Source organism: Sphingomonas lycopersici (assembly GCF_026130605.1).
GTDB classification, from domain to species: Bacteria; Pseudomonadota; Alphaproteobacteria; order Sphingomonadales; family Sphingomonadaceae; genus Sphingomonas; species Sphingomonas lycopersici.
Window position 1 is genome coordinate 288,357 of record NZ_JANFAU010000001.1, and the last position, 57,671, is coordinate 346,027.

45 protein-coding genes (2 of these 45 cut by a window edge) are annotated in these 57,671 nt (G+C 66.3%); 17 read left to right on the forward strand and 28 right to left on the reverse strand.

Annotation, left to right across the window (positions count from 1 at the left end; translation table 11 throughout):
• The 6 genes from NED98_RS01160 to NED98_RS23250 all read right to left on the reverse strand — a co-directional run.
• A protein-coding gene (locus NED98_RS01160; RefSeq protein ID WP_265311550.1) for an autotransporter outer membrane beta-barrel domain-containing protein crosses the window boundary here: on the reverse strand, positions 1-1,926 show its 5' end (the start). Its footprint begins 6,759 nt before the window's first position; only the first 1,926 of its 8,685 coding nucleotides appear in the window; its start codon is at positions 1,924-1,926; its stop codon lies off the left edge, out of view.
• A gap of 288 nt (positions 1,927-2,214) precedes the next feature.
• Positions 2,215-3,939, reverse strand: a complete 1,725-nt coding sequence (locus NED98_RS01165) for an arylsulfatase (protein WP_265311551.1) — start codon at positions 3,937-3,939, stop codon at positions 2,215-2,217.
• Positions 3,940-3,963: 24 nt separating this feature from the next.
• Entirely contained in the window at positions 3,964-6,258 is a 2,295-nt protein-coding gene (locus tag NED98_RS01170) for a TonB-dependent receptor (RefSeq protein ID WP_265311552.1), read from the reverse strand.
• Between the two features lie 156 nt (positions 6,259-6,414).
• Positions 6,415-7,485: a LacI family DNA-binding transcriptional regulator gene (locus NED98_RS01175; RefSeq protein WP_265311553.1), complete on the reverse strand. Its 1,071-nt coding sequence runs from the start codon at positions 7,483-7,485 to the stop codon at positions 6,415-6,417.
• 62 nt (positions 7,486-7,547) lie between these two features.
• Positions 7,548-7,970, reverse strand: coding sequence for a VOC family protein (locus NED98_RS01180; protein WP_265311554.1), 423 nt, complete (start codon positions 7,968-7,970; stop codon positions 7,548-7,550).
• A 69-nt stretch (positions 7,971-8,039) separates the two neighbouring features.
• A complete protein-coding gene (locus NED98_RS23250) occupies positions 8,040-8,909 on the reverse strand; it encodes an AraC family transcriptional regulator (protein WP_265311555.1) in 870 nt (289 codons plus the stop codon).
• 348 nt (positions 8,910-9,257) lie between these two features.
• Here NED98_RS23250 and NED98_RS01190 point away from each other — a divergent pair, with 348 nt between their 5' ends.
• Entirely contained in the window at positions 9,258-10,112 is an 855-nt protein-coding gene (locus tag NED98_RS01190; protein WP_265311556.1) for a DMT family transporter, read from the forward strand.
• A gap of 240 nt (positions 10,113-10,352) precedes the next feature.
• Here the strand turns inward: NED98_RS01190 and NED98_RS01195 are convergent, their stop codons facing one another.
• The 5 genes from NED98_RS01195 to NED98_RS01215 form a co-directional block, all read right to left on the reverse strand.
• The gene (locus NED98_RS01195; RefSeq protein WP_265311557.1) at positions 10,353-13,091 is read right to left on the reverse strand and encodes a TonB-dependent receptor plug domain-containing protein; all 2,739 of its coding nucleotides are present in this window, start codon (positions 13,089-13,091) and stop codon (positions 10,353-10,355) included.
• Positions 13,092-13,230: 139 nt separating this feature from the next.
• Positions 13,231-14,253 carry a class A beta-lactamase gene (gene bla, locus NED98_RS01200; RefSeq protein WP_265311558.1) on the reverse strand — a complete coding sequence of 341 codons (1,023 nt, stop codon included), beginning with the start codon at positions 14,251-14,253 and terminating at the stop codon, positions 13,231-13,233.
• Between the two features lie 278 nt (positions 14,254-14,531).
• A complete protein-coding gene (locus tag NED98_RS01205) occupies positions 14,532-14,990 on the reverse strand; it encodes a VOC family protein (RefSeq protein ID WP_265311559.1) in 459 nt (152 codons plus the stop codon).
• Between the two features lie 55 nt (positions 14,991-15,045).
• Entirely contained in the window at positions 15,046-15,450 is a 405-nt protein-coding gene (locus NED98_RS01210; protein WP_265311560.1) for a hypothetical protein, read from the reverse strand.
• Positions 15,451-15,530: 80 nt separating this feature from the next.
• Positions 15,531-17,942 carry an arylsulfatase gene (locus NED98_RS01215; RefSeq protein ID WP_265311561.1) on the reverse strand — a complete coding sequence of 804 codons (2,412 nt, stop codon included), beginning with the start codon at positions 17,940-17,942 and terminating at the stop codon, positions 15,531-15,533.
• Between the two features lie 188 nt (positions 17,943-18,130).
• Between NED98_RS01215 and NED98_RS01220 the strand changes: the two genes are divergently transcribed.
• Entirely contained in the window at positions 18,131-18,280 is a 150-nt protein-coding gene (locus tag NED98_RS01220) for a hypothetical protein (protein WP_265311562.1), read from the forward strand.
• On the forward strand, positions 18,270-19,268 hold the full coding sequence (locus tag NED98_RS01225; protein WP_265311563.1) for a GGDEF domain-containing protein: 999 nt from the start codon (positions 18,270-18,272) through the stop codon (positions 19,266-19,268). The genes NED98_RS01220 and NED98_RS01225 overlap by 11 nt, the downstream gene beginning before the upstream one ends.
• A 91-nt stretch (positions 19,269-19,359) precedes the next feature.
• Here NED98_RS01225 and NED98_RS01230 read toward each other — a convergent pair whose 3' ends face one another.
• The 8 genes from NED98_RS01230 to NED98_RS01265 all read right to left on the reverse strand — a co-directional run bounded on the left by NED98_RS01230 (position 19,360) and on the right by NED98_RS01265 (position 29,498).
• Positions 19,360-19,806, reverse strand: coding sequence for an RcnB family protein (locus tag NED98_RS01230; RefSeq protein ID WP_179514533.1), 447 nt, complete (start codon positions 19,804-19,806; stop codon positions 19,360-19,362).
• A 152-nt stretch (positions 19,807-19,958) separates the two neighbouring features.
• Complete coding sequence (locus tag NED98_RS01235) at positions 19,959-21,377, reverse strand: MFS transporter (RefSeq protein ID WP_265311564.1); 1,419 nt, start codon at positions 21,375-21,377, stop codon at positions 19,959-19,961.
• A 47-nt stretch (positions 21,378-21,424) separates the two neighbouring features.
• A complete protein-coding gene (locus tag NED98_RS01240) occupies positions 21,425-22,174 on the reverse strand; it encodes a GntR family transcriptional regulator (RefSeq protein ID WP_179514531.1) in 750 nt (249 codons plus the stop codon).
• Entirely contained in the window at positions 22,167-23,060 is an 894-nt protein-coding gene (locus NED98_RS01245; protein ID WP_265311565.1) for an N-acetylmuramic acid 6-phosphate etherase, read from the reverse strand. Before NED98_RS01245 ends, NED98_RS01240 begins: the two co-directional genes overlap by 8 nt.
• Positions 23,050-24,627 (reverse strand): sodium:solute symporter, encoded by a 1,578-nt coding sequence (locus tag NED98_RS01250; protein WP_265311566.1) that lies wholly within the window; start codon positions 24,625-24,627, stop codon positions 23,050-23,052. The genes NED98_RS01245 and NED98_RS01250 overlap by 11 nt, the downstream gene beginning before the upstream one ends.
• A gap of 64 nt (positions 24,628-24,691) precedes the next feature.
• Positions 24,692-27,439: a TonB-dependent receptor domain-containing protein gene (locus NED98_RS01255; RefSeq protein WP_265311567.1), complete on the reverse strand. Its 2,748-nt coding sequence runs from the start codon at positions 27,437-27,439 to the stop codon at positions 24,692-24,694.
• A 108-nt stretch (positions 27,440-27,547) separates the two neighbouring features.
• Positions 27,548-28,642: an anhydro-N-acetylmuramic acid kinase gene (locus NED98_RS01260; RefSeq protein ID WP_265311568.1), complete on the reverse strand. Its 1,095-nt coding sequence runs from the start codon at positions 28,640-28,642 to the stop codon at positions 27,548-27,550.
• Positions 28,643-28,652: 10 nt separating this feature from the next.
• Positions 28,653-29,498, reverse strand: a complete 846-nt coding sequence (locus NED98_RS01265; protein ID WP_265311569.1) for a protein phosphatase 2C domain-containing protein — start codon at positions 29,496-29,498, stop codon at positions 28,653-28,655.
• A 104-nt stretch (positions 29,499-29,602) separates the two neighbouring features.
• Between NED98_RS01265 and NED98_RS01270 the strand changes: the two genes are divergently transcribed.
• The 3 genes from NED98_RS01270 to NED98_RS01280 are packed head-to-tail and all read left to right on the forward strand — an operon-like array spanning position 29,603 to position 32,855.
• On the forward strand, positions 29,603-30,646 hold the full coding sequence (locus NED98_RS01270; protein WP_265311570.1) for an SIS domain-containing protein: 1,044 nt from the start codon (positions 29,603-29,605) through the stop codon (positions 30,644-30,646).
• A complete protein-coding gene (nagA, locus tag NED98_RS01275; protein WP_265311571.1) occupies positions 30,643-31,794 on the forward strand; it encodes an N-acetylglucosamine-6-phosphate deacetylase in 1,152 nt (383 codons plus the stop codon). The genes NED98_RS01270 and nagA overlap by 4 nt, the downstream gene beginning before the upstream one ends.
• The gene (locus NED98_RS01280) at positions 31,791-32,855 is read left to right on the forward strand and encodes a protein O-GlcNAcase (protein WP_265311572.1); all 1,065 of its coding nucleotides are present in this window, start codon (positions 31,791-31,793) and stop codon (positions 32,853-32,855) included. Before nagA ends, NED98_RS01280 begins: the two co-directional genes overlap by 4 nt.
• Here NED98_RS01280 and NED98_RS01285 read toward each other — a convergent pair.
• Entirely contained in the window at positions 32,842-33,714 is an 873-nt protein-coding gene (locus NED98_RS01285; RefSeq protein ID WP_265311573.1) for a glucosamine kinase nucleotide-binding domain-containing protein, read from the reverse strand. The genes NED98_RS01280 and NED98_RS01285 overlap by 14 nt on opposite strands.
• A gap of 128 nt (positions 33,715-33,842) precedes the next feature.
• Between NED98_RS01285 and dld the strand changes: the two genes are divergently transcribed.
• Positions 33,843-35,546: a D-lactate dehydrogenase gene (gene dld / locus NED98_RS01290; RefSeq protein WP_265311574.1), complete on the forward strand. Its 1,704-nt coding sequence runs from the start codon at positions 33,843-33,845 to the stop codon at positions 35,544-35,546.
• A 401-nt stretch (positions 35,547-35,947) separates the two neighbouring features.
• On the forward strand, positions 35,948-36,565 hold the full coding sequence (locus NED98_RS01295) for a TetR/AcrR family transcriptional regulator (RefSeq protein WP_265311575.1): 618 nt from the start codon (positions 35,948-35,950) through the stop codon (positions 36,563-36,565).
• 102 nt (positions 36,566-36,667) lie between these two features.
• On the opposite strand, the gene NED98_RS01300 is transcribed toward NED98_RS01295, so the two are convergent.
• From NED98_RS01300 to NED98_RS01310, 3 genes are read right to left on the reverse strand one after another with little or no spacing between them, the layout of a single operon-like run.
• Positions 36,668-37,864 (reverse strand): aspartate aminotransferase family protein, encoded by a 1,197-nt coding sequence (locus tag NED98_RS01300; protein ID WP_265311576.1) that lies wholly within the window; start codon positions 37,862-37,864, stop codon positions 36,668-36,670.
• 14 nt (positions 37,865-37,878) lie between these two features.
• Positions 37,879-39,294 carry an FAD-binding oxidoreductase gene (locus NED98_RS01305; RefSeq protein WP_265311577.1) on the reverse strand — a complete coding sequence of 472 codons (1,416 nt, stop codon included), beginning with the start codon at positions 39,292-39,294 and terminating at the stop codon, positions 37,879-37,881.
• Entirely contained in the window at positions 39,291-40,316 is a 1,026-nt protein-coding gene (locus NED98_RS01310) for a DUF1338 domain-containing protein (RefSeq protein ID WP_265311578.1), read from the reverse strand. The genes NED98_RS01305 and NED98_RS01310 overlap by 4 nt, the downstream gene beginning before the upstream one ends.
• Before the next feature lie 87 nt (positions 40,317-40,403).
• Between NED98_RS01310 and gcvA the strand changes: the two genes are divergently transcribed.
• Positions 40,404-41,321 carry a transcriptional regulator GcvA gene (gcvA, locus tag NED98_RS01315; RefSeq protein ID WP_265311579.1) on the forward strand — a complete coding sequence of 306 codons (918 nt, stop codon included), beginning with the start codon at positions 40,404-40,406 and terminating at the stop codon, positions 41,319-41,321.
• 179 nt (positions 41,322-41,500) lie between these two features.
• Positions 41,501-42,946, forward strand: coding sequence for an amino acid permease (locus NED98_RS01320; RefSeq protein WP_265311580.1), 1,446 nt, complete (start codon positions 41,501-41,503; stop codon positions 42,944-42,946).
• A 62-nt stretch (positions 42,947-43,008) separates the two neighbouring features.
• Here NED98_RS01320 and NED98_RS01325 read toward each other — a convergent pair whose 3' ends face one another.
• The 3 genes from NED98_RS01325 to NED98_RS01335 all read right to left on the reverse strand — a co-directional run bounded on the left by NED98_RS01325 (position 43,009) and on the right by NED98_RS01335 (position 47,114).
• The gene (locus NED98_RS01325; protein WP_265311581.1) at positions 43,009-43,578 is read right to left on the reverse strand and encodes a PEPxxWA-CTERM sorting domain-containing protein; all 570 of its coding nucleotides are present in this window, start codon (positions 43,576-43,578) and stop codon (positions 43,009-43,011) included.
• Positions 43,579-43,730: 152 nt separating this feature from the next.
• Positions 43,731-44,711 carry a 2-dehydropantoate 2-reductase gene (locus NED98_RS01330; protein ID WP_265311582.1) on the reverse strand — a complete coding sequence of 327 codons (981 nt, stop codon included), beginning with the start codon at positions 44,709-44,711 and terminating at the stop codon, positions 43,731-43,733.
• A gap of 99 nt (positions 44,712-44,810) precedes the next feature.
• Positions 44,811-47,114: a TonB-dependent receptor gene (locus tag NED98_RS01335; protein ID WP_265311583.1), complete on the reverse strand. Its 2,304-nt coding sequence runs from the start codon at positions 47,112-47,114 to the stop codon at positions 44,811-44,813.
• Positions 47,115-47,350: 236 nt separating this feature from the next.
• Between NED98_RS01335 and NED98_RS01340 the strand changes: the two genes are divergently transcribed.
• From NED98_RS01340 to yghU, 6 genes are all read left to right on the forward strand, one after another.
• Complete coding sequence (locus tag NED98_RS01340) at positions 47,351-48,253, forward strand: MurR/RpiR family transcriptional regulator (RefSeq protein ID WP_265311584.1); 903 nt, start codon at positions 47,351-47,353, stop codon at positions 48,251-48,253.
• 280 nt (positions 48,254-48,533) lie between these two features.
• On the forward strand, positions 48,534-49,544 hold the full coding sequence (dgcN, locus tag NED98_RS01345; protein WP_265311585.1) for an N-acetyltransferase DgcN: 1,011 nt from the start codon (positions 48,534-48,536) through the stop codon (positions 49,542-49,544).
• Positions 49,545-49,549: 5 nt separating this feature from the next.
• Positions 49,550-50,539 (forward strand): dipeptide epimerase, encoded by a 990-nt coding sequence (locus NED98_RS01350; protein ID WP_265311586.1) that lies wholly within the window; start codon positions 49,550-49,552, stop codon positions 50,537-50,539.
• Between the two features lie 44 nt (positions 50,540-50,583).
• Positions 50,584-51,978 carry a serine hydrolase domain-containing protein gene (locus tag NED98_RS01355; RefSeq protein ID WP_265311587.1) on the forward strand — a complete coding sequence of 465 codons (1,395 nt, stop codon included), beginning with the start codon at positions 50,584-50,586 and terminating at the stop codon, positions 51,976-51,978.
• Positions 51,979-51,998: 20 nt separating this feature from the next.
• The gene (locus NED98_RS01360; protein ID WP_265311588.1) at positions 51,999-53,534 is read left to right on the forward strand and encodes an N-acyl-D-amino-acid deacylase family protein; all 1,536 of its coding nucleotides are present in this window, start codon (positions 51,999-52,001) and stop codon (positions 53,532-53,534) included.
• A gap of 150 nt (positions 53,535-53,684) precedes the next feature.
• Positions 53,685-54,557, forward strand: coding sequence for a glutathione-dependent disulfide-bond oxidoreductase (gene yghU / locus NED98_RS01365; RefSeq protein WP_265311589.1), 873 nt, complete (start codon positions 53,685-53,687; stop codon positions 54,555-54,557).
• Between the two features lie 28 nt (positions 54,558-54,585).
• Here the strand turns inward: yghU and egtB are convergent, their stop codons facing one another.
• Together egtB and NED98_RS01380 are read right to left on the reverse strand one after the other, a co-directional pair.
• Positions 54,586-56,811, reverse strand: a complete 2,226-nt coding sequence (gene egtB / locus NED98_RS23355) for an ergothioneine biosynthesis protein EgtB (RefSeq protein WP_432423279.1) — start codon at positions 56,809-56,811, stop codon at positions 54,586-54,588.
• A gap of 150 nt (positions 56,812-56,961) precedes the next feature.
• Complete coding sequence (locus NED98_RS01380; protein ID WP_265311590.1) at positions 56,962-57,462, reverse strand: GNAT family N-acetyltransferase; 501 nt, start codon at positions 57,460-57,462, stop codon at positions 56,962-56,964.
• Between the two features lie 84 nt (positions 57,463-57,546).
• Here NED98_RS01380 and NED98_RS01385 point away from each other — a divergent pair, with 84 nt between their 5' ends.
• A protein-coding gene (locus NED98_RS01385; RefSeq protein ID WP_265311591.1) for a CYTH and CHAD domain-containing protein crosses the window boundary here: on the forward strand, positions 57,547-57,671 show its start. Its footprint extends 1,357 nt past the window's final position; only the first 125 of its 1,482 coding nucleotides appear in the window; its start codon is at positions 57,547-57,549; its stop codon lies off the right edge, out of view.

Genomic DNA, 57,671 nt, shown 5'->3' on the forward strand with positions numbered 1-57,671 from the left:
CTTGGCGCCCCCGTTGACGAGAAGCTGCCCCGCGGAAAGCGTCGTTCCGCCGCGGTAGGTGACGATGGCCCTGTTCGTAACGAGAAGCCCGCCCGAGCCGTTGACGGTCGTCGCGCCGTTATAATCGCTGCTACCGGTCAGGGTGAGCAACCCGGCGCCGCTCGTGGTGAGAGCGCCGCCGCCACGGATCTGGCCCGTATAGGTATAAGCGGCCGAATTGCCGAAGATCAGCAGGCCGTCGTCTTGCACATCACCCAGGATCGATCCGTTAACGCGCAGCGTGCCGGCCGCGATCGTCGTGCCGCCGACGTAGGTATTGTCGCCGCTCAGGATGAGCGTGCCGGCGCCCGATTTGAGCAAAGCTCCCCCGCCCAGAAGCGGCTGTGTCAGCGTGAGGCTCGCACCGGGGGTGACCTCGATCCCGGCGCCGTTCGCCGCCCAGTTGATCGATCGTGCGATATTGCCGTTGCCGGTCCATTGGAGCGCGCCGCCGGAGATCGTGAACGCGCCGGTGCCGAGCGCGGTCTCGGACCCGATCGACAGCTTGCCAGCGGTGATCGTCGTACCGCCGCTATGATTATTCCCCACCAGCGTGGTGGTGCCCGATCCACTCTGAAGGACCGAGATGGCGCCGTTGATATTTCCGACGGACAGGTTACTGTTCTGCTGGAAGATCAGCGCGCCGCTGCCGATAATAGCGGGGATTGCCCCGCCGACGGTGCCCGCGTCGAACAGGAGCGTGCCCTGCTGGAGCTCCCAGACGCTCGTCGGCAGACCACTGGCATTGCCCGTCAGCATCCAGGTGCTCGTGCCGACCTTCACGAAGCGATTGAAATTCCGATACTGCCCCGCCGCGCCAACCAGCGACATATCGAAGCTCGAATCGACGTTCCCGCCGAGCTGCAACGATTGGGCGAAGCCGGCCGATGCGTTGGCGATCACGAGCCCGGTGATGCTCGATCCCGCCTGCAATTCGAGCAGGGTAAGCTGGGCCTGGCTGAGATCCATCGCCACCGCGCCGCCGGCACCGGCGCGGATGATGCCGCCGTTCACGATGTTGACCGGCAGCGTCGTCCCCTGGATCGCCACCGCGCCATTGCCACCCTCGATCAGCCCATAGTTGACGATCGGGACGCTGAGCGTCTTCAGCGCGATGCCCGCGCCGCCCAGCGCGCCGCCGCTACCGTCGCCGCCGCGCACGATGCCCGTCGCATTGTTGGTGAAGCTCTGCACCCCGCTGACGCCGACGCCGATAAAGGCGCCCGCGCCACCGGCCACCCCCAGCCCGGCGCCGCCCTGGATCGTGCCGTTATTGACCACGCTGGCGTTGCCGCTGACCTGCATCCCGAGGCCGCCGCTGAGCCCGCCCACGCCCGAGCTGCCGCCGGTGATCGTGCCGTTGTTGATCAAATTGCCGTTGTTCTGGATATTGGCGCCGAGCGCCCTGGTGCTGGTGCCGTTGCTGCCGCTTCCCCCGGTGATCGTGGCGTAATTGGTAATCGTCGTCGTGATGCCGCCGGGGCTGGCGGTGGTCAGCCCGGCCTGGCCGGTAAAGTTGATCGGGTCGTCATTGCCGTGAATCGTGCCGTACAGCGTCACGAGGCCGGCGGGCGCGATCCCGTTGGTCGAAAAGCCGGCGGTATCGATGATCAGCGTCTTGGTGCTGGCGGGCAGCGCGCCGGTGATCGCGATATCGGCGGTCAAGGTGATCGTCGAGCTGAGATCGCCGTCCGCATTCGCGTCGAGGATCGCTTGGCGCAATTCGGCATCGGTGCCGGCGGGATAACCCCTGGCCCAGGCCGTCGAAGGAAAAACGCCCGCGAGCACCAGCGCCATCCCGCCGACCCCGGTCAGCAGCCCGCGCCTGCGCGCGATCGGGCGGGAGACGGACGCGTGCCGACGATGCGCTTGTTTCACGCTGTTCATCTCTCGATTCCCTTCAACGAAAACGGTCGGAAAAACGTCGATCGAAGAGGAAGCGCCACGGGCTCGAAAACCCGCGCTGCCGAGAGGCGCACGCCACCGTCCACATCCACACGCCCCCTTCCGGCAACCCCTTGCTCGTGCGGACGAATCCGCCGGCCTTGCGCCGCACCGCCGCCAGCGGTTCGCCCCCGGCCGCAATGGCGCCGAAAGATTAACCGAATGTTGAATTTCCGTGTAATACGCCCGCGAAGTGGCGGAAAAATAACCTATTCTTCCTATCGCCGCGCGCTAGTTGCCGGAGCGGCGATCGAACAGATCGGATAGCCGACAGGTCAGGATCGACGGTTGCGCCAATTGTCCGCTGCCGTACCGCGCCCATTGCGCGTCCCACAGCGTCTTCAGCGCCTCGACCCGTGCCGGATAGCGCGCGGCGAGATCAATGCTTTCGGAGAAATCCGTGTCGAGATCGAACAGCTCCCAGCGATCATTCGCATAAGGCTGGTCACAATCGTGGATCGCGACCGCGCGCCACTTGCCGCTGGTGATCGCGCGATTGCCGCGCAGTTCGAAATATTGCACCTGCCGCCCGGGCGCGCTGCCGCTCGCCACCGTGGGCAGGAACGAGCGCCCCGCGACCGCAATCTGTGCGACGCCGTCGACGTGTCGGTCGAACGCGGCGCCCGCCGCCTCCAGCAGCGTCGGCGCGATATCGACGACATCGACAAACTGGCGCCGGATCGCGCCGGGATCGCGCACCCCCCGCGGCCAGTGGAAGATCATCGGCGTGCGCGTGCCTCCCGAATAGGGCCATAATTTGTAGCGCCGCAGCGGGGTATCGCTGGCAAAGGCCCAGGGGCGCGGATATTCCGCCTGTGTCTTGGCGGTGCCGAGCTCGTCGATCCGCGCGCGTTGCGCCGCGGGGGAGAGCGTGTTGGGACGATAGAGGCCGTCGAAGAACCCCGTCTGGCCCGCCTCCGACGCGGCGCCATTGTCAGACAGGAGCACGATGACGGTATCGTCCATCAGCCCCTTGTCGCGCAGCACCTGCAGCACGCGGCCGATCTGCCGGTCGCAATGTTCGATGAACCCGGCATAGACCGCCATATAGCGCGCGAAGACCGCTTTCTCGTCCTCCGACAGGCTCGCCCAGGCGCGATCGCGCGGCGCGCGCGGCGGCAGGCGGGTATCCGCCGGGATGATCTCGAGCCGCTTCATCCGCGCGAACCGCTCCTCGCGGATCGCGTCCCACCCCTTGGCGTAGATCGCGTCATAGGGCGCCGAAAACTCGCGCGCGACCTGGATCGGCGAATGCGCGGTCCCGAAGGCGAGGTTCATGAAGAAGGGCTTGCCGCCCGCCGTCGCGACATGCCGCTCGATCAGCGCGATCGCTTTGTCCGCGAGATCGGCGGACAAATGATAATCTTCGGGGAAATCGGGTGTAAGATAATGATCATTCTCGACCAGCTCGGGGCGATATTGATCGGTCCAGCCGCGCGGGAAACCGTAGAAATAGTCGAAGCCGCGCTGGCGCGGCCAGCTGGTGCGCGGCGCGTCCTTGCCCAGCTCGGCCATCGGGATCAGATGCCATTTGCCGACCGCCCAGGTGGCATAGCCGCGCCGCTGCAACACCTGCGCGATCGTCTGCGCATTGCCGGGCAGCCGGAACAATCGCGTCATCGCTGGATCGTTAGGGGTGACCGCGGCGACATCGGGCACATCGGGCATGTTGACCGTGTGACAATTGCGCCCGGTGAGCAGCGACGCGCGCGTCGCCGCGCATACCGCCTTGGTATCGAAATGGACGTAGCGCAGCCCGCCTTGCGCCAGACCGTCGATCGCCGGGGTGCGGATCTCCGCGCCGAAACAGCCGAAATCGGAATAGCCGATATCATCGAGGATGATCGTGATGATGTTGGGCCGCCCGCCGCTGCCCGCCGGCCACGCGTTCCCCGCGCCAACCAGCGCCGAGGTGGCGAGAAGCGAACCGACCAACCGGCGGCGGGAAATGAGCATGACCGACGCGCTCCCCTGTTTCGCTCAGAAGCGGACCGCGGCCTCGACCCCGACGGTGCGGAAGGCATCGGGGGTCAAAAGCTGCGTATAACCCGCGCCCTTCGCCGAGGTGTCGAGCGTCCCGGCCGCGATATAGCTGGAGAAGTGGCTATTGGTCAGGTTCTTGCCGAATACCGACAGGCGATAGCGGCCGTCGCGTGTCTCGATCGAGAGCCGGCCGTTGAGCAGGCCGTAGCCCGGCTGACGCGTGCTGGGATCGCGATAGTTGAAGAACACTTGCGAGCGATAGGTGAAGGCGAGATTGGCGCTGCCGCGCAGCCCTTCACCGATATCGGTCGCATAGCGCGCGTCGACCGTATAGGCCCATTTCGGCGCATTGATCAGCGGTTCGCCGCTCACGTCCTGCTTGCCGCCCGTCATGCAGCCCTGTGCCGCGGTCTGGCCGGGGTAGCAACCGATGACCAACCCGCGCACATTGGTGTCGCTATAGGCGAGGTTACCGCTCAGCGTGAGACCCTTGCCCGCGCGGATGATCGCTTCGACCTCAGCGCCCTTGGTGGTCAATTTGCCGGCATTGGTCAGCGCGAAGGTGGTGAGCAAAGCATTGTAGGTCTGCGCCTGGAAATCGTTGAAGGTTTCGTAGAATCCGGTGACGTTGAAGGTCAACAGGCGATCGAACAACGTCGTGCGAATGCCGCCTTCCCAGTTGCGCGCGATTTCAGGCTTGAGCACCGCGAGGCCGGAATTGACCGTCGCCGCGGTGAGATTGTTGAGGAGATTGAGCGCCGGCCCCTTATAGCCCCGCGTAAAGGTGAAATAGCCCATGATATCGGGCGAGAACTGATATTGCGCGCCGAGCTTGAAGCTGAAGTCGGTATCGGTCGCCTTGAGCGTCGGCGAAACATAGGCCGGGCCGCCGAGGCTGGGCATCGCGGCGACCGCGCCCGGCAGGATCGTGCGATCGAAGAAGGCGACTTCCTGATCGGCGGTCAGCCGGAAGCCGCCGATCAGCGACAATCTGTCGGTGGGATGCGCGGTGATCTGGCCGAAGGCGGCGACATTCTTGGTGGTGATGCCGCGATCGACCTGATTGCCGAGATAGCTGCCCGGCGGCAGATTGACGGTGAGATTGCCCTTCACCTGCGTGCGGCTGACGACATCCTGCCAGAAATAGAACAGCCCGACGACATAGTCGATCGACTGACCGGCGGGGGAGGTCAGGCGCAATTCCTGGGTGAACTGGCGCTGGCGCTGGCGCGCGTTGTTGACGCTGATCACCGGCAGCGAGACCTGATCGGCGTCGTTATTGTCGAACACCTTGAACGCGCGATAGGCGGTGATCGAGGTGATCGTCTGGCCGCCCAATTCGGTATTGATCTCGATCGATCCGCCGCCCGCATGCTGGTGGTTGAACGTCTCGCCGTCGAGCGTCACCTCGCGGTTGAGCGGGCCGAGCTGCTGCGCGGAGAGCAGCGAGGCGCGGGTCTGGCCGTTATAATAGACCGTCGTCGGCAGCACCGAGCGCACCGTCGAGGCGCAGCAATTGCGATTGTTCTCGCCATAGTCGCCGATGATATAGATCGACGTCACGTCGCTCGGCTCGAACAGGAACTTGCCGCGCACGCCCCAGCTATTGGTATCGTTGAGCTTCTGGCCGTTGACCGTATTGGTGATGATCCCGTCCGCATTCGAGCGGAACCCCGACAGGCGCAATGCAGCGCGGCCTTCGTCTAGGACGACCGACCCCGATCCCTTCAGCCGCACGTCGTTGAACGTGCCGTAGCTTGCCGATCCTTCGAATTCGGACGCATGCAGGCTCGGCTTTTCGGTGACGATATTGAGCGCGCCCGCCGATGAATTCTTGCCGAACAATGTGCCCTGCGGCCCGCGCAGCACCTCGATCCGCGAGATATCGTTGAAATCGAAGAAGGATGCCGCCGATCGCCCGATCACCACCCCGTCGATCACGGTCGAGACCGACGGCTCCACCCCGTCGGAGAAGTTAAGCGTGCCGATGCCGCGGATCGCCAGCCCCTGCCCGCGCGTATTGGCGCTGTTGGTGAAGCTGATCGACGGCGACACCTGCGACAATTGCTCGAGCCCGCTGACGCGATTGTCGGCGAGGGTCGCGGCCGACAGCACCGAAACCGAAACCGGCACGTTCTGCAGGTTCTGCTCGCGCTTCTGCGCGGTCACGACGATATCGTCGGCCGCCGGCGCGACAGGTACGGGCGCCGCCTCCTGCGCCGCGGCGATTGCCGGAAACGACAGCGCGGCTGCGACGGTGCACAGCAAGAGCGCATTGCGGCTATAGGTCATCTTCCCCCCGTATCCCCCGCCCGTCGCCGCCCCGCATTGTGCAAGGCCCTCACAGCGATTCGAGACAACGTTGTCCCGAGAAGTAAACAACCGCCGCGGACGCGTCAACGCCCTGCGGTTTCAGCGATTGCGGCTGCCGCATGTGCGGCGCAACGATCAGCGCTGGGCGTCTGCTCTCGGCACCCCGGCGACCGACCGGCGCAAGGTCAGCTCATAGGGGATCGTGACCACCTCGGCCCATTCGGCCGCGGTGCATCCGCCATGGCCGATCAGCCGCTCGCCCGCCATTCGCGCGATCTCGATCGTCGGCTGGCTGACGGTAGCGAGCCGCGGCAGGCTGTATTCGGAGATGGCGAGGCCGCCGAAACCGACCAGCGACAGATCATTTGGCACCTGCAGCCCCCGCTCGGCCGCCGCGGCGAGCACCCCCGCCGCCATCTCGTCATTGGCGGCAAAGATCGCGGTCGGCCGATCGGCGAGCCCGAGCAGCTCGCGCCCCTGCTCCAGCCCCGAGGTGAACAGGAAATTGCCCTGGCGCGCCACGACCGACGCATCGGGGACCTGCGCGACCGCCTCCAGCAACCCGGTCTTGCGCTCGCGCTGCGCGGTGTGGGTCTCGGGGCCGGCGATGAAGCCGATCCGGCGATGCCCGCGCGCAAGGATCGCCTCGCCGACCTCGCGCGCCGCGCTTTTGTTGTCGATCACGAAGCAGAGCGCGCGATCGAGCGCCAGCCCCGGATTGATGCGGACGACCGGCATATCGCGGCGTTCGAGCACATCGAGTACCCAGGAAACGTCGCACAGCGCCGGGATCAGCACTACGCCGTCGAGCTTCACCAGATCGAGGAACCGCTCGAACGACGCACGCCCGGCCGCGTCGTCGGCGGGCGAGACGTTTTCGATCACCAGATGATATTCGGCGCCGTGGCACGCCTGCAGCAGCCCGAGGATGACGTCCGCGGTATAGGTCGGCAGGCGCCGGTCGGGATCGGCGGTGTGGCGCAGCCGAACCGGCGATCCGATGATCAGCCCGAGCGCATGCGCCTTTCCGCCGCGCAGCAGCCGGGCGGCCCTGTTGGGGGTATAGTCCAGCTCGCGCATCGCGGTTTCGACCCGCGCCCGCAGCTCGGCAGCCACCGTCGGCGCCCCGTTCAATACGCGGGAGACGGTCTTGAACGAAACGCCGGCGCGTTTGGCAATATCGATGATCGTCGCAGACCGTTTCAACGCCCGGTTCTTCCGTGTCCAGCACCAGCTCAGCTTGAGTGATAGACCGGGCGGTGGCTAAATCAAACCGGCCCGGCCCAGGGGTCGTAGCTGCCGAAGGTCCACACATTGCCCTCCGGATCGCGCGCGGAATAGCCGCGCCCGCCATAATCCTGATCCACCGGGCCGCTGATGATCTCCGCGCCCGCGGCGGCGGCGCGACGGGCATGGGCGTCGACGTCGGCGACGATCAGATAGAGCCCCATCGTCGCCCCGCCTACCTCGGCGACCGTCTTCATCCGCGCGGCCCGCACATGGGGCGAGTCGATCGCGCTCGAGATCATCAGCATGCGATCGGCCCAGATAAGCTGCGCGTGCTGGACGATCGCAGGGTCGGTCTCGCTCAAGTAAACCGCCCGCCGCTCGAACCCGAAGGCGGTGCACAGAAAGTCGATCGCGCGCGGCGCATCGGTGTAGCGCAGATTGGGAATGATCTCATGTCGCATGATGGGTCTCGCTGTTGTCCGATCCCCGGATAGACAAGGCGCCTGGCATCGGATTGGACGAAAGGCACCTCAGGCTTCGACGAGCCCGCCGCCTTCGGGCAAGGAACGCGCGAGATAGGCGGTCGGCGAAAGCCCGCTGAACTCGCGAAACTCCCTGATCATATGCGATTGATCGAAATAACCGGCCTCGGCGGCGAGCCCCGCCCAATCGGGTCGATCCGCCTCTTGCGCGATCAGCCCGGTCAGCGTCTGGAAGCGCAGCAGCCGGCGGAACGCGCGCGGCCCGACGCCGATCGCATCGCGCACCCGATCGGCCATATGCTTGCGGCTCCACCCGATTTCCGCGGCAATCGCCGAAATGTCGAGATCGGGCCGCGCACGCAGTAGGCGGAGCGCGTGATGCTGCTGCCCGTTGGGCGGCTCGACCCCGTGCAGGCGCTGGCGCAGCGCCTCGTCCAACAGGTCGATGCGGTGATCGCGGCCATCCGCCGCTGCCAGCGCGTCGCCCAGTTCGCGCGCGGCGCGGCCGAGAATCGCGTCGAGCGGAACGACCCGATCGGCGATCTCGTGCATCGGCATCCCGAGCAGAAGACGAAGCGTGGCGAGCGGCAGAAAGACGTGGATCCCCGCCTGCGACCCGGCCGAATGCGACAGAGCAGGGCGCAGATGCGCGCCGGCGACAAAGGCCTCGCTCGCGTTGAGCGTCAGCCTTTCGCCATTGCCGCCGGTGATCGAGATCGGCTCGCCGAGGTTGACGATGAACACCCCCTCGGCGTGGGGCAGTTCGCGGCGCGTCGTGAACCCCGCGGTGCGCTCCCGATAATCGCTATAGCCGTGGATCAGCCCGGAAAGATCGGCCGGCGGCGCGATGCGCGCCATCGTCCAGGCATTGACCCCGTCGTCGTGGATCGTCTCATGAAGGCAACGGCGACGGTCCACGGACTCTCGGCCAGGCTGATGATGACCGCCACATGATAGGCGTCGCCGACGCTTCCCGGAAGCACCGATCGGCGACAGGCAACGGATCGATCGCGCTGCCGGCAATCTTGCGCGCGCGGGCCGATCCGCCTACGCTCCTCGCGATGTTCGCGCACCCGCCTCGATCCGTTGACGCATCGATCGCCGGCCCGGTTGCGCCTGCCTCGTCGCTTGCTCCTCCTGATCCGATCGTGGCCATCGGCCGCGTCGGGGCACCGCCCCCGCCGAAACCGAACCGCGCCGACTGACACCCGGCACGCCGTCCCGCGCATGACGCGGGCATCACGATGTTCTTTCAGGTGAAAATTCATGTTCAATCGTCACGCAGCGGCGCTCGTGCCGACCAGCGCGTTCGTTCTCTTGTGGAGCAGCGGCGCGATCGTCTCCGAAATCGGGCTCCGCCACGGTTCGCCCTTCGCGCTTCTGATTTTCCGCTATATCATCGCCTTCACGGTGCTGCTCGGGTTCGCAGCCGCGAACGGCAGCTTGTTGCCCGCGCCGGGCACGCGGCGGCGCAATCTGCTGATCGGCTTCTCGATCGCCGGGCTCTATTCCACCTGCTATCTGCTCGCGCTCGATAACGGCGTCACGCCGGGGGCGCTCGCCACCCTGCTCGGGGTGCAGCCGATCCTGACCGTGTTTCTGACCGAGCGCCGCGCAACCGCGCCGCGGCTGATCGGGCTCGCCTGCGCGCTCGCCGGGCTGGCGCTGGTCGTATCGGACGGGCTGGCGTCGATGCGCTTCGACATGATCGGGCTGGCCTTCGCCGCGCTGTCGCTGTTCGGCATCACCGCGGGATCGATCCTCCAGAAGCGCGAGAAGCAGGCACCGTGGGTGGTGCTGCCGATGCAATCCGCGGTCGGGCTCGCCTTCGCCTGCGCGGCATCGCCGCTCGGTGAATTCCGCGCGTCATGGGATTGGGGCTTCGTGCTGCCCGCGCTGTGGCTCGGCCTGGTCATATCGGTCGGCACGACCTTTCTGCTTTACCGGCTGATCGCGCGCGGCAATCTCGTCAACGTCACCAGCCTGTTCTACCTCGTTCCCGGCGTCACCGCGGCGATGGACTGGGCGATCCTCGGCAATCCGATGTCGGCGCTGATGATCGCCGGGCTCGGGCTGATCGTCGTCGGGCTGCTGGTGGTGTTCCGCTCCAAGGCGGAATGATGCCGATCAGGTGACAGACGAGGCGCGAGGCGCAATCATGCATGTCTGGCCCCGCTTCGGAGGATGGTGATGCGCGATATCGCGGAATTCTTCGGCGACAACTGCCCCGCCCGCGCAATCGTCCCGGTGGGCCCGCTACATTATGGCTATCGGATCGAAGTGGATGCGGTCGCCCGGCGGCCCGCGCCGGCCCATCCGTCACACGGATAGGCCGGCGCGGGCGCGATCGCCGCGCTTGCTTCAGAAGTTGAAGCGCACCCCCGCGGTATATTGACGACCGATCACGTCATAAAGCTGACGCGCGGTCTGGAATTGATAGCCGGTAAATGGCGGATCGTTGTCGAACGCATTGAGGATCACCCCGAACAGCGCGATCTTGCCGCCGTTCGACGTCTTGAACACGGTCAACTCGCCCGACAGATCGACGTAGACGCGACCGTTCACATGGTTCCAGTCGAGCGTAAAATCGTCGCGCGTGATGACCCCGCCGCCGATATAGCGCCCCGTCACCCCGAAACGATAATTGTCGGTCGCATAGCTTGCCGTCGCGCTGCCCTTCCAATGCGGCGTCCCGCCCGGCCCGTCGAGCACCGGCTGGTCGGTGTTGCCCGCGAAGTGCGTGACATCATTGTCCTGCCCGGTCAGATCGAGCTTGTTGACGTAACTGACGAGCCCACGAAGATCGAGCACGCCTGCGCCGATCGGCACGCGATAATTCGCCTCCACATCGACCCCGTTGGTGATGATCTGCTGGAAGTTGACCGGGGCGAGCAGGATGTTGTTGATCCGGCCGTCATCACCGCGCCGCACCAGCAGGCAGCTCGGCGCGTCGCCCGAATTGCAGCGATTGACGATCGTCTGGGCGGTGAGCGAGGCGATCGCGCCCTTCACCTTGATATCGTAATAATCGATCGAGATGCTGAGACGCGGCGCGAACGACGGGGTCAGCACGACGCCCGCGGTGAATGTATTGGCCTTCTCGGGCTTCAGATAGGGATTGCCGCCGGTCGTCTGGCTGACATTATAGGTCGCGTTGGTCTTGCTATCGGTCACCCCGCCGAGCAGGGTCTGGCCGGCTGCGAACAATTCGTTGATGTTGGGCGCGCGGATATCGCGTGACCGCGTGGCGCGGAAGCGGATGCTGCTGTTGACCGCGTAGTTGACGCCGACCTTCCACGTTTCGACGGTGCCCGAGGTGCGATAATCGGTGATACGACCGCCGAGATCGACGTCGAGGTTCTTGGCCCAGCTCGCGTCCTGAGCCAGCGGGATCACCGCCTCGACGAACCCTTCCTTCACCGCCTCGCGCGCCGAATAAGGCTTCACATTGCCGACGCGGAACAGACTGACGTTCGGCGTCGCCGAAATCGGATCCGAGGTCACATCGACATTGAGGTTGCGATACTGGCCGCCGAAAGCGATCGAAACCGGGCCGGCCCAGGTGGAGAAGGGTTCGCCGCGGATAACGAGATCCACGACCTGCTGCGACTGGCGCCAGTCGCGGACCGAGATACCGGTGATGTAATCGATCGCCTGTTGCGACGCCGAACCGACGCCGAACAGGTTGAGCGGCATACAGCCGTTGGTCGGGTCGGTCAGCGTCGAACGGCAGACGATCCCGCCGGTCGCCGGATTGATCACCGCATCCAGCGCGAGCAGCCGCCGCGACTTGATGACGTCATTGGTGAACAAGGTGACCGAGTGGGTCTTGCCGAACGCGACCGACGCATCGAACGTCCACGAGCCGCCGAGGGCGCCGCGCAGCCCGGTCACGCCTTGCCAGGTGGTCGCCTTCTGCTTGATCGCGCCGACGCCATAATCCTCAAGGCTGCGACCGAAGGCGAAGCTGGTTTCGCCTGCAGCGGCCAGCGCGCTGCGCAGCGAGGCGGGCAGATAGGCGTTGTCGGCGTGGATCGTGAAAACATCGTCGGACGGAATCGACCGCTCGTTGAGGCGCGATGTCGCGTAAGTGAAATTGGCATAAGCGGTGATCGATGGCGTGATCTCATAAGTGGCGCCGGCATAGGCGCTCCACCGCTTGGTCGGCGCGACCAGCACATAAGGCGAGGCGAGCGGATCGCCATCGCCGCCGTCCATCGTATTGTCTTGCGTCAGATAGTTGCCGTAGCGGAAGGGCATCGTCGTGCCGTTCGGGCCGAACTGGATACCCTTGAGCACCCCCGAATTGATCACCCCGCCGGGCGCCGCGTAGGACGCGCGGGCATCGTTGACATGGACGAGATACGGCTGGCTCGGATCGGTTGCGTTGGCGGGATTGACGATGATCGAGCGATTGCCGGCCCATTTGCGCCGATTGCCATCCCCGATGCCGCTATTCTCGGCCGCCTCGAGCCCGACCAGCAAATGCCCGCGATCACCCGCGAATTTCGTGCCGAATGCCAGCGAGGCGAGATAATTGCGATTGTCATTATGATCGGTGATGCCGCCTTGCAGGCTACCGCGCACGCCGTTGAACTTGTTGTCGATCTTGAAATTGACCACCCCGGCCACCGCGTCGGAGCCATAAGCGGCGGAGGCGCCACCGGTCACCACCTCGACCCCGCCAATCAGCGCCTGCGGGATCAGATTGGTGTTGATCACGCCTTCCGGCGTCGTCGGCACATAGCGCTTGCCATCGATCAGCGTCAGCGTGCGGAGATAGCCGAGCCCGCGCAGATCCATGTAATTGCCGCCGGCGAGCTTCGACAGGTTGCTGACCGAGGACGGCGTGACGCTGGGCTTCATCGACGGCAGCTGGTTGAGCGCATCCGCGACATTGACCGCGCCGACGCGCAAAATGTCGTCGGTGTTGACCGAGGTGAGCGGGGTCGGCGAGACGAAGCCGGCGCGCGCCACCTGCGATCCGGTGACGACGATCTCGGTGGTTTCGCTCGCCTTGGCGTCGGTGTCCGCCGGGGCCGCCTGTTGCGCGTGCACCGGGGTAGCGCCGATCAATGCCGCGAACGCAAGCGCGGCCATTCCCTGCCCCACGCGGCCAAATGCCGTAGACGCGTGCAAATCGCGACGGAAGCGGCCGAGCGCCGCCCCGCCCCATTTGATATCCGACATAAACCCCATCCCCTTTGTGGTAATTATTCTACGCTGCGTGCGCGCCGGTTCAGCGCGTCGCGAAATAGTCGAACAGGCTGCGGCTGATCTCCGCGATCGCGCGCTCGCGCTGCGCCTCCGGCAGGCTGCTGCTCTTGGTGTAGACCGCGATCAGCAGATGCCCGCGGTCTCCCGGCAGCGTGATCATGCCGACATCGTTGATCGAGCCGCCGATCGTCCCGGTCTTGTGCGCGACCGTCGTTCCGGCGGGCAACAATCCCTTGATCCGCGCCGCCCCGGTTTCGCAGCGCTCCATCACGCTGCGGAGGAAATCGCGGCTTTCGGGCTTGAGCAGCGGGCTCGCGAGCAATTTACCGAGCAGATCGACCATCGCGACGGGCGCCGACGTGTCGCGCGGATCCTTTTCGAACGCGGCGTTCGCCGAATAGGCCGACTTTTCGATATCGGCATCGCTCAGGCCGCGCGCCATCAATGTCTTGACGAAGGGCGACCCGGCGGGAACCCCGTAAAAGTCGTTGAGAAGATCGTTCACGCTGCGATCGACCTGCATCTCCGCGATGCCATTGGCGCGAAGCCAGGCGGTGACCGCCGCCGGGCCGCCCGCGAGCGCAAGGATTTTGTCGGTCGCGGTGTTGTTGCTCTGCGTGAGCATCAATTCCATCAGATTGGCGACCGACAGCATGACGCCGGGATGGACCACGCGATTGGCGACCTCGCCGGTCTGGTCGACATCCGCCTGCGTCACCGCGATCATCCGATCGAGCCGCATCTGCCCCTTGTCGACGAGCGACAGCAATGTTCCCGCGATCGCGACCTTATAGGTGCTCGCCATCGGGAAACGCTCTGCCCCCGCGACCGCACCGCTTTCGCCGGTTTCGAGCAGTCGGAAGGCCACGCCGACCCGGCCCTTGATCTGCTTTTCCAGCGCGGCGACCTGCGCGTCGACGGCTTGCTGTACCGATGCCGCCGCGGGACGTTGCGCTGCCGCGGTGATCCCGGCAGGCGACGGCGCCGCGACCGCCGGGGCGGCCACCAAAGCGATCAATGCAACATGGGCAAAGAGTTTCAACATCATCCCCCCTCCCGCGAGGCGCATGCCCCCCCCGGGCGTCAGTTTTCTATTTAGAGAAATATTTCCATAATGGCGGGATCGAGTCAATATTATTTCTGAAACGGGAAGTTGCGTCCCGTTATGAAAAGATTGCCCTCCGCCGAGCCGCCCGAGCGGATCAAATATCATCGTATGTGAAGGGCTTGCGCGGCGACGGGGACAGGATCGCGGGCGAGCGATACCGCTGTCCGCGGCCGCGACCGGCTATTTTTCGAAAAAAGTCGCCCCGGCTCGCGACGCTATTTCGACGGCGGCTTTGGTTCCCAAAGCTCGATCTTGGTCCCATCGGGATCGACGATCCAGGCGAATTTCCCGCTGGGATCACTGTCGTCGCGCTTGATCGGGACAACGCCCTTGGCTTTCAGGCGATCGAGGAAGGATGCGAGATCGTCGACCGCGAAATTCAGCATGAACTCGCGCTTCGACGGCGTCATATAATCGGTCGCCTGATCGAACGCGTTGACCGTAATGACCGGCGGATGGTTCGCCGCATCATATCGCAGCAGCGCCCCGCCCCAGCTCTCGATCCTGATGCCGAGGACATCCCGATACCAGGCCATCAGTTTTTTCGGGTCGGGACTCTTGAAGAAGATTCCGCCCAAACCGGTGATCCGCCCGGCCGGCTCCGCTGAAACCGCCCCCGGCATCACCGAGAGCCCCATGACGACGAGCAACAACAGCCGACGGGTACAGGGCACGACATCGAGTCCCCCTATTGTTTCGGCGCGATCGTAGAAGGCGGTGCGCCGCGTTTCAATGCCGCCCGGCGCCGCGCGGACCGACCGCCAGCGCCATCATGATGCGGGTCGAACAAATCGCGCAATCGAGCGCGCTGGCGGCGCCCTCGGGGCAATCGATGCACGACCGGCGCGGCGTGGAGCCGTCGACGATGCCGAGCAGCAAACGCTCGTCGCCGGAGAGCGCGGGGGCCTCCCCGCATCGCATCGGCCGCGCGATCGCGATTTCGAACAGCGCGCACAGGCTGTCGAACACCGGGGCAAGCATCATCGCATCGGCGGATTCGAGCGCCCGCGCGAGGCACGGCTGGGTCGGTTGCCCCGTGTCGCGCGCCTCACGCCAGCATCTCACCGCACGGATCACGAGAGCCAAACCAGTCGGCGCATCGCCCGGGAGCGCGTGATCGGTCATCGGCGCCATGTCCGTTCATTGTTGAGAATCGTTCGCAACAATGGGCGCTTTTACCCGGCACGGCAAGCCATGACACCGGGGGACCCCTATCAATCGGGGGACGAGCGAGTCCGGCCGGCGGGGATGTCGAGATGGAGGTCGATCCGCTCGAGCGTCCCGCTGAAGGGGAATGGCACCTTATAGTCCTCGTCGACCGGCGTGCCCGTATCGCTGCCGATGCTGACGCCCTCGGTCGAGAACCAGCCGGGCACGGTATGCTCGATCCGTCCCTGTGCCAGATCCTTGCCGTCGGCCTTCAAGGTGAACACGCCGCCCTTCCCGAAGCCACCCCCGTCATATTTGAAGTCGACGACGATGGCATGCTTGCCCGGGGCGAGCGGAACCTGGCTGTCGAGCCGCACCGACTGGCCGGGGAAATTGAAGAATTTATAGATGAAGCTCGGCTTGCTCTTGTACATGACGAGCCCCCAGCCGCCGAAGCGGCCGCCCTCGGTCACGAGCACGCCCTCCGCGCCCTCGCGCGGCACGTCGACGGTCGCGGTCAAGGTGAAGGATTTGTTCTTCACCTCCGGGAAAGCGGGATCGGGCAGCCGCGGGCCGGGATAGAAAGTAAAATCGCGCCGCCCCGCGAACGCCGACGGGCGCTGATCGGCCTGCATCCGCGCGATCGTGCTCGGATCGAGCGGCAGGACGTTGTACTTCCTCGCTTCCTCAAGGAACGCCGCCTGCATCTTCTTCAGCCGTTCAGGCTCTTTCGCGGCGAGATCCTCGGCCTCCGAATAATCCTTGGCGACATGGTACAATTCCCAGGTGAAGGCGTTGGCGTCGAAAGGCTGGACCGCCACCCAGGGCAGCCGCTTGGGGTGCGTCGCGGCGACCCAGCCGTCCTGGTAGATCGCGCGATTGGCGAACATTTCGAAATATTGCGTGGTGTGCCGGTCGGGCGCCGCGGCATTGTTGAAGCTGTAGACGAGGCTGGTGCCTTCGATCGGCTTCTGCTTCACGCCATTGACGTCGGTCGGCTGGGGGATGCCGATCGCTTCGTAGAGCGTCGGCGCGATATCGATCACATGGCTGAACTGCGAGCGGATCTCGCCGTGCGCCTTGATCCGCGCCGGCCAGGAGATCGTCATGCCGTTGCGCGTGCCGCCCCAGTGCGACGCGACCTGCTTGGTCCACTGGAACGGCGTGTCCATCGCCCAGGCGAAACCGGCCGGATAATGTTCGTCGGACATCGGCCCGCCCATCTCGTCGAGATGGTTGATCATGTTGGCGACGGTATCGGGGACGCCGTTCAGCCCGGCCATCTGGTTGATCGACCCGTTGAGGCCGCCTTCCGCGCTCGCGCCGTTATCGCCCTCGATATAGATGATGATCGTATTGTCGAGCCGGCCCTGGGCGCGCAATTCCTCGATCACCCGCCCGATCTGATGATCGGAATAAGCGTTGGTCGCCGCATAGACTTCCATCAGCCGCGCCGCGACTTTCTTCGCATCGGGCGACAGGCTGTCCCAGGCAGGGATTTCCGGCGGTCGCGGGGTAAGCTTCGCATCGGCGGGAATAACGCCGAGCTTCTTTTGCCGCGCGAAGGTCTCCTCGCGCAATTTGTCCCACCCCTGGTCAAACTGACCGCGGAATTTGGCGATCCACTCCTTGGGCGCCTGATGCGGCGCATGCCCGCTGCCGGGGGCGTAATAGAGGAAGAAGGGCTTGTCGGGCGCCTGCGTCCCCACCGTCCGCAGCCAGTTGATCGCATGATCGGCGAGATCGCGGTCGAGGATGTAATTGGGGTCGTTCGCGGGCGGCTCGACCGGGTTGCGGTTCTCGGTCAACGCCGGCGCCCATTGGTCGGTCTCGCCGCCGTTGAAGCCGAAGAAATAGTCGAACCCCAGCCCGCTCGGCCAATTGTCGAATGGCCCGGCCGGGCTGTTCTCCCAATCGGGGATATTGTGGTTCTTGCCGAGCCAGCCGGTCGCATAGCCGTTCTGGCGCAGGACCTCGGCGATCGTCGCCGCGCTCTTCGGGATGATCGAGGTATAGCCGGGGTAACCTGTCGCCAGTTCCTGGATCACCCCGGTCCCGACCGAATGGTGGTTGCGCCCGGTGAGCAGCGCGGCACGGGTCGGCGAGCATAATGCCGTGGTGTGGAACCGGTTGTAGCGCAGCCCGTTCGCGGCGACCGCGTCGAAGACCGGGGTCGGCACCGGCCCGCCGAACCCGCTATAGGTGCCGAAGCCGACATCGTCGGTCATGATCAGCAGCACGTTGGGCGCCCCCTTCGGCGCGACGACCGGCGGCGGATAATGCGGCTTGGACGATTCCGCCGGCGTGACCCCCAAAGTGCCTTGATAGGGCGGCACCGGACGCGGCAGCACCGTGGCGGGGCTGAACACGCCGGACGGCACCGCGGTCGATTGCGCCGCGGCCTGCGGAGCGACCGGCAATTGCCCGATCGTCGCCAGAACCGAACAAGCGTATAGCCAGCTTCTGGATTTGATCATCGCTCCCTCCCCTGTCGCCGCATCTCGTGACGCATTCGTGCGACCACGATCTTATGTCGCGATCCGCATCAGTCCAGAACATCTATTGCTTGCGCCACACGCTCGCGCTTGTTGAATAGTGTACGAGCGTGCAGGCAATCCGCAAGCCCCTCGCCGCCGCCAGATCTTTTGTGTAAAGATCTAGAGCCATGGATATTGATAAATTAACTCGACTTCTCAGTATCTTCGCAATCGAAGTAATCGGCACGGACCTTTGCGGCGGAACGCTCATCGCGCGATGGGACGCAACTCTGCCCGACGGTTTCGGCACCCAGGAGAAGGATGGCAATGCCAATTGAAAAACAGGCAACAGGGCCGAAAATCCTTCGCTTTCTCGACGATCATCGACTGCAGCACAGCCCGGCCAATTATGCCTTCGTCCATCGCGTCCTGATCGAGCAGGATGCGGTGCTGAAGGCGGAGGTGGAGCGGATCGTCGACGGCGGCTTCCGCATCGGCCCTGACGAGGTGGCGCGGCTCGCCGGCGAGACACCGGCCGAACCGGCCCCGGAACATCATGGTGCGTCGCAGCTCGATCGGCTGACGTTGCGCGTCCTCGACATCATCGGCGATGCGGCCAGCGCAACCGGCGATCTCAATCGCGATCTGGTCAGCGCCGCCGCCTCGCTGGTCGGCGCGGCGGAATCCAGCATTCGCTCGGTCGTCTCCGCGATGATCGAGCGGACGACGCTCGCCGAAGCCAGCCTCGCCGATGCGACGCGGCAAGCGCAATCGCTGCGCGCGGAGCTCAACGCGCTGCGCACCGATGCGAGCCGCGACCGGCTGACCGGGCTTCTCAACCGCGCGGGGGTGGAGGAAAGGCTGGCGACCGCGATCGCATCCCCCAAGGGGTGTGCGATTGCGCTGATCGACATCGATCATTTCAAGCGCGTCAACGACGGCCACGGCCACGCGGTCGGCGACCGATTGCTGCGCACGGTGGCGACCGAACTGGCGGACTCATGCCAGCCGCACACCGTCGCGCGCTGGGAGGGCGGGGCATTCCTGATACTGATGGAAGACATGACCGCGCGCGATGCCAACGCGATCATCGACACCGCACGTGTGCGTCTCGCCAGCCGTCGCCTGAAGGTACGCGAAAGCGACGCGCCGCTCGGCACAATCACCTTTTCGGCGGGCATCTCGTCGTCCAGGGGACGCGCCGTCCCCGCGTTGATCGCCAGCGCCGAGGCGTTGCTCGATCGTGCCAAGAATGGCGGGCGCAATCGGACCGAAATCGAACCGCCGCTGGTGGAGATTCTGTCGCCGCCGAGCGGGCGGGTTTAAGGAACACACCTCTCCGTCCCGCGGGATCGCCAGAAAACAGACGGGGCGACGGAAACCCGCCGCCCCGAACCGCATTTCCCTGTGGCGGCTGTTACCAGCGATTGCCCATCTGGCTGCCCAGGATCAGCCCGATGACGCCGGAGGCGATCGCGGCCATCACGATATCGCCGTTGTCGTCGCGATAATAGCGATAGCCGGGGCGGGGCGGCGGCAGATTGTAGCGCCGCCAGTCGTTGACGTAATAACGATTGTCGTTCCAATAAGTGAAGCGCTGCCCGGTACGCCAGCGGCCGCGATAGCCGTTATAGCCGTAGCGGCCGCCGTAATTGTGCCAGCGATATTGCGACCGCCCGTCGCGATCGTCCCGCCATCCACGGCGACCATTGTCGTGGCGCTGGTCGCGCCAGTCGCGGCGCCCATCGTCGTCGCGCCGGCCGCGATCGTGATCGTCCCACCGGCCCTGCGCGGTGGCAGGCACGGTCGACAAGATCGATGCCATTGCGGTCAGCCCCGCCAGCGTTCTCGAGAGCAATCTCATCGCTGAACTCCTTTCATTCGTCCGAAAGACGACATGCTATTCCGCCACTTCCGGGCGAAACTGCGGACGTAATCTCACCCACTTAGGCACGAATACGCAAGCGACTTTCGCCAGAAAGCGGTGCATTCGGGGTGGCGGACCGGCCGCGCGGCCTATTCGGCGGTCAAACGCTCGGGCTCGAGCAGCAACAGTGCGGCGATGCCGGCGACGGCGCTGACCCCGGCCGCGACGAGGCAGGCCGTCGCCACGCCGTGCACCAGCACCGCGCCGCGCCCCGCGAGTATTGAGCCGAGCAATGCGGTGGCGATCAGCCCGCCGGTGCGCGCGAGCGCGCTATTGGCGCCGTTCGCGGTGCCGACATGCCGCTCGTCGACCGAATTCATCACCGCCGTGGTGAGCGGCGCCACCGCCCCGGCCATGCCGAGCGCGATGACCAGCAGCCCGGGCATCACCCCCGTCCAATAGGATTGCGTCGGATCGATCCGGCTCGCCAGCAGGAACCCGGCCGCGACCACCAGCGGCCCGATCGTCAGCGGCCAGCGCGGCCCGATGCGCGCGGCGAGCTTGCCCATCGCACGCGAGGCGAGACCGATCACGATCGACAGCGGCAGCAGCGCCGCGCCGGCCTGGGTCGCCGAATAGCCGCCCGCCCCGATCAGCAGGAACGGGAACAGCACGAACAGCCCGCCCAGCGCGCCATAGAGCAGCAACGTCAGGATCGAGAGCCCGATATAGGATGGGGTCGCGAACAGCCCGAGCGGCATCATCGCGCGGTCGCCGCGGCGATGCTCGACCCACAGGAACAGCAGCAGCGCCACGCCACCCACGCCGATCGCCCAGCCGCCGCCGCGCACCGCGACATGGCCCGACAATACGGTCAGCCCCCAGGTCATCGCGCCGAGGCCGATCGTGGCAAGCCCCGCGCCCGGCCAGTCGAGCCCGCTGCCGGTCTCGCCCCGGCTCTCGGGGAGGTAGCGCCAGCCGAGCCACCCCGCGCCGATCGCGAGCGGAATGTTGATGAGGAAGATCGCGCGCCAGCTCACCGCGTCGATCAGCGCGCCGCCGATGAGGGGGCCGATCGCGCCGGCCGCCGCGCCGGCCGCGGCCCAGGTGCCGATCGCCTTGCCGCGCTCCTCTCCGGCGAAAGCGGCGCCGAGGCTCGCGAGGCTGTTGGGGAGCAGCATCGCCGCGCTGATCCCCTGGATCGTTCGCCCCGCGATCAGCCAGTCCAGCCCCGGCGCCGAGAGGCACAGGATCGACGCTGCGCCGAACGCCCCCACCCCCAGCAGGAACATGCGCCGGCGCCCGTAAAGGTCGCCCGCCGCCCCGCCGAGCAGCAGCAAGGCCGACAGCGGGAGCAGATAAGCGTTGACCACCCATTGCAGCTCGGCGGGGGAAGCGCCGAGCTCGCGCCCGATCGCGGCGAGCCCGACATTGACGACCGAGCCGTCGACGAACGACAGGCTCGATGCGAGCACGGTGGCGAACAGGATCGCCGTGGCATGGCGCGGCTCCCGTCCCGTTCCGGAAACGGTCGTCGCGGCGTCGCACGGTGCGGGAAGGCCCGTCATCGCAACATCATAGCCGGATGCGGGGCGTAGGGGAAAGCGCGGCGCGGCTATTCGAGCCGGGAAGAGGTTTGCGCGCCTTCGAGATCGGAGACGAAGACATAGCGATCGGCGCGATAGGTCGAGCGGGTGAATTCGACCGGCCGGCCGTCGGCCAGAAAGGCCATCCGCTCTATACGCAGCACCGCGGCATTCTGCTCGGTCGAGAGCATCCCCGCCTCGGTTGGCGCAGCGAGCGCGCCCTGGATGCGCTGCTTGCCGCGCACCGGGCGGTGACCGTTCTTTTCGAGCGCGGCGTAGAGCGAATCGCCGATCTGATCGAGATCGGGGAGGAATTCGGCAGGGACCACGGCATGTTCGATCGCCAGCGGCTCCCCGCCCGACAAACGCACCCGCCCGAGCCGCGCGACCCGCGTCGACGTCGCGATCCGCAGCATCGCCGCCTCCTCGTCGGTCGGCTGGGCATAGGCCTTGATCATCCAGATCACGCCCGGGTTCTCGCCGCGCTTATGGGCGTCGTCGGTGAAGCTGCTGAGTACCGACCCCGGCGTTTCGATGCGCCGCGCGACGAAGGTGCCCGACCCCTGTTTGCGGACGAGGATGCCCTCTTCGATCAGCTGGTTGATGCTCTTGCGGACGGTGACGCGCGACAGCCCGGTCAGCTCGGTCAGCTCGCGTTCGGAGGGGAGCGCATCGCCCGGATCGATCCCGCCGCCCGCGATATGGTGGCGCAGGTTGCGCGCGAGCTGGAGATAGAGCGGCGTATTGTCGTCGCCGCGCGCGAGCAGGATATCACGCATCGGCGGCCCGCCACGCGGTGATCGCCCGCGAAAGATCGCCCCCCGCCTGCGCGAGCGCCTGCCGGGCCTGCACCTCGGTCGCGCCGAGCGCGATCAGCACCGCGGGCTTGATCTCGCGGCCGGCGGCATCGAGCGCGTCCGCCGCCGCCGCCATGTCGACGCCGGCGATGTCGCGCACCATTTCGCGACCACGGTGAAGCAGCTTCTCGTTCGAAACCCGCATGTTCACCATCAACCCGCGATGCACCCGGCCGAGCCGCAGCATCGTCGCAGTCGACAGCATGTTCAAGACCGCCTTCTGCGCGGTCCCGGCCTTCATCCGCGTCGAACCGGCGACGATCTCCGCCCCGGTCCTGACGGTGATGCCATGTTCGGCCGCGCCCGCCAGCGGGCTATCGGGATTGTTGGCGAGGCCGACCGTCAGCGCCCCCGCCGTGCGCGCCGCGACGATCGCGGCGACGGTATAGGGCGTGCGGCCGCTCGCAGCGACGCCGATCACGACGTCCGAGGCGCCGATCCGTGCTTCCGCGACCGCATGCCGCGCCGCGGCTTCGTCATCCTCCGCGCCTTCGGCGCTCTCGGTCAGCGCGGCGAGTCCGCCCGCCATCAGGAACAGCACGCGCTCGCGCGGCCAGCTATAGGTCGGATAGAGCTCGACCCCGTCCTGGACCGCGACGCGCCCCGAGGTGCCGGCGCCGACATAGACCAGCCGCCCCGTCTCGCCGAGCCGCACCGCCGCCGCATCCGCCGCGCCGGCGATCGCGGGAATCTGCGCCTTGATCGCGGCGACCGCAGCAAGCTGGCCTTCGAGCATGGCCTCGACCGCAATTTCGGTCGGCCAGCTTGCAAGGTCGATATAACGCGGATCGATGATCTCAGTATTCATGCTGTCCTCGGGGATGAACGCTAACACGATCCGCACCCGACGGGATGACGCAGATCAAAAAGGCGACCAGCGTGCCGATGCACAGCTGATAGGGAAAGGCGAGCGTGGCGAGCACCGGCGGCAGCCCGATCGCGCGCGCGATCGCGGGCTGGAGCAGCAGCACCGCGACGAAACCGCCGAGCAGCGCGGCGATCACCGACGCGGTCGTGCCGCGCCGGGTGAAGATCGCGGTGAAATAGACCCCGAGCAGCCCCGCATAGGAAAACACCATCACCTGCAGCGCGAATTCGAGCAGCCCCATATTGGTGTGATGCTGCCAATAATATGACACGACCGCGGTACCGAACATCGCGACGCCGATCAGCGCCATGCCGACCCGGCCGGCGCGGACATAATGCTGCTCCGCCACCGTGCCGCGCTTCTCGCGCCACGGGCGATAGAAATCCTGCACCGCGACCGACGACATCGCATTGAGCGCGGAGTTGGTCGTCGCCACCGCCGCCGCAATCACCCCGATCGTCACCAGCCCGCGCAGCCCCGACGGCACCTGCGTCAGGATATAATGCATGAAGATGCTGACCTTCTCGCCGCCGAAATGCCGCGCGGCGGAGGCGGTGGCGCCGCCCATCAGATCTGGCCGGTCGTAGAAGACGTAGAGCAGCAGGCCGATCGTGATGAACACCGCGACCACCGGCACCGTCGCCAGCACCGAGAGATAGAGCCCGCGCGCGCCGGTCTTGGCGTCGCGGCAGGCGAGCAGCCGCTGGGTGGTGTCCTGGTCGAGCCCGGCATTGCCGATGTAGAGCAAAGCCACCCCGGTGACGACCGCGAGCATCGAGAAGGGCCGCGACAGATCAAGCGAGAAATCGAACAGCCTGAGCTTGTTCACCCCCTCCGGCGTATGCATCACGCCGTGGATGATCTCCGCGGTGGAGGCCGGGATCGACAGACGCAGGAAGACGAGCACCGCGACCGCCGCGCCAAGATAGATGGCGAATTGGATGAGGTCGTTCCACAATACCGATTTGAGCCCGCCCACGAAGGTGAACAGGAAACTCGCGATCATCAGCGCCGCGGCGGCCACGGTGATGCTGCCCGGGGTGACGTTGCCGGTCATCACCATCGCGATCGCGATCGCGGCGAGATAGACCCGTGCGCCTCCCGCCAGCACGCGCCCGGCGAGGAACATCCCCCCGGCCCAGCGCGTCGCGCGGATGCTGTAGCGCTTGGTCAGCAGTTCATAAGCGGTGGTCGCCTCGACCGCGTAGAAACGCGGGATCAGCACGCGCGCGACGAACACCGCGCCGATCAGCCCGCCGATATTGGTGCTGAGATAGGAATAGTCGCTCGAATAGCCGTAATCCGGCCCCCCGAGGAAGGTCGCCGCCGATTGCGTCGCCGACAGCACCGAAATCGCCGCCAGCCAGGCCGGCACCGTCCCCCCGGCGAGGAAATAATCGCGAGTGGATTCGGTGTGACGCGGCATGAACAGCCAGCCGCCCGCGAACAGCACTGCGATATAGCCCGCTATCACCATCCAGTCGGCAAGCGTGAAGGGCAGAGTCATCCGGTTTCCCGTCCCAGAGGGTCGCGGCGGCGCGGCATCATCCGCGCCGCCGCTTCCCGCGCGATCAGAAGCGCGCGGTCAGCGAAAGGCCGTAGGTGCGGCCCATCACGTCATACGTATCGGGGAAGGTGTTGAACACGCCGCCCGCCGCGACCAACGGCGGATCCTTGTCGGTAAAATTGTAGATGCCCCCGCTGAGCGTCAGATTGTGGGTCAGCGCATAGGATGCCGAGAGGTCGAACGTGTCCTGCGCCGGCAGCGTGTTGGTCGCGCCGGGGGCGCTGTTCTTCACCTTGCCGATGCGGTTCCAGTTGAGCTGGACCAGCCCACCCTCGAAGGTCCAGGCGACCGCGGCATTGTGCCGATAGGCCGGCTGCACCAGCGTCGTCCCGTCGCTCGAACAGGTCGCGCCGAACGTCCCCTTGCACTGCACCGGAGCGACGGTCGAGTTCGCCTGGATGATATAGCTGGTGACGATATTGCCCTGATAGGAGAAACGCATCCCGGTGCCGGGCAGCCAATCCGCCAGCAAGGTATAATTGGCGGCGATGTCCAGCCCGCGCTGCGTCAGCCGGCCGAGGTTCTGGTTGTTGACATAGGCGTTGACGAAATGGCCGTTCGCCGGATCGCGGGTGACCAGCGCACACAACGGGTTGTTCGCGGTCGGATTGGTGATGTAGCAGCTGGTGATCGCGGCGACCGGCTGGATCACGCCGACCGCGCCCTTGAGGTTGAGCTCATACCAGTCGACGGTCAGCGTGAAGCGCGGCATGAAGGTCGGGGTCAGCACGATGCCGACGGTCTTGGTCTTGCCGATCTCGGGTTTGATCGCCGCGTTGCCGCCGTAATAATAATTGCCCTCGAGATAGCTCGGATCGAACGAATTGGCCGAGCCGACCGCCGGCGCGCCGAAGCGCTGGCATTGCGCGACATTGCCGGTGCCGAGGACGCAGGGGTCGCCCGCATAGCGCGGCGCGAGCCGCGGCACGGTGACGAGATTGTTGAACGGCAGCGACGAGGTGGTCGCGGCGAATTCGCCGAAATTCGGCGCGCGCAGCACGCGCTGATAGGTGCCGCGCAGGCGGATGCTGTCATCGACCTGCCAGTTCGCCTCGACCTTCCACGTCCCGTGGTTGCCGAACAGATTATAGTCCGAATAGCGATAGGCGCCGCCGACATCGAGCTTCTTGATCAGCGGCAGATCGCGCAGCACCGGCACGAACAATTCGCCGTACAGCTCCTTGACGTCGAACACCCCGCTATAGGCCGCCTGCACGCCCTGACGATAAGTATTGCCGGTGAGCAGCGCACTATCCTGCGTGATCTGCGCGGTTTCGCGGCGATATTCGGCGCCGACCGCAAATCCGATCGGACCTGCCGGGAGCGCGAACAGATCGGCGAGCGTGCCGCTGATGTTGGCCGAGGTGACGAGCTGATCGCGGTTGCGGTTGAAGCCGTTGATCGTCGTGCCGAGCGCCGCCGCGATCCCCGGCTGGTTCGGCCCGAAGATGTTCACCTTGTTGGCATTCGCCGCGAAGTTATTCGCGCCACTGGCATCCCTGACAAGACCGTCGCCGGTGATCGGCGAGTTTTCGGTCGATCGGCCATATTGGCCGTAGACGTTCCATTTGATGTTGTCGGTGATCGGCCCGCGCAGCCCGAGCTGGCCCTGGAAGGTATTGCGCTCGGTACGATAAGTGATCAGCCCGAGCTCGGCGAGCGAGCGCTGGACATTCACCTGCGCGACGCCGTTGACGAAGGTCAGCTGGTTGCGGATCGCATCGGTGAGATAGGGGTTGGTCGCGCTGATCCCGACCGTCTGGTTGATCGACGGCGGGTTCGGCCCGGGCGTGCCCGACTGTTCGGTACGCGCATTGGTGTAGAGCACGCGGCCATAGAGTTCGACCGCGGGGGTGATCTCATAATTGAACAGCGCGGCGGCGTTGATCCGCTTGAGCGGCTCGATCAGCGGATAATTGGCGCTGATGTTCGAGGTCGCCGAGGGGTTGGTGGTGAACTGGCCGCCGTCGGTGAAGCCGAAGCGACGCCCGCTCGCGACGTCGGTAAACAGGCCGCCGATGCTGGGCACGGTCGAGGTCGGGGTGATCGCCCAGTCGCGCGACCCCGACAGTGTCTGCTCGCGCTGCGTGTAATCGAGCGCGACGACGATATGCCCGCGATCGCCCAGCGGCGTCCCGAGCATGACCGATGCGCCATATTGCTTGCCGCCATGTTCGGCGAGGCGCGTCGAGGCGGAGGCCTGAACGCCCTTGAAATCGTCATTGAGGATGAAATTGACGACGCCGGCCACCGCGTCGGCGCCATAGACCGCGGCGGCGCCGCCGGTCAGCACGTCGACCCGCTTGATCAGCGAGGCCGGCAGCGCGTTGACGTCGACCGAGTTGCGGAAGCTGAACGGCACCGCGCGGGTGCCGTCGATCAGCACCAGCGAGCGGCTCTGGCCGAAGTTGCGCAGATCGAGCACCTGCGCGCCAAACGAATCGCTGCCCTGCGACGCCTGGCGCACGCCGCCGGCGAGCTGCGGCATCTTGGTCGAGAAATCCTCCACCGTCAGCGCCGACTGGAGCTTGATCGCTTCCTGCGAGGTCGAGGCGACCGGGCTGGTCGCGGTGAGATCGGTGCGCGGGATGCGCGAGCCCGTCACGACGACTTCATGCTGCTCGGTGGCGGCCTCCGGCGCCGGCTGCGCGATATCGGTCGCGGTCTGCGCGGCGGCGAGCGACGGCGATTGGGCGAGCGCGATCGCCAGCACGGTCCAGGCGCTCGCCCGGCGGAAGTTCGTCGATGTCATCTTATATCTCCCCTGCCTGCGCCCCGGACGCAGCCAAATACGTTTCTAATACCACTAGAACACAATGGTCATATATTTGTAAAGTACCCGCGTTACCCGCAATGCGGGTCATCCGGCGTTCTGCGGATGAAAAATCCGCCCGCCGGGGATCGGGTGCGGCACGCCGGTAGTCGCGGGAAAGGTCAGCGGCAACCCCCGAACGGACCGCGCGGCCAGATAAGCCATTGCCTCAGCTTCGATAAAATCGCCACGCAACCCGCAGTCATCGGCGGCGCGCCATGTGCCGACCCGCTTGCCGAGCAGCCGCATCAAGGTGGGATTATGGACCCCGCCGCCGCACACGATCCACTCGCCCGGCGCCGCCGGAAGCAGATCCGCCGCACAGCGAATCGCCTCGATCGCGAAGGCGGTGAGCGTCGCAGCAGCATCTTCGAGCGACAGCGATTCGACCGCGGCGAGCGTGAAATCATAGCGGTCGAGCGACTTTGGGCCGGACTGACGGAAGTAGGGCGCGCACAGATATTCATCGAGGATCGCTCGATCGACCTGCCCCGCTGCGCCAAGCCTGCCGTCCTCATCATATCGCCCGGCGCCGCGCGACTGGAGAAGCAGGTCGATCATCCCGTTGCCGGGGCCGGTATCGAAGGCGGCCATGCCCTCCCCCGCGCCGATCCACGACAGATTGGCCACCCCGCCGATATTGAGAAAGGCGATCGGGCGCGGCAGCGCGAGCCGGTCGGCGAGCGCGCGGTGATAGATCGGCACCAGCGGCGCGCCCTGCCCGCCCGCGGCGAGATCGGCCTGACGCATATCGGCGACCACCGGGACCCCGAGGGCGCTCGCCAGCGCGGCTGCGTCGCCGAGCTGGACCGTCAGCCGGCGCTCGGGACGATGCAGCACCGTCTGGCCGTGGAACCCGATCAGGTCGATCGCACCGCCGTCTTCGGCCAGCACCGCCCGCGCCGCGCGGACATGCGTGTCGAGGATCACCGCCTCGGCCGCGGCGAACGATGCGGGCCGCGCACCGATGCCGTCCCAGCGCAGCGCATCCTCGGTCGCGCGCACCACCGCCGCGCGCTCGGCCGCGCTGAAGCTCAGCAGCGTCGCCGGCCCGAACGCGTCGATCCGCTCGCCGTCGGTTTCGAGGATCGCCGCATCGACCCCGTCGAGCGAGGTGCCGCTCATATAACCCAGAACGCGCATTCGCGGCCTTTCAGATGTGGAGAGTGAGCAAGGTCGCGTCGTCATGGATTTTCACGCGGACATAATGCCGGCGCGATTCCGGCTCGCGCTCGATCGCGCGCAACCGCGCGAGCCACGCGTCCCATTGCGCCGCATCGTCGATCGCCAGCAGATCATGCGGCGTCGCCACCCCGAACAGGTCGACGAGCCGCAGGAACCCGTCGCTGACCAGCGCGAACCTTTGCCCCTTACGCGCGGGAAGCCGGCGCTGGCTGAGATGATCGGCGGCATCGGGCTCGATGCCGAGCACCCAATAGCCGTCCGCCCGGTTCATCAGCCGGCGGTTGGCCTGAAGCTGCGGGAGCAGCCGTTCGGTCAGCGCGGCCGGCGCGGGATCGGGGTCCGCCGCGAAGATCTGCGCGGCGAGATCGAGCGTGCGGCGCTCGATCGTTTCGTGCGAGCCGTCGCTGAACAGCTGCGCCTGCCCGGCTTCGTCGACATAAGCGACCGCGCAATCGGCGAGGCTGGTCAGCTCGACATGATCGCCGAAATCGCGCAACATCGCGAACGCCGCCGAGGGATGTTCATGCGGCCCCTCGGGCGCGCGGGTCGCCGCGGCGGCGAGCGCGTCGCGGCAGATCTCGATCGCGCGCCGCACCAGCACGGTGGTCGCGATCATCGGCTGCTCCGCCAGCAGCGCGCGAAACGCGGCATCGACTCGATGCGCCAGCCACGATGCATCGCTCGGCGCGTCGAGCAGCGCCGCGCCGATCCCGGTCGCGCCGTCGATCACCCAGGCGGCATTGCCGTGATGCCCGACGACATCCTCGTTAACGAAAGCCTGGCTGTCGGTCGCAGCGAGATTGATCTTGAGCATGGCGTGCTCCAATGGGTTCGGGGCCTGCCATGCCGCTCATCTACTGGTAATGCAACCACTATAATACCAGTTGCATCAAAATGCCATATTGGTATTCATCGTTCATGCACGCCCAAACCGGCCGGATGCTCATCGAAGCGCGCCAAACCCCCGATGTCTGCGAGGCCCAACTCGCACGCAATGCCACCCTCGTCCGCGAAGCTGGTCGCCGGCTGCGCGATCTCGCGCCGCGCTTTGCCGCGACGTTGGCACGCGGCAGCTCGGATCAGGCGGCGGGGTTCGCCAAGCACCTCCTCGAAATCCACGCCGGCATCCCGACGCTCAGCCACGCGCCGTCGGTGGGGTCGCTTTACCGCGCCTCGTCGCCGCACTTTCGCGGCATCCCGTTGATCGCGATCTCGCAATCGGGCCGCAGCCCCGATCTCATCGCCGCGAGCGAGGATGCGCAGCGGCAGGGTGCGATCGTGGTCGCTTTGGTCAACGACACCGCCTCGCCGCTCGCGGTACTCGCCGATATCACGATCCCGGTCCACGCCGGCACCGAGAGCAGCGTCGCCGCGACCAAGAGCTTCATCGCGACGCTCGTCGCGCTGACCCATCTCGTCGGCGAATGGAGCGGCGATGACGCGCTGCTCGGGGCGCTTTCCGGGATCGGACCGCGCTTGCGGGAGGCCGCGGCGCAGGATTGGTCCGCCGCGCTTCCCTATCTCGTCCCCGCCAGCGACCTGCTCGTCCTCGGGCGCGGACCGACGCTGCCGGTCGCGGGCGAAGCCGCGCTCAAGCTCAAGGAAACCGCCGGCCTTTATGCCGAGGCATTCAGCTCGGCCGAGGTGGCGCACGGGCCGATGACATTGGTCAAGGCGGGCGATCCGGTCCTTGCCTTCGGCCCGGGCGACGTTTCGGCGCATGGCCTGCGCGAGCGACTCGCCGATTTCGCCGCGCGCGGCGCCCCGGTGATCGCCGCCGGCCCGGCCGACGACATCGCCGCGGCGACGATCCAATTCCCCGCCCCCGCCGGCGAGCATCCGGTGATCGGTGCGATCGCCGCGATCCAGAGCTTCTACGGCCTCGCCAATGCAGTCGCGATCGCGCGCGGGCGTGACCCGGATCGCCCGCCGCATCTCGCGAAAGTGACCCGGACATTATGACCCGCATTGCGCTGACCGGCGCCGGCCTGGTGCTGCCGACCGAATTGATCGAGGAGCAGGCTTTGCTCATCGAAGGCGAGCGGATCGTCGGCTGGACCGGTGCCGCGGAGATTCCGTCGGATTATGCCGTCAGACGGCTCAACGGCGGTTGCCTCGTCCCCGGCTTCATCGATACCCAGGTCAATGGCGGCGGCGACGTGCTGCTCAACGATATGCCGAGCATCGAGGGCATGCGCACGATCGCGCGGGCGCACCGGCGCTTCGGCACCACCGGCATGTTGCCGACGTTGATCAGCGATCACCCGGAAGTGACCGACGCCGCGATCGGCGCGGCCGAGGCGGCGTTGGCGGCGGGGGCGCCCGGCGTACTCGGGCTGCATATCGAGGGCCCGCATCTCAACCCCGCGAAAAAGGGTATCCACGACGCCGGACGCTTCACCACGATCGACGAGAGCGTGCTCGCGCGGCTAACTCGGCCGACCCGCGGCATCCGGCTGGTGACGCTGGCGCCCGAGCTCGCCCCGCCCGGCACGATCCGGCGTCTACGCGAGGCGGGGGTGCTGGTCGCGGCGGGGCACAGCCTTGCGAACCACGCGCAGACCCGCGCCGCGCTCGCCGAGGGATTGTCTGGCTTCACCCATTTGTTCAACGCGATGACCCAGCTCGGCAGCCGCGAGCCAGGAATGGTCGGCGCCGCGCTCACCGATCGCGCCAGCCATTTCGGGCTGATCGTCGACGGTTTCCATGTCCATCCGGCGACGCTGAAGGTGGCGATCGCAGCGCGCGGCATCGCCGGCGCGATGCTGGTCACCGACGCCATGTCCCCGGTCGGCGGCAGCGCCACCTCCTTCACGCTGATGGGGCAACGCGTCGAAATGGTCGACGGCATGTGCCGCGGGCCGGATGGCACGCTCGCCGGATCGGCGCTCACGATGGCCGAGGCGTTCCGCAACGCGATCGACATGCTGGGATGCTCGATCGTCGAGGCGTCGCAAATGGCGAGCGGCAACCCCGCGCGATTCCTCGGCCTCGCCGGGGAGACCGGCGCGATCGCGGCCGGCCTGCGCGCCGATCTCGTCCATCTTGACCGCCAGCGCCGCGTCACGCGAACCTGGATCGCGGGCGCACTCGAGGAGTTGGGTGAATGACGGTCGAACTGGGGGTGATCGAGGGGCGTTTCGGCACGCCCTGGTCGTGGGAGGAGCGCAGCGAGGTAATGCGCACCCTCGCCGGCGCCGGCTATCGTTTCTATCATTATGGCCCCAAGGGCGATGCTCATCTGCGCCGCATATGGCGCGAGCCGCATCCGCCGGCACAGACCGCCGCGCTCGCCGCCTTCGCCGGCGATTGCCGGGACGCGGGCGTGCGTTTCGGCATCGCGCTTACCCCGATGGGGGCGACGCATCCTTTCGACGATGCCGCGCGCGGCCAATTGATCGAGCGGCTCGCCGCCTTCGACGCGATCGGCATCGACGATCTCGCGATCCTGTTCGACGATCTGCGCGGCGATCTTCCCGATCTCGCACGCCAGCAGGCCGAACTGGTCGATTTCTGCAGCCAGCACACGCGCGCGACCCGGCTCTATTTCTGCCCGAGCTATTATTCCTATGACCCGGTGCTCGATCGGGTATTCGGCCGGCGGCCAGAGGGCTATCTCGCCGAGCTCGGGCGGCTGCTCGATCCGGAGGTGCGGATCTACTGGACCGGCGAGGAAGTCTTCTCGCCCGAGATCGGCGTCGGGCACCTTCGCGAAGTCGAGGCGGAACTGGGCCGCAAAGTGTGCCTGTGGGATAATTACCCGGTCAACGACGGATCGCGCATGTCGCGTTTCCTGCATCTGCGCGGCTTCACCGGGCGTCCGTCGGCGATCGCCGGGCATCTCACCGGCCATGCGATCAACCCCGCGATCCAGCCGCGATTGTCCTGCATCCCCGCGCTGACGCTCGCGGCCAATTATGCGCAAGGGGACGGGTACAGTTACGGCCGGGCCTTCGATACCGCAGCACGCGCGCTGCTCGGCGACGAGCTGGCGGCAATGGTGCGCGACGATCTGCTCGCGCTGCAGGATACCGGCTGGGAGCGGCTCGGCGCGCGCCGCGAGGTACTGCGCGCGCGTTATGCCGATATCGATCAGCCCGCTGCGCGCGAGATCGTCGACTGGCTCGACGGCCGGCACATCATGACCGACGACGAGGTCAAGACGCAGTGACCGGATGATGCCCCGCCAGCCGCAACGCGCCGTCGAGCGGATCGCCCATCGCGCTGCTGAGGCGCGCCACGGTCCGCGCGCGCAGCCACGGCATCATCCGCGGCGCGAGCCCCCCGACCAATACGCAACGCGGCGCGCCGCGCTCGAAGATCGTCTCGATGAAGCGTTCGATATGCAATGCGGCATCCTCGACGATCGACCGCGCGATCGCATCGTCGGCCTCGGCATAATCCATCACCAGCGGTGCGAGGCTGCCGTAATCGCGCGGCGTCGCCTCATCCATCCAGGCGATCGCCTTGGCGGTATCGTGATCGAAACGCTCGGTCACCGCGCTGCTGAGCGGGGTACGGCGAGTGCGCCCGTCGAGCGCGCGCAAGGCGTGGCGCATCGCGCTCAGCCCCAGCGCCGCGCCGCTGCCCTCGTCCGAAATCGGAAAGCCATAGCCGCCGATCGTGAAGCAATCGTCCGCCAGCCGGATATGCGCGATGCTCCCCGTGCCGATGATCAGGATCGCGCCCTCGCCGCCGGCATTGGCGCCGAGGTTGGCGATATAGGCATCGGTCTCATAAGCGACGGATGCGAAGGGAAAGGCGAAATCCCCGAGATGCTCTTTGACCCCCGGGCGCGAGATGCCCGCGATCCCCATGCCCGCACGGATCCGCCGCACATCGTCAGCGCCGAGCCCCGCTTCGCGGATCGCCTGATCGGTCACCTCGACCAGGGTGGCATAGAGATTGTCCATGCCGATCCGGGCATTGGCGGGCCCGGTCGCCCCGGTGCCGATCACGGTTCCGTCAGATTTGATCAACCGCGACCGGCAATTGCTGCCGCCAGCGTCTACGCCGAGATAAAAGGTCATGAGAACCCATATATGGGGAAAGAATCGCGGCGGTTAAGCACCATCGCCACACCCGCGACAACCGCTGAATCGCCTTTCGGCCATTTCTCCTCCTATCGACCGCCAGTGCGCCAGAACGGACCTCGATCATGACCGCCCCCGCCGCCTTGCTCGACCGCCTTCGCGATATCGTCGGGCGACGCAAGGTGCTCACCGCACCGCGCGCCACCGCACGCTTTCGCGAGGGATATCGTACCGGATCGGGCGCGGCGCTGGCGGTCGTCCTGCCGGGGACGCTGGTCGAATTGTGGCGCGTCGCCCAGGCCTGCGTCGCGGCCGATGTCAGCATCATCATGCAGGCATCGAACACCGGGCTGACCGGCGGCTCGACCCCGTCGGGCGACGATTATCCGGGCGGCGTGGTGATCATCAGCACCGTCCGCCTCAAGGGCATCCATCTGGTCCGCGACGCCGAACAGGTCGTATGCCTCGCCGGCGCGACGCTCAACGAACTCGAACGCGCGCTGCTGCCGCTCGGGCGCGAGCCGCATTCGGTGATCGGTTCCTCCTGCCTCGGCGCATCGGTGGTCGGCGGGGTCTGCAACAATTCGGGCGGGTCGCTGATCCAGCGCGGGCCGGCGTTCACCCAGCTCGCCCTGTTCGGGATGATCGGCGACGACGGCAGCCTCAGCCTCGTCAATCACCTCGGCATCGATCTGGGGAACGAGCCGGAGGCGATGCTCCACCGGCTCGACACCGGCGCTTTCGGCGCGGCCGAGGTCGACGGCTGCAGCGATCGCTGGGCGCACGATCGATCCTATGTCAGCCATGTCCGCAAGATCGACAGCGACCGGCCGGCGCGGTTCAACGCCGACAGCCGCTGCCTGTTCGAAGCCGCCGGAAGCGCGGGCAAGCTGATCGTCTTCGCGGTGCGGCTCGATACCTTTCCCAAGGAGGAAGGGAGCGTCACTTTCTATCTCGGGACCAACGATCCCGCCAAGCTCACCACGCTGCGGCGGACGATTCTCGGCACGTTCGAGCATCTGCCGATCGCGGGCGAATATATGCATCGTGCGGTGTTCGACATCGCCGACCGCTACGGGAAGGATATGTTCGCGGCGATCAAGCGGATCGGCACCGCGCGGCTGCCGCATCTGTTCGCGGCCAAGGCGCGATTCGATTCATGGGCGCGGCGGCTGGGCCCGGCCGGGGCGCATCTCAGCGATCGGCTGATGCAGCGCATCGGGCGTGTGCTGCCCGATCATCTCCCACGGCGGATGCGCGACTATCGCGATCGCTTCGAGCACCATCTGATCCTCAAGGTGCCGGGGTCGGCCGCTGCCGCGACGCGCGCCTTGCTGGCGTCGCAGTTCGACGACGCCGCGAGCGGCTTTTTCGAATGTACCGCGCAGGAAGCTGCGGACGCCTTTCTCCACCGTTTCGTCGCGGCAGGGGCAGCGGTGCGTTACCGCGCGGTCCATGCGGGAGAGGTCGAGGATATCGTCGCGCTCGATATCGCCTTGCCGCGCAACGCCCGACAATGGGTGGAGGAACTGCCCGACGACATCGCCGGCGATATCCTCCACCGCCTCTATTACGGGCATTTCTTCTGCCACGTCTTCCACCAGGATTATATCGTGCGGAAGGGCGTCGATCCGCTGGCGCTGGAGCATCGCATGCTCGAGATCCTCGATGCCCGCGGCGCCGAATATCCCGCCGAGCACAATGTCGGCCATCTCTACCACGCCAAGCCAGTCCTCGCGGATTTCTATCGCAGCCTCGATCCGACCAATCGGTTCAACCCTGGCATCGGGCACATGCCACGCAATCGTCATTGGAAGCAGATAACGTAGGCGCTCCAGGTATTTTCGTCCTGTTTTGGGACAGCTTTAGTGGAATCCGACATGATTTGGCGTCATCGCGTCTTATCGGCGCGCGTCGTGGGTCATAGAGGAGAAGTGGCCGAATCGGTCCTGTGGCCGAACGGCCGGGGTCGATCCGGCCCCGTGTGAGGAGACCAGAGTATGAGGTCGATCAAGTATGTATCCCGGGCTGTAGCCGACACCGCTAGCCGCCACGCTCGTCGGCAAAGGTAGAAGCACGGCGAGACGCGGCCCCGGCCGTGCCGTCTGATCTCCCGATTTCAGCATGCGCGCGGCAGCGCCCTCATACGGGACAAACCTCGCCTTGGGCGAACGACCGGCCCTGTCGGGCCAAACGGCGATCAGGTTGATCGACCGCAAGGAATTGAAGCATGACCATGCGTTCGTCGGCGCCTGCGAAACGGCGCAAGCGACCCGGCCCCGAAGTGCGCGAAGAGGCGCTGACCGTCGCACGCCGGCTGTTACTCGAACGGGGGCCGCACGCGGTGACGCTCGCCAATGTTGGCGACGAACTGGGCATGACCCACGCCAATATCCTTTATCATTTCGGATCGGCGGCGGGCCTGCAGATGGCGCTGATGGAATCGATGATCAAGGATCTCACCGTCGCGCTCGATCATGTGGTGGAATCGGTCCGAACCGACGCGCGCGCGCCGCGCACGATCGTCGACCGCGTCTTCGATGCCTTTGCCAAGGGCGGGGCGGGTCCGCTCGCCGCATGGATCATCCTGTCGGGCAATGTCGAACATCTCGAACCGGTGCGCGATGCGGTACGCTCGCTGGTCGAGGTGATCGTCGCCCAGACCAGCGATCCTGAAGCCGACGGCCGGGTTCGCAATATCGTGTTGCTGATGGCGGTGACGGCATTCGGCGATGCGGTGATCGGGCCTCATATCCGCGATATGCTCGGCGAAAACGACGGCGCGATGCGCGATCTGACGACGCGCATCCTGCCCTATTTCCTGTTGCACGCCCCCGCCGTGCCCTGACCGGGGCGCGCCGGCGATCAGGCGCTCACTGCCGAGCCGGGGCACCGGCGGGGTCGATCAACGCATCGAGGTCCGCCGGCCCCGCGGGCCGGACGACGAGCATCAGGCCGCCTTGGGCTGCGTCGCGCGCACGGCCGCGCAGGTCGCCTCGAACCGGCGCAGCGCCTCCGCCGCATCGTCCTGTGTCATGTTGAGCGGCGGCAGAAGCCGCACGCAATTGTCCCCGCCGCCGGCGACGAGCAGCCGCTGATCGCGCGCCGCGGCCATGAAATCGCGATTGTTGGTGACCAGCTTGACCCCGATCAGCAATCCCTTGCCGCGGACATCGACGATGACATCGCCATAACGCCCGGCGATATCACGCAACCCGCGCGACAAATCCTCCGCCAGCGCCGCGGCATGCGCGAGCGTATCAGGGCGCGCGATTTCGTCGAACGCCGCGATCGCCACCGCCATCGCGAGCGGGTTGCCGCCGAAGGTCGAGCCGTGCGCGCCGAAGATCATCCCCTTCGCCGCCTCCGCCGTGGCGAGGCATGCGCCGACCGGAAAGCCGCCGCCGAGCGCCTTGGCGACCGCCATGATATCGGGCTCGGTGCCGGGGAACCATTGGTGCGCGAAAAGCTTGCCGGTGCGCCCCATGCCGGATTGCACCTCGTCATAGATCAGCAGCACCCCCGCCTCGGTGCAGCGGCGACGCACTTCCGCCAGCCACTCGCCGCTCAACGCGCGCGCACCGCCCTCGCCCTGCACCGGCTCGACGATCAGCGCCGCGGTGGTTGGCCGCGCGATCGCCGCGGCGATCGCATCCATGTCATCGAGGCCGAGCTGGACATAGCCCGGCAGCCGCGGGCCGAAGCCCTCGATATAGGCCGCATTGCCCGAGGCATTGACCGCGGCATAGGTGCGGCCGTGGAATGACCCGGCGAAACCGATCACGTCGATCCGCTCGGGCTGGCCGTTGGCGGCGTGAAACTTGCGCGCGGTCTTGAGCGCGCATTCGATCGCCTCGGACCCCGAATTGCCGAAGAACACCACGTCGGCAAAGCTGTTTGCGGTCAGCCGCTGCGCCAGTTCCTCCTGCCCCGGGATGCGGAAGATATTGGAGAGGTGCCAGATCTTGCCGGCCTGTTCGGTCAGCGCCGCGATCAGTATGGGATTGGCGTGGCCCAGCCCGTTGGTCGCGATCCCGGCGACGCAATCGAGATAGGCATCGCCGTCCGCGGTATAGAGCCAGGCGCCCTCGCCGCGCTCGAACACCACGGGTGCGCGGTTGTACACCGCCATGATCTTGTCGGACACGAGAGACTTCCTTTCTAGATGCTGGTTGATCCGAAATCGACGCGGCCCAACCCCTGCGGCGCGAGCAGCCGCTGGATTTGCCCCGAAACACGCCGCACGCCTTCAGGGACGAACCGCGCATAATGTTTGATGTTGCGCGGGCCGATGCCGTGTTCCGCGCTGAAACTGCCGCCGAATTCCTCGACCACCGTGGCGAAGACATAGTCGCGCACCGCCTCGCCGACGGCGGGATCGAGCGCGCCGGCGGTGCCCGGCCAGACGAGATTGAAGTGCAGCCCGCCGTCGCCGATATGCCCGAAATCGCACACCGCCAGCCCCGGCCAGCGCGCCGCGACACCGGCCGCCACCTCATCGCGAAACCGCATCACATCGCCGCGGCGGAGCGCGATGTCGCAGGCGATGACTTGCCCGGATGCGCGCAGCCCTTCGGGGATCGCGTGGCGGATCGCCCAGAGCGCGTCGCGGCGATCGACCGCGACATCGATGATCGCCGACCCGGCATCGTCGATCAGCCCGGCCAGCGCCTCGCCCAGCGCGTGTTCGAGCGCATCCTCGCCGAGCACCGGCCCGCTCGAAAGCTCGATCAGCACGGCATAAGGCGGGATCGGCCCGGGAAACGGATTGCGCAGCCGCGGGACATGCGCGAAGGCCGCGGCGAGCGCATTGGCGGACATGCCCTCGAACGCGGTGATCAACGTACCGAAATGCGCTTCGAGCAGCGCGGCGAGCCCGGTCGCGGCATCGGCGCGACGCAATGCGACCAGCGCGGTGACCTGCGCCGCCGGGCGCGGCTGAAGCGCCAGCGTCGCGCGGGTGACCACCCCGAACGCGCCGGAGGTGCCGGCGACGAGTTGCTTGAGATCGACGCCGACATTGTTCTTCCACAGCGCGCCGCCGAGTTCGAGCACGGTTCCCGCCCCGTCGGCGAGGACGATTTCGAGCCCGAGCAGATTGCGCCGCACATCGCCGTAGCGCAGGAAACGCGCGCCGCCGGTGTTGGCGGCGATCATCCCGCCGACCGACGGATCCGCGCCGAGATCGATCGGGAAGAACAAGCCGTCTTCGTGCGCGGCGGCGTTGATCGTCGAGAGCAACGCGCCACCCTCCGCGGTGACGCTGCGGTTGGCGGCGTCGATCTCGATCACCCGCGATAGCCGTTCGAGGCTGAGGACCAGCATCTCGCCGCGATCGTCGGCGAGCCCGGCGCCGACCAGCCCGGTGCGCGCGCCCTGCGCGATCACCGCCACGCCATGCTGCGCCGCAAGCCGCAGGATCGCCGAAACGCCGCTCGTCGTCGCTGGGCGCACTACCGCCAGCGCGCGGCCGGCGTGCTGCCGCCCGTCGGTCTCATAGCGTTCGAGATCGCTGCGTCCGACGAGGACATTGTCCGCGCCGATCGCGTCGCCGAGCGCGGCCAGCAGATCGTTCATGCCGCCTTGGTCATCGCGAAGATGCCCTGCGCATTGCCGCTGTCGAAGGTCAGATCGAGCGCGCCCGTCGCCGGATCGATATCGCGGGTGATGAATTCGTAGAACGAGCCCGGCACCAGCCGCGTGACGACGCCGCCCGCGGTATCGATGAAACGCCGCGCGACGGGATCGGCGCGAAACGCGGTCTGGCGCACCCGGCCGTTGGTCGATACCTCGACCGCATCCTTCATCGGCCGCCCGAGCGCGCGCTGCGCCGCGGCGAGCGCTTCGACATCGGCGACGCGATCGGTGGCGTGATTGAAGGCATTGCCCTCGGTCGCGATCCACGCCGCCTCGGCCGAATGCGCGAGCAACAGCTCGTAATCGGTCACCCGCGGCGCATTGTGATGACAGGCAAAGGCGCGGACGATCTCGGGAAGCGCGGCCGCCGCGACATCGAACGCGACGCAGCCGGTCGCGGCGAATCCGGCCAGCGCGCGATGCGCCGCATCGCCGAGCGGATCGCGCGACTTGCCGAACACCCGCCGCGCCGCTTTCTCGAATAATGGGCCGAAGCGTTCGACATGCAATTCGCTGACGAAGAATTGCGCGATGCTTTCGGGGGCGTCGTCGTGACGATAGGCGCGACCGGTCATGCCGATGCGCGGCAGCGGATAGACGCCCGCAACGCTATAGCCAAGCGGCTTCAGGATACGCGCGAAGGCATCCTCGCCGGCGGGAAGATCGCCGGTCGGCCCCTCGGCAAAGCGGATCGTGCGCAACGCGCCGTGATCGAACATGATCCTGCCGCCAGCCGCGACCACATCGCCGACATAGGCCGCACCCGAGGGCACACGCGCGAGCAGACCGTGGAACAACACCAGGTTGAGCGCCGCCGCGAAACTCTTGCGCGTGACCGATCCGGTGTCAGGGCTGTCGAGCGCGGGATCGAGATCGAGCTTGGCGATCGCGGCGTGCGCGCCCTCGACGCCCAGCACCCCGGCGGCGAGCTTCAGCATCACGCTCTCATTCGAACTTGTCATTTACGCCTCCGGTCTTAAGGATTTCACTTCCTCGATTTCAGTCGTTCGGCAAAACGACAAAGGCGCATGTTCATATGAGCAAACGGAATGAATGACGCCGCGCGCCGCTTGTTGCCGCCGATGGCCGCGTTGCATTGCTTTGCCGCCGCCGCGCGGCACGGCAATTTCTCTGCCGCGGGCAAGGAAGTGGGGCTGACGCAAAGCGCGGTCAGCCGGCGGATCGCGCATCTCGAAAGCTGGCTGCAGATGACGCTGTTCGAGCGGCGCGGCCGGCGCGTCGTGCTGAGCGCCGAGGGCAGCGATTATGCCGAAGCGATCACCCCTGCGCTCGAACGCATCCGCCGCGCGACGGCGCGCGCGCTCGAACGGCGGCCCGAGCAGGAATTGTCGATCTCGACACTGCCGAGCTTCGGAATGCGCTGGCTGGCGCCGCGGCTTCCCGGGCTGACCGAGCGGCATCCCGATCTGATCGTCAATTTCCTCGCGCGGTCCGACGAATTCGATTTCGCCGACGAAAACTTCGATGCCGCGATCCATTTCGGCCTGCCCGATTGGCCGCATGTCGAGCATGACCTGTTGTTCCGCGAGGCGGCGATTCCGATCGCCTCGCCGCGCCTGCTCGCCGATCATGCGGTGAAGACCCCCGCCGACCTCGCGCGGCTGCCGCTGCTCGTGCAATCATCGCGGCGCAACGCCTGGTCGCAATGGTTCGCCCAGGCCGGCGTCGCGGTCCCCGCGCCGGCGATCGGGCCGAGCTTCGAGCATTTCCTGATGCTCGCGCAGGCGGCGGCGGCCGGCGCCGGGGTGGCGCTGATCCCGAGCTTCCTGATCGAGCCCGAGCTTCGGTCGGGGGCGTTGGTATGCCCGTTCGATCTGCCGATCTCGGGCGAACAGGCTTATTATCTGGTCTATCCGCCCGATCGGCTCGCCAATCCGATGTTCCGCCATTTCCGCGACTGGATCGTCCGGGAAGCGTGCGGCGACAGGCAGGAGCCGGTTGCCTAGGGTATCGCGCACGAAATGTGATCCACCCCGGCACAAGGCCACGTTTTCGCACGCCCCTCCCAGCCTTCCGCGCTTGCATGTTATAATTATAACATATAATGGCGACTGCTGACTAATATAACAGCGCGGCAGCGCTGCAGGAGGGGCTTCTTGAGCATCATTTCGCAACGGCGCCGCGCATGAAGCCGCTGGCACGCCAGACGATCGCCGCGCTGCAAGGGAACCGCCAGCAGAACGGCGAACTGACGCGCAACATCGGGTTGTTCGCGCTGATCTGCTTCGGGGTGGGGAGCACCGTGGGCGCGGGGATCTTCGTGCTGACCGGCACGGTCGCCGCACAACATGCCGGGCCGGCGGTGGCTTTGTCCTTCCTGATCGCGAGCGCGGTCTGCCTGCTCGCCGGGCTATGCTATGCCGAGCTGGCGGCGATGATGCCGGTCGCGGGCAGCGCTTATTCCTATAGCCACGCCTCGATGGGCGAAGCCGCGGCGTGGATGGTCGGCTGGTGCCTGCTGCTCGAATATCTCTTCGCCGGGGCGATCGTCGCGATCGGCTGGTCGGCCTATCTCCAGTCGGTGCTGCACGATATCGGCATCGACTTTCCGGCGCTGTTCGCGAAGGCGCCGTTCGAATTGTCGGGCGATCGACAGCTCGCCGCGACGGGATCGCTGATCGATCTGCCGGCGGTGCTGCTCACGCTCTTCTGCACCCTGCTCTTGCTGCGCGGCACCGAATTTTCAGCGCGGGTCAACAATTGGATCGTCGTCGCCAAGGTCGCGGCGATGCTGCTGGTCGTCGCGACCGGATTCGCCTTCGTCGATTATGCCAATTGGACGCCGTTCGTCCCGCCCAATGCTGGGACGTTCGGTCGATTCGGCTGGTCCGGCGTGCTGCAGGGCGCGGGGGTGCTGTTCTTCGCTTATGTCGGGTTCGACGCGGTCTCGACGCTGGCGCAGGAAGTGCGCGATCCGCAACGCACCGTCCCGCGCGCGTTGCTCGCCTCGGTGGGCGTGACGACCTTGCTCTATGCTTTGGTCGGGCTGGTGATCACCGGGCTGGTCAGCTACCGGCTGCTCAACGTCGCCGATCCGGTCTATATCGCGCTCAGCAGCGGCGGGCCGGCGCTGGCGTGGACCAAGGTGATCATCGGTTTCGTCGCGATCGCCGGGCTGATCTCGGTGCTGCTCGTCACCTTGCTCGGGCAGGTGCGGATTTTCTACGCGATGGGGCGCGACGGGCTGTTGCCGTCCGCCTTCACGCGGGTGCGCACGGGGTCGCACGTCCCGCATGTCGGCACCGTGGTGACGGGGGTGATCGCCGCGATCGCCGCGGGGCTGTTGCCGCTCAGCCTGCTCGGCGAGCTGATCTCGATGGGCACCCTGTTCGCCTTCGTGACGGTCGCGGTCAGCGTGGTGATCCTGCGACGGCGCGAGCCGGACGCGCATCGCCCGTTTCTGGTGCCGCTCTATCCATGGACGCCGCTGCTCAGCATCGCGGCATGCCTCTATCTGATGTGGAGCCTCCCGCAGGATACATGGCTGCGGCTGGCGCTATGGCTCGTCGCCGGCGGCGCGGTCTATTGCCTCTATGGGCTGCGCCGGCGGCGCAAGGCGCGCGGATCGTGACGCAAAAAAAGGCCGCGCCGCCGCGCTGGATCCAGCGTGGCGGCGCGGCCGATCTTTGGGGATCAGGCGAAGCTGACCTTCGCGCGGCGGTGACGCATCGTCGCGCCGACCAGGCCGAAGCCCATGATCATCAGCGCCCAGGTCGCCGGCTCAGGCACGCCGCCCGGATTGAAGGGGGTGGTCGAGAACAGCACGGCGTTCGAGGTGCCGCCCGGATTCTTGCCGAGGATCTCGATCACGCTCGCCGGGTTGGTGAGGTCGAGCTTGTAGATCGCGCTCTGGCCGCCGCCCTGGCCGCCCCAGTGGATGCCGATGAAGGTCTCGCCGAACAGCTCGGGCGCGCCGCCGAACGACAGCGTCGTCGCGCCGCCGAGGTTGGAGAGCTTGAGCCCGGCGTTCGAATAGAGTGCGCCGAAATCAATCCCGCTCGCGTCGAAGCCAAGGCCGGAAAGCATCGACTTTACCGTATTGGTGTTGCCGCCGCCGTTGCTGAAGATGTTGCCCGCGACATAGCCGGAGCAGGACGAAGCGCCGCTGACGTCGGAGGTCAGGCAGGTCGCCGCCTCGGCCGAGGTGGCGAGCGCGCCAAGGGTAACCCCTGCCGCGAGGAGCGCGAACTTGAACGATTTCATAATCTGGTTTCCTCACTCAACAAACCGGATCGACCAGAGCGAGCCGGCACACAAAACGACCTGATGGTGAGGCGCCCCGTAAACTTTTGTCACCTGCGGTAACAATCTGTTAATTCTTACACTATGGACGGCTGTCCCATAACGGGACGTTTTCAGGCCGGATAGAGCCCGCGCTCTTTCCCGAACAACCGGGTCAGCCCGGTCAGCGCATCGAGCGCCGGCGTCTCGACGCCCAGCTTCGCGGCGATCTCGCGCGGGGCGGACAATAATTGGTCGATCTCGATCGGCCGCCCCGCCTCGACATCCTGCAGCATCGAGGTCTTGAACCCGCCGAGCTGCCGCGTCACCGCCATGCGATCCACCCCGCGCTCGGCGATCGCGCAGCCGATACGCGCGCCGATCGCCTGCGCTTCGGCCATCACCCGCAGCGTGAAGCCGGCGACCAGCGGATCGTCGAGCATCCGATCGGTGGTCGCGCCGGTGATCGCCGAGATCGGGTTCATCGTCATATTGCCCCACAATTTGTACCAGATCTCATAGCGGATGCGCTCGCTGCGCTCCGCCACGAAGCCCGCGTCGGCGAACACAGCGCACAATCGATCGAGCCGCGCGCTGCCCCCACCCGCCGGTTCGCCGAGGATCAGCCGATTGCCTGCCTTGTGTGCGATATGGCCGGGGCCGATCGCGGCGGCGGAGGCGTGGACGACGCTGCCGATCACCCGATCATAGCCAAGCGCGGCGGCGATCGCGCCGTCGGCATCGATCGACGCCAGCGCGGTGGCGGGCAATTCGCCGTCACCGCCGAGCAGGAACCACCAGGGAACGCCGTTCATCGCCGGCAGGACCAGCGTCCCCGGCGCGATCATCGGCGCGAGGCGCGGCGCGACGGCCGCCAGCGCAGGGCCCTTGAGCGCGATCACGATCACGTCCTGCGCGCCGAGCGCCGCCGGATCGTCCGACGCCGCCACCTGCGCCGTCAGCGTTTCGTCAGCGATGTCGAGCCGCCAGCCGAGCGCGCGGATCGCCGCGAGCGTCTCGCCGCGCGCCAGCACGCTGATGTCGTGGCCACGCTGCGCCAGTCGCACCCCGATCCACCCGCCGATCGCCCCGGCCCCGATTATGCCAACCCGCATCTATGCCTTTGCCTATGCGTTTTTATGCCTTCTCCCAATCTGGATGAGGATGCCGCGCGGGTCGAGCCTCTCTTTCCCGAAGCAGCGATGCGATCGCCTTCAGAAGTGCTTGCCGATCCCGACGCCGATCGTGCGCGGCCGGTTCGCCGTGTAGAAAACATCCGGACCGGAGAAGTTCGAGTGCGCGTCGATAAAGTCGCGATAGGTCTTGAAGCGCGTGTTGAAGAGATTGTCGACGAAGACCCGCGCGTTCCAGCCGCCGCCCTCGATGCGTAGCGACACATTGGTCAGCCAATAGGAATCGAGCGGCAGATATTGCGGGTTGAGGCTGGCCTTGGCGAACTGGCCGCTGGTGCGATCGAGCACCGGCTTATACGGCCCGAAATCGGCATAAGCATTGCTGCTATAGGTCGACAGCCAGTTCGCGCCGATCTTGATCCCCTGCCCGATCTCCGTGGCATAATCCGCCATCAGCGACAGCGAGTGGCGCGGCACCAGCGGCATATGCTCGCCGTCGAAGCCGATATGATCGATGGTCTGCGTCAGCTTTGCGTCGGTGTAGCTGTAGCCGATGTTGAGCGAGACGCCGCGCAGCCCGACGTCGCGCGCCTGCGCCTCGATCTCCAGCCCCTGCGACACCGCCTTGCCGGCATTGCCCAGATAACTGAAGCCGAGCGGGGTGCGGACGGTCGTCTGGATATCGGACCAGTTGATCCGGAACAGATCGGAACTGACATAGACCCGGTTGTTCAGCAGCGAGAACTTCCCGCCGATCTCGTAACTGACGATATTGTCCGAGCGAAACTGCCGCCCCGCCGGCGGAATACCTGTATTGGGCGTAGTGAGGTTGAAGCCGCCGGGCCGGAAACCCTGCGCGACGGTTGCGTAGATCAGCCCGGCCTTGCCGAACTTGTAGGAGGTGTTGAACCGCCAGACCGTTCCGGTCTCCTTATAATGGCCGTTGGATATGTCGCCGGGCAGCGGCGTGGCGCGCGCAAATCCGTTCGCGTCGCGCGCATCGATCCCCAGCCACTGATCGATCGAGTAGAAATTGCCGGTGCCGCGATCGTCGAACCAGCGGCCGCCGACCGACGCCTGCCACGCCGCTGTGAGATTGTATTTGAGCTCGCCGAAAAACGCGACCTGACTGGTCAGCTTCTTGTCGCGATACGTATATTCCTTGTCGTCGGCCAGTCTTGCGCCGAGGATATTCTGTTCGAAAGCCGCCTGCCCCGGGAACGGGATCGGCACCGATTCCTGATAGTTTTCGACCGACTTGGTATTGTTATAATATCCGCCGACGATCCAGTTGAACGGCCCGTCCGATTTCGAAACCAGCCGCACCTCCTGCGTGAAGGCATGCGATCGCGCGTGGCGCGTCGCGAATACGGTGAATTCGGGGATATCCTCGGGGCTGAGGAAGCTTCCGTAGATCGAATCGCGAATATAGAAAGTGTTGTCGAAGCTGCCGTCCCAATGTTCGTTGCTATAGGAGGAGCTTGAAGTCAGCGACGCCCAGCCGAAATCGTAGCTGATTGTCATATTGGCGAGCTGTGCGGTATAATCGGCGTGGCCCGGATAGGTGAAATCGACCGTATCGGGCCGCTGGCTTTCGCGCACCGAATTGCCGTCTCCGTAATGCGCCGCCTGCCGATTGTAGGTCAGCGCGATTTCGAGATTCGGCGCCGGCTTGATCAGCACCGCGATCCGCGCGGAGGTCGTGCGGTCGCGATTGACGTCTTTTCTGCCGAGCCTGACATTGTCGATAAAGCCGGCATTGTCGAACTGACCGATATTGGCGCGAACCGCGATCCAGTCGTTGACCGGCACGTTGATCATCCCGGTGACGTTGTAATTGGTCCCGCCGTGATCGGTGCCCGAAACCTCCCCGGTCACCCGCCCCTCGACCAGTTTCGTATCGGGCTTCTTCGAGATGTAGCGGATCGTCCCGCCGATCGCGCCCCCACCGAACAAGGTGCCCTGCGGCCCGCGCAGCACCTCGACCCGGTCGATGTCGACCAGCTTCAGATCGAGCGGTCCCGAATGATAGGGCAGGTCCATCGGCACTTCGTCGACATAGACCGTCGTCGTCGGCGCAAGCCCCGCCTCGCTGCCGGTGCGCAGCCCGCGCAGCACCAATGTCGCGCCGCCGAGCGGGCCGCGGTCCGCGATCGACAGGCCGGGGATGGTGCGCGCGATATCCGCGATGTTGAGCGCGCCGGTCTTGGTCAGCGCATCGCCGGTGATCGCCTGGATGTTGAACGGCACGTCGCGGACCGTTTCGTCACGCCGCGTCGCGGTAACGAGGATCTCGTCGTTGGTCGCCGCGCCCGGTTGCGCGGCGGATTGCGCCGCGGCGGGCGCCGCAAGCCCCAGGCATGACGCGAACGAGCCGAGGCTCATCATTACGATTCGGATTTCGCTGCACCGGCGTCCCAACACCATTCCCCTCCTGTAGTGCTGCGCCGATCTCGCACGAAAAGTGTCGTAATCGGCTATACGACACTTTTATGTCATTGGCGGGAGAGTGTCAATTATGCATCATCCGGCCCCGCAGGACAGAAAATGGTCGACCGCCGTTAGCTTTGTGCGCATTTCCGGCCTAGGAAGGCGCGATGGCAAAGACGGCTGGAGGCTCCATGCAATCGCAGAAGGATGGCGCACACGATCTGCTGCAGCGGCTGGAGGACGATCTCGACGCGTTCAGCCCGGCGGAGCGGATCATCGCCAATTTCATCCTGACCAATCGCGGCGGGATCGCGTTCGAGACCGCCAATTCGATCGCCGAGAAGCTTCAGGTCAGCCCGGTCACGGTCGGCCGCTTTTCGCGCAAGATGGGCTATCGCCACTTCAAGGACCTCAAGGCCGGGCTGCGCACCGCAATGTCCGGGGTGCCGTGGCTGGTCGGCGACCAGATGACCGCCTTCGTCGGCGCGGGGGGCGGCAGCGATCGCCGCGGGGGCAGCCTGGAGCTCGAGTTGGCCGGGATCATCGAGGTTTATGCGCTGGCGGAAACCCCCGGCTGGAAAGAGATCGTCGCCTTGCTGGCGCACAGCCACCGGGTTCATGTCGCCGGTTTCCAGACCGAGCGCGGGGTCGCGATGACGCTCGCGCATCTGCTGCAATATGCGCGCGAGGGCGTGACGCTGCCCGACGCCACCGCGGGTAATTTCCACGAGGTGCTGGCGGACGACGACCCCGCGGGGCAATGCCTCGTGCTGGTCGACATGCGCCGCTATTCGCAGCAATGCCACGATCTGGCCGCGGCGGCGCGGCGGCGCGATATCCCGGTGGTGATGATCACTGACAAATTCTGCGACTGGATCCGCAAATATACCGATCATGTCATCGCGGTGCCGACCGAGGTGGAATTGTTCTGGAGCTCGCAGGTCGCGCTGAGCTGCGCGGTCAATCTGCTGGTCAATGACGTGATCGGCGTGCTCGGCGGCAAGGTGGAGAAACGGCTCGAGCGGCTGTCCGATCTGTATCAGGCGCATAGCGGGCATGTCGGCAGCCCGCGTCGCAAACGGACCGAGGGGTAGCGCTCCGCTTCGGCCGGTCGACGTTCCTCGGAGATCGGCTTTCCGGGAATATTGCATCCTGTCGCCCCGGCGCGGGCCGGGGTCCAGTTACGACCGGCCCGATGCTGGACCCCGGCCTGCGCCGGGTGGATCAGACTGTCCGGCCATCCTCCCACATACGGCAGATTTCGTATTGTTATTTTTATGTCTATTGACACGTTAGGTTATATTTATACCATATTGCGATCGGTAGCGACTCCGCGAGGGCGCGCGCCGCTTTTCGGGAGGATGGTTGGGGCGGATGAAGGTTCCGGGCAAATATCTGCTGTTCCTGGGTGACGTTGCCGACAGGCTGAGCGCCAAGACGGCCTGTGGCTTGCTCGATTGGGCGCGCGACGAATGCGTCGGGCAATCGCGCCTCACGGGGTGCGGCGTGGATCTGGGCCTGCCCGACCTCGATTTCGCCGCCGCCAGGCAGGCCGGCGCGCAGACGCTGGTGATCGGCGTCGCGCCGTTCGGCGGGACGATCGCCCCGCATTGGATCGAACCGATCGTCGCCGCGCTGACCGCCGGGCTCAATGTCGCGAGCGGAATGCATATCCGCCTGCGCAGCATTCCCGCAATCGCCGCCGCGGCCGATGCCGCGAGGGTCGGGCTGTTCGACATCCGCGTGCCGGCGGCGACCTATCCGATCGCGTCGGGGCGCAAGCGCGCCGGGCGGCGCATGCTGATGGTCGGTACTGATTGCGCGGTCGGCAAGAAATATACCGCGCTGACGATCGCGCGCGACATGGCGGCGCGCGGGATGAAGGCCAGCTTCCGCGCAACCGGGCAGACCGGCATCCTGATCGCCGGGGAGGGCGTGCCGATCGACGCGGTGGTCGCCGATTTCGTCGCCGGCGCGGCCGAAACGCTGTCGCCCGACAATCATGCCGATCACTGGGATGTGATCGAGGGGCAGGGATCCTTGTTCCACCCCGCTTACGCCGGTGTCGCGCTCGGGCTGCTCCACGGATCGCAGCCCGATGCGATCGTGCTGTGCCACGCGGCCGGGCGGACGCATATCGACGGCTATCCCGATTTTGCGATCCCCGCGCTTGCCGAGTGCATCGATCTCAACCTGCGCCTGGCGCGGCTGACCAACCCAGCGGCGCGCTGCGCCGGTGTCGCGATCAACACCTCGGCGCTTCCCGCCGCCGCACGCGCTGATCACCTCCGCGCGGTTTCGGCGCAGCTCGGAATGCCGTGCTTCGATCCGCTCGCCACCGGATCGGGGGCGATGCTCGACCACCTCACCGCGGCCGTGGGATAATCGCGATGCAGATCGACGCACAGATTGAAACTTGGCCGCTCGCCCGGCCGTTCCGCATCACCGGGCGGACCTATCACGCGATCGACATCGTCGTGGTGACGGTTCGCGACGGCGATCATGTCGGGCGCGGCGAGGCGGCGGGGGTCGATTATCTCGGCGAAACCCCCGCGGCGATGCTGGCCACGATCGAGGCGACGCGCGACGCCTTCCCCGCCGGGCTGACCCGCGCACAGCTGCACACGCACTTGCTCGCCGGCGGCGCCCGCAACGCACTCGATTGCGCTTTATGGGATCTCGAAGCCGCGCGATCCGCCACGCCGGCGTGGCGCAACGCCGGGATCGCCGCGCTCAAGCCATGCGTCACGGTCTGGACGATCGGGGCCGACGCCCCCGATCTGGTCGAGCGACAGGCCGCCGACTTTGCCGAGGCGCGCGCGATCAAGCTCAAGCTGACCGGTGACCGCGAGGATGCGGCGCGGGTGCGCGCGGTCCGCGCCGCGCGGCCCGACGTGTGGCTCGGCGTCGACGGCAATCGCGGGTTCACCCTCCCGGCGCTCGAACGGCTGATGCCGGTGCTGGTCGATGCGCGGGTCGCGCTGGTCGAGCAACCACTCCCGACCGACAGCGACGCCCTGCTCAATGATTTCGCCGCGCCAATCCCGATCGCCGCCGACGAAAGCGTGCAGGATCTGGCGTCGCTCGAACGACTGGCGCCCGGTTTTTCGATGATCAACATCAAGCTCGACAAATGCGGCGGGCTGACCGAGGCGCTGGCGATGGTCGAGCTGGCGCGCGCACGCGGGCTGGGGGTGATGGTCGGCAACATGCTCGGCACCTCGCTCGCGATGGCGCCCGCGTTCATCATCGGCCAGTTCTGCGATGTGGTCGATCTCGACGGCCCGATCCTCCTCCAGCGCGATCGCCCGCCGGGAGCGATCTATCGCGACGGCACGATCTGGTGCCCCGATACGGTGTGGGGCGGCGGCGCCTCCTGACGGGCAAGCAACGACAAATACTCGGGGAAAAAGGGGACAAGAGGATGCGAGCTTTTGCTTATGTGACAAGCGCGCTGGCCGCGCTGACCGTGGCGATGCCGGCGATGGCGGCGCCCGATCCGGCGACATTCAAGGCCGAGGTCGATGCGTTCATGGCCAAGGAACTTCAGGCGCAGAAGGTGCCGGGCGCCGCGGTGGCGGTGCTGCGCGACGGCGCGATCGTCATCGCCAAGGGCTATGGCCTCGCCAATGTCGAGCATGACGTGCCGGTGACGCCCGACACGATCTTCCAATCGGGCTCGCTCGGCAAGATGTTCACCGCGACGGCGGTGATGCTCGCGGTGCAACAGGGGAAGATCGGGCTCGACGATCCGGTGAGCAAATATCTCCCCGGCACCCCGCCGGGGTGGAGCCCGATCACCGTCCGCCAATTGCTCACCCACACCTCGGGGATTCCCAATTACGGCCAGGATTTCGATTATCGCCGCGACTATAGCGAGGACGAACTGCTCAAGATCGCTTACGCCTTGCCGCTCAGCTTCAAGCCGGGCGCGCGCTGGTCGTACAGCAACACCGCTTATGAAGTGCTCGGCATCCTCGTCCACAAGGCCACCGGGCGGACGTATGTCGATATCCTCGACAAGGACGTCTTCGCCCCGCTGGGCATGAAGACCGCGCGCGGCATCAGTGACGCCGATATCGTGCCACATCGCGCGGCGGGCTATCATCTGGTCGAGGGCGCGCTCAAGAACCAAGACTGGGTGTCGCCGACGATGAACTCGACCGCCGACGGCTCGCTCTATTTCTCGCTCAACGACATGATCGCCTGGGCGCGCGGGGTCGAGCAGCAGAAACTGCTCGGCGCCGACGGCTGGCGGCAGATCTATACCCCGGTGCGGCTCAACAGCGGCAAGACCTATCATTACGGCTTCGGCTGGCAGGTGCAGCAGGCCGCGGGCAAGCCGCATTATTCGCACGGCGGGGCGTGGCAGGGCTTTAAGACCTATTATTCGCGCTATCTCGGCGACGGGCTGTCGATCGTCGTGCTGAGCAATTCGGCCGAGACCAAGGTCGACGAACTGGCGGACGGGATCGCCGGGTTGTGGGATCCCGCGCTCACCGCTCCGCCGCCGCGCCCCGCGCCCGCCCCGGCGATCGCGAAGCGCGTCACCGCGCTGATCGAAAAGGTCCGCACGGAGAAACTGACCGACGCCGATCTGCCGCTGGAGACGCCGGGCTTCGCCGCGATCGCCAATCAATATTTCTCGAAGATGCTGCGCGACGCCGGGCCGCTGACGCGGCTCGACCTGATCGAGAAGAGCGAGGAAGGCGACGACACGAATTACGTCTTCAACGCCAGCTTCGGCCAGCAGCAGCATCGCGTCGCCTATAAGGTCGCGCCCGGCGATCAGGTGGCGTCCTTCTACGTCGCGCCGTGATCCGCGAAAGGGAAAAGGCCATGAAACGACTGATTTCCAGCCTGTGCGCGGGCGTGTGCGCGCTGACCGTCGGCACCGCCGGCGTGGCGCAGACGGCACCGGCGCGATCGACCCTGATCGTCAACGCGCGGGTGATCGACGGCACCGGCGCACCGGCGCGAAACGGTGCGGTGCGGATCGAGCGCGGCCGGATCGCCGCGATCGGCAAGCTCACGCGCCGCGCGGGCGAAGAGGTCGTCGACGCGCACGGTGAGGTGCTCGCGCCGGGGTTCATCGATACGCACAGCCACCACGATCACGGGCTGTTCGACACGCCCGATGCGCTGCCCGTCACCACCCAGGGGGTGACGACGATCATCGTCGGGCAGGACGGCGGATCGGCGCTCCCGGTGGCCGATCTGTTCGCCCGGATGGAGAAAACCCCCGTCGCGGTGAACGTCGCCAGCTATATCGGCCACAATACGATCCGCGAAACGGTGATGGGCGAGGATTACAAGCGCCACGCCACACCGGCCGAAATCGAGCGCATGGCCGCGCTGATCGACAGCGGGATGAAGGACGGCGCCCTGGGGCTGTCGACCGGGCTCGAATATGATCCCGGCATCTATTCCGACAAGGCCGAAGTACTGACGCTGGCGAAGGAAGCCGCGCGTTTCGGCGGGCGCTACATCAGCCACGTCCGCAGCGAGGACCAATATCTGTGGGCGGCGCTCGACGAGATCGTCGAGATCGGCCGCGCCACCGGGATGCCGGTGCAGGTATCGCATATGAAGCTGGCGATGACCGACTGGTGGGGCGAGGCGAACCGCTATCTCGCGGTGCTCGACCGCGCCCACGCACAGGGCGTCGACATTTCCGGCGACGTCTATCCCTACGAATATTGGCAATCGACCCTGGCGGTGATGTTCCCCAAGCGCGATTTCGACAATCGCGCGAGCGCCGAATTCGCGCTCAAGCACCTCGCCCCGCCCGAAGGATTACTGATCTCGCACTTCTCGCCCGAGCCGGCGCTGGTCGGCAAGACGATCGCGCAGATCGCGGCGCTGCGGCGCACCGATCCGGCCGAGACGCTGATGCGGCTGATCGCCGAATCGCGCGGGCCGACCGCGGAGGAATCGGTGATCGGCACCAGCATGCGCGCGGACGACGTCGCGACGCTGATCGCCTGGCCGCGCTCGAACATCAGCAGCGACGGCGAACTCGCCGGGCGCCACCCGCGCGGGCGCGGCAGCTTCCCGCGCGTGCTGCGCGTCTATGTCCGCGAGCAGCATGTGCTGACGCTCGAACAGGCGGTCCACAAGATGAGCGGCGAGGCGGCGGCGCATATGGGGATCGGCGATCGCGGGGTGATCCGCCCCGGCGCGCGCGCCGATCTGATCCTGTTCGATCCGGCACGGATCACCGACCGCGCGACCAGCGAGGATCCATCCGCTTTGTCGGTCGGCGTCTCGCGCGTGTGGGTCAATGGCGGGCTGGTGATGAAGGACGGCAAGGCCACCGGCGTCCGGACCGGCGAGCCGGTGCGCCGCCAGCAATCGGGCGCGCCGCGGACATAGCATCGATGCACCGCATCCGGCGAGGGAGCGGGGCGTGACAGGCTCTGGTTGTGCGCGCCCAAGCAAAACTACGCGGCCCGCGCACTGATGCCGAGTTGCGTGAACGCCGGCCGGCAACCATCTCTCGCGCTCTCAAGCAGGAGAGCGCAGATGACCGACGCCTATGTTCCGCCGAAGATCTGGACCTGGAACAAGGAGAATGGCGGCCGCTTCGCCAATATCAACCGGCCGATCGCCGGGGCGACGCACGAGAAGGAGCTGCCCGTCGGGCGCCACCCGCTGCAACTCTATTCGCTCGCCACCCCCAATGGGGTGAAGGTGACGGTGATGCTGGAGGAGTTGCTCGCGCTTGGCCACGAAGGCGCCGAATATGACGCCTGGTTGATCCGCATCAACGAGGGCGATCAGTTCGGCAGCGGCTTCGTCGAGATCAACCCCAATTCGAAGATCCCCGCGTTGCTCGATCGCAGCGGGCCGACCCCGATCCGCGTGTTCGAATCGGGCGCCATCCTTACCTATCTCGCGGAGAAGTTCGGCGAATTCCTCCCCACCGACCCGGCCGGGCGCGCCGAAACCTTGTCCTGGCTGTTCTGGCAAATGGGCGCGGCGCCCTATCTCGGCGGCGGGTTCGGGCATTTCTACGCTTATGCCCCGTTCAAGATCGAATATGCGATCGACCGCTTCGCGATGGAGGTGAAGCGCCAGCTCGACGTGCTCGACCGGCGGCTGGCGGAGAGCGAATATCTCGCCGGCGACAGCTATACGATCGCCGATATCGCGGTGTGGCCGTGGTATGGCGGGATGGCCAAGGGGCTGCTCTACGACGGCGGCGAATTCCTCCAGGTCGAGGACTATAAGAACCTGCGCCGCTGGACCGACCAGATCGCCGAACGCCCCGCGGTGAAGCGCGGCCGGATGGTCAATCGCGTGATGGGCGATCCCGAGAGCCAGCTCCACGAGCGCCACGACGCGAGCGATTTCGAGACCAGGACGCAGGACAAGGTGCTGGCGGCGGAGGCGTGAGCGATACGCTCACGCTCGCCGCCTGACCTCACCACGCCGCGTGGATCGTATCCGCCTTGGCGAGGAAGATCGCGAACAGATCGTCGGGATCGGTCCATTCGGCGATCGGCGTCCAGCCGCCCGCGCGCAACAGCGTCCGCGCGTCGGACGAGCCGTATTTGTGGCTGTTCTCGGTATGGATCCCCTCCCCCGCCTTGATCGCGAACGGCATATCGTCGACCACGAAATCCACGTCGCGAGTCGCATCGAGGTGCATCTCGATTCGTGCGGCTTCGGGGTTCCACACCGCGCGGTGGCGGAATGCGTCGACCGGGATCGTCCCGCCGAGCTCGCGGTTGATCCGCTCGAGCAGGTTGAGGTTGAACGCCGCCGTCACCCCGGCGGAATCGTCATAGGCGCGTTCGAGCGTTTCGACCTGCTTGATCCGGTCCATCCCGATCAGCAGCATCGCGCCCTCGCCCAATGAGGCGCGCATCGCGCGCAGGATATCGGTCGAGGAGAAAGCCCCCATGTTGCCGATCGTCGAGCCGGGGAAGAAGCCGAGCTTGGGCAGATCGCGGATTTCCGCCGGCAGCGTGACCGGTGCGGTGAAATCGGCCTCGACCGGAATGATCGGCAGCCGCGGGAAACGCGCGGCGAGATCGCGCACCGAGGCACGCATGAAATCCCCCGAAATGTCGATCGGGACATAGGCCGAAGGCCGGATCGCATCGAGCAGGATCGGGGTCTTGGTCGACGAGCCCGAGCCGAATTCGACCACCGCGCGCCCCGCGCCGACCTGCGCCGCAAGATCGCCCGCGATCCGCTTCAACAGCGCGGTTTCGGTGCGGGTGGGATAATATTCGGGAAGCTCGGTAATCGCCTCGAACAATTCGGAGCCGCGGCGATCGTAGAACCAGCGCGCCGGGATCGCGCGTGGGCGGCGCGTCAGCCCCTCGATCACATCGGCGCGGAAGGCGTCGGTCGCTCCGCGTGCTTCGGGCACCTCGTCGCGCGCCAGCCGCAACCCGGTGAACTGCCAGCGCTGGTGTGGATAGAAGAAGTTGCGATAACTCGCGCGCACATGCCCGCGCGGGGTGGCGCACGATCCGCCGCGCAGGACGAACTGCCCGCTCATAAACTTGCCGTTATATTCGCCGACCGCGCCTTCGGCGGGCGTGAAACCGGGATAGGGCCGATAGGCGCTGCCGGTCCATTCCCACACATCGCCGAAGAAAGCCGGGCCGCGCGCCGACGGGCGCGGTTCGACCGCGCCGGCAAGATCGAGCAGGTTGCCCTGCTGCGGCGAATAGGCCCGGGCCGCCGCTTCCCATTCCTCCTCGGTCGGCAGCCGCGCGCCGGCCCAGGTCGCATAAGCGTCGGCCTCGTAGAAACTGATGTGGGTGACGGGCGCCGCCGGGTCGATCGGCCGCCGCCCGTCGAGCCCGAACCGCGTCCACACGCCGTCACGCTGCTCCCAATAGAGCGGCGCATCGATCTTCTCGCGCTGCACCCACGCCCAGCCGTCGGACAGCCAGTGGCGCGGCTCGCGATAGCCGCCGTCGGCGATGAACGCCGACCATTCGCCGTTGGTGACGGTCCGATCGGCGATCGCGAAGGGCTCAAGCAACACGCGATGCGCCGGCCCTTCGCAATCGAATGCGAATTCATCCCCGTCGTGCCCGATCGAGACGATCCCGCCGGGGTGCCGGATCCAGCCGATCGGGCCGGGCATCGCGACCGGCACCTTGCGCCCGCCGGGCCACATCGCCGGCTCGAGCGGATTGTGCGCGAACAGGTGCAGCACGTCGGTCAGCAGCAATTCCTGATGCTGCTCCTCATGGTTGCAGCCCAGCACGACCAGCCCGCGCGCCGCATCGGGCAGATCGGGGATCGCGCGCAACATCGCGCGATCGACCGCCGCGCGATAGGCGAGGATCTCGTCGAGATACGGCCGAGTCAGCAGCCCGCGGCTGCCGCGCCGATGCCGCGCGCCCTCCGCCTCGTAATAGCTGTTGAACAGGAAGGGGAAGCGTTCGTCGTGGAGGCGATAGCCGGCAACGAAATCGCGCAGGATGAAGGTTTCGAAAAACCATGTCGTATGCGCCAGATGCCATTTAGCGGGCGAGGCATCGTCCATCGACTGGACCGTGGCATCGGCATCGGAAAGCGGCGCCGCCAGTGCCTCGCTGAGCCCGCGCACGCCGATATAGCGCGCGGCAATATCCTGCGGCGGCACCGCATCGCGCAAGGTTGGGCTGGCAAATTTCGACATGTCGATCTCTCTCGGCAGCGGCTGATCCGCTCAATTGCCCGAACACATCACTCGCCCGTGCGGGATCAGCCGGCTGCCGACGGACTTCGATGCTGACTAGATGGTGTTGCAAAGAGAATAGTCGGGCGGCGGTTTCGGTTCCGCCCGGCTTCATTCAATCATATGTCGATATACGACGGAACCGGTCTTTTCGGCGACCTGATCGTAGAGCCGCCGCGCGGTCGCATTGGTTTCGTCGGTCTGCCAATAGACGCGTGCAACGCCCGCGGTGCGCGCGCGATCGTACACCGCCTCGATCAGCGCGCGGCCGACCCCCTTCCCGCGCGCGTCTCGGGCGGTGAAAAGATCCTGAAGGTAGATGCTCGGCGCGATCGCGGTGGTGCTGCGGTGGAACAGATAATGCGTGAGGCCGAGCAGCGCGCCGCCCTGTTCGGCGACCAGCGCATGCACCGGCTCATAAGCGTCGAAGAACCGGCCCCAGGTCGTCGCGGTGATGTCGGCTGCCAGCGCGGTCGCGCCCGATCGACCGTAAAAGGCGTTATACCCGTCCCATAGCGGCAGCCAGCGCGGATAGTCGCTGGCCAGGATCGGGCGGACAACCAGGGTCTCGATCATGCACGCGGGGATATGCCCGCCCGTCGCGCGGCTCAAGTGGCCCCGCGTCATTTCGGGCGCGCATCGATCGTTATTTTATTCTATGGGATCGATTGTTCGGTCGATCCCCAGGAGGCGTCGATGACCGGTACGCTTGAAGTGGAGCTCAAGCTGGAGCTCGATCCCGGCGATCGCAGCCGGCTCGATCTGATCGACCTGTTCGGCGCGGGCGGCGCGACCGACCATCTCGTCACCACCTATTTCGA

What these genes read in the sequence shown, in the direction of transcription:
- NED98_RS01165 (WP_265311551.1), bottom strand. Translation starts at nt 3,939, where the DNA reads ATGCTCATTTCCCGCCGCCGGTTGGTCGGTTCGCTTCTCGCCACCTCG.
- NED98_RS01170 (WP_265311552.1), bottom strand. Translation starts at nt 6,258, where the DNA reads ATGACCTATAGCCGCAATGCGCTCTTGCTGTGCACCGTCGCAGCCGCG.
- NED98_RS01180 (WP_265311554.1), bottom strand. Translation starts at nt 7,970, where the DNA reads ATGCGACATGAGATCATTCCCAATCTGCGCTACACCGATGCGCCGCGC.
- NED98_RS01190 (WP_265311556.1), top strand. Translation starts at nt 9,258, where the DNA reads ATGTTCAATCGTCACGCAGCGGCGCTCGTGCCGACCAGCGCGTTCGTT.
- NED98_RS01195 (WP_265311557.1), bottom strand. Translation starts at nt 13,091, where the DNA reads ATGGCCGCGCTTGCGTTCGCGGCATTGATCGGCGCTACCCCGGTGCAC.
- bla (WP_265311558.1), bottom strand. Translation starts at nt 14,253, where the DNA reads ATGTTGAAACTCTTTGCCCATGTTGCATTGATCGCTTTGGTGGCCGCC.
- NED98_RS01210 (WP_265311560.1), bottom strand. Translation starts at nt 15,450, where the DNA reads ATGGCGCCGATGACCGATCACGCGCTCCCGGGCGATGCGCCGACTGGT.
- NED98_RS01215 (WP_265311561.1), bottom strand. Translation starts at nt 17,942, where the DNA reads ATGATCAAATCCAGAAGCTGGCTATACGCTTGTTCGGTTCTGGCGACG.
- NED98_RS01220 (WP_265311562.1), top strand. Translation starts at nt 18,131, where the DNA reads ATGGATATTGATAAATTAACTCGACTTCTCAGTATCTTCGCAATCGAA.
- NED98_RS01225 (WP_265311563.1), top strand. Translation starts at nt 18,270, where the DNA reads ATGCCAATTGAAAAACAGGCAACAGGGCCGAAAATCCTTCGCTTTCTC.
- NED98_RS01230 (WP_179514533.1), bottom strand. Translation starts at nt 19,806, where the DNA reads ATGAGATTGCTCTCGAGAACGCTGGCGGGGCTGACCGCAATGGCATCG.
- NED98_RS01235 (WP_265311564.1), bottom strand. Translation starts at nt 21,377, where the DNA reads ATGACGGGCCTTCCCGCACCGTGCGACGCCGCGACGACCGTTTCCGGA.
- NED98_RS01240 (WP_179514531.1), bottom strand. Translation starts at nt 22,174, where the DNA reads ATGCGTGATATCCTGCTCGCGCGCGGCGACGACAATACGCCGCTCTAT.
- NED98_RS01245 (WP_265311565.1), bottom strand. Translation starts at nt 23,060, where the DNA reads ATGAATACTGAGATCATCGATCCGCGTTATATCGACCTTGCAAGCTGG.
- NED98_RS01250 (WP_265311566.1), bottom strand. Translation starts at nt 24,627, where the DNA reads ATGACTCTGCCCTTCACGCTTGCCGACTGGATGGTGATAGCGGGCTAT.
- NED98_RS01255 (WP_265311567.1), bottom strand. Translation starts at nt 27,439, where the DNA reads ATGACATCGACGAACTTCCGCCGGGCGAGCGCCTGGACCGTGCTGGCG.
- NED98_RS01260 (WP_265311568.1), bottom strand. Translation starts at nt 28,642, where the DNA reads ATGCGCGTTCTGGGTTATATGAGCGGCACCTCGCTCGACGGGGTCGAT.
- NED98_RS01265 (WP_265311569.1), bottom strand. Translation starts at nt 29,498, where the DNA reads ATGCTCAAGATCAATCTCGCTGCGACCGACAGCCAGGCTTTCGTTAAC.
- NED98_RS01270 (WP_265311570.1), top strand. Translation starts at nt 29,603, where the DNA reads ATGCACGCCCAAACCGGCCGGATGCTCATCGAAGCGCGCCAAACCCCC.
- nagA (WP_265311571.1), top strand. Translation starts at nt 30,643, where the DNA reads ATGACCCGCATTGCGCTGACCGGCGCCGGCCTGGTGCTGCCGACCGAA.
- NED98_RS01280 (WP_265311572.1), top strand. Translation starts at nt 31,791, where the DNA reads ATGACGGTCGAACTGGGGGTGATCGAGGGGCGTTTCGGCACGCCCTGG.
- NED98_RS01285 (WP_265311573.1), bottom strand. Translation starts at nt 33,714, where the DNA reads ATGACCTTTTATCTCGGCGTAGACGCTGGCGGCAGCAATTGCCGGTCG.
- dld (WP_265311574.1), top strand. Translation starts at nt 33,843, where the DNA reads ATGACCGCCCCCGCCGCCTTGCTCGACCGCCTTCGCGATATCGTCGGG.
- NED98_RS01295 (WP_265311575.1), top strand. Translation starts at nt 35,948, where the DNA reads ATGACCATGCGTTCGTCGGCGCCTGCGAAACGGCGCAAGCGACCCGGC.
- NED98_RS01305 (WP_265311577.1), bottom strand. Translation starts at nt 39,294, where the DNA reads ATGAACGATCTGCTGGCCGCGCTCGGCGACGCGATCGGCGCGGACAAT.
- NED98_RS01310 (WP_265311578.1), bottom strand. Translation starts at nt 40,316, where the DNA reads ATGACAAGTTCGAATGAGAGCGTGATGCTGAAGCTCGCCGCCGGGGTG.
- gcvA (WP_265311579.1), top strand. Translation starts at nt 40,404, where the DNA reads ATGAATGACGCCGCGCGCCGCTTGTTGCCGCCGATGGCCGCGTTGCAT.
- NED98_RS01320 (WP_265311580.1), top strand. Translation starts at nt 41,501, where the DNA reads ATGAAGCCGCTGGCACGCCAGACGATCGCCGCGCTGCAAGGGAACCGC.
- NED98_RS01325 (WP_265311581.1), bottom strand. Translation starts at nt 43,578, where the DNA reads ATGAAATCGTTCAAGTTCGCGCTCCTCGCGGCAGGGGTTACCCTTGGC.
- NED98_RS01330 (WP_265311582.1), bottom strand. Translation starts at nt 44,711, where the DNA reads ATGCGGGTTGGCATAATCGGGGCCGGGGCGATCGGCGGGTGGATCGGG.
- NED98_RS01335 (WP_265311583.1), bottom strand. Translation starts at nt 47,114, where the DNA reads ATGAGCCTCGGCTCGTTCGCGTCATGCCTGGGGCTTGCGGCGCCCGCC.
- NED98_RS01340 (WP_265311584.1), top strand. Translation starts at nt 47,351, where the DNA reads ATGCAATCGCAGAAGGATGGCGCACACGATCTGCTGCAGCGGCTGGAG.
- dgcN (WP_265311585.1), top strand. Translation starts at nt 48,534, where the DNA reads ATGAAGGTTCCGGGCAAATATCTGCTGTTCCTGGGTGACGTTGCCGAC.
- NED98_RS01350 (WP_265311586.1), top strand. Translation starts at nt 49,550, where the DNA reads ATGCAGATCGACGCACAGATTGAAACTTGGCCGCTCGCCCGGCCGTTC.
- NED98_RS01355 (WP_265311587.1), top strand. Translation starts at nt 50,584, where the DNA reads ATGCGAGCTTTTGCTTATGTGACAAGCGCGCTGGCCGCGCTGACCGTG.
- NED98_RS01360 (WP_265311588.1), top strand. Translation starts at nt 51,999, where the DNA reads ATGAAACGACTGATTTCCAGCCTGTGCGCGGGCGTGTGCGCGCTGACC.
- yghU (WP_265311589.1), top strand. Translation starts at nt 53,685, where the DNA reads ATGACCGACGCCTATGTTCCGCCGAAGATCTGGACCTGGAACAAGGAG.
- egtB (WP_432423279.1), bottom strand. Translation starts at nt 56,811, where the DNA reads ATGTCGAAATTTGCCAGCCCAACCTTGCGCGATGCGGTGCCGCCGCAG.